This window comes from Planctomycetaceae bacterium (assembly GCA_021371795.1).
Taxonomy (GTDB): domain Bacteria; phylum Planctomycetota; class Phycisphaerae; order Sedimentisphaerales; family UBA12454; genus UBA12454.
On the sequence record JAJFVK010000002.1, the window covers coordinates 57672 to 115342 of the forward strand.

The 57671-nt window shown below is 43.9% G+C and carries 56 protein-coding genes and 1 other RNA gene (2 of these 57 cut by a window edge); 23 read left to right on the plus strand and 34 right to left on the minus strand.

Going from position 1 to position 57671, the window contains the following annotated elements; all coding sequences use genetic code 11:
• The 3 genes from LLF92_00665 to LLF92_00675 all read left to right on the plus strand — a co-directional run.
• Positions 1–202, plus strand: the end of a protein-coding gene (locus LLF92_00665) for a hypothetical protein (protein ID MCE5339624.1). The gene continues 347 nt to the left of window position 1, outside the view; only the last 202 of its 549 coding nucleotides appear in the window; its start codon lies beyond the left edge, outside the window; it ends in the stop codon at positions 200–202.
• Between the two features lie 354 nt (positions 203–556).
• Positions 557–3304 (plus strand): hypothetical protein, encoded by a 2748-nt coding sequence (locus LLF92_00670; protein ID MCE5339625.1) that lies wholly within the window; start codon positions 557–559, stop codon positions 3302–3304.
• A gap of 56 nt (positions 3305–3360) precedes the next feature.
• Positions 3361–4380 (plus strand): hypothetical protein, encoded by a 1020-nt coding sequence (locus LLF92_00675; protein MCE5339626.1) that lies wholly within the window; start codon positions 3361–3363, stop codon positions 4378–4380.
• Positions 4381–4389: 9 nt separating this feature from the next.
• On the opposite strand, the gene LLF92_00680 is transcribed toward LLF92_00675, so the two are convergent.
• Positions 4390–5280: an NAD(P)-dependent oxidoreductase gene (locus LLF92_00680; protein ID MCE5339627.1), complete on the minus strand. Its 891-nt coding sequence runs from the start codon at positions 5278–5280 to the stop codon at positions 4390–4392.
• 99 nt (positions 5281–5379) lie between these two features.
• On the minus strand, positions 5380–6114 hold the full coding sequence (locus LLF92_00685) for a hypothetical protein (GenBank protein MCE5339628.1): 735 nt from the start codon (positions 6112–6114) through the stop codon (positions 5380–5382).
• A gap of 466 nt (positions 6115–6580) precedes the next feature.
• Here LLF92_00685 and LLF92_00690 point away from each other — a divergent pair, with 466 nt between their 5' ends.
• From LLF92_00690 to LLF92_00700, 3 genes are read left to right on the plus strand one after another with little or no spacing between them, the layout of a single operon-like run.
• Positions 6581–8782 carry a hypothetical protein gene (locus LLF92_00690; GenBank protein MCE5339629.1) on the plus strand — a complete coding sequence of 734 codons (2202 nt, stop codon included), beginning with the start codon at positions 6581–6583 and terminating at the stop codon, positions 8780–8782.
• Positions 8782–9171 (plus strand): hypothetical protein, encoded by a 390-nt coding sequence (locus tag LLF92_00695; protein MCE5339630.1) that lies wholly within the window; start codon positions 8782–8784, stop codon positions 9169–9171. Before LLF92_00690 ends, LLF92_00695 begins: the two co-directional genes overlap by 1 nt.
• A gap of 22 nt (positions 9172–9193) precedes the next feature.
• Entirely contained in the window at positions 9194–9448 is a 255-nt protein-coding gene (locus LLF92_00700; protein ID MCE5339631.1) for a hypothetical protein, read from the plus strand.
• Here the strand turns inward: LLF92_00700 and rpoN are convergent.
• From rpoN to dnaX, 3 genes are all read right to left on the minus strand, one after another.
• Positions 9445–10902, minus strand: coding sequence for an RNA polymerase factor sigma-54 (gene rpoN, locus LLF92_00705; GenBank protein ID MCE5339632.1), 1458 nt, complete (start codon positions 10900–10902; stop codon positions 9445–9447). The two genes, LLF92_00700 and rpoN, sit on opposite strands and share 4 nt — an antisense overlap.
• Before the next feature lie 122 nt (positions 10903–11024).
• Positions 11025–11633, minus strand: a complete 609-nt coding sequence (gene recR / locus LLF92_00710; GenBank protein MCE5339633.1) for a recombination mediator RecR — start codon at positions 11631–11633, stop codon at positions 11025–11027.
• A complete protein-coding gene (gene dnaX, locus LLF92_00715) occupies positions 11633–13315 on the minus strand; it encodes a DNA polymerase III subunit gamma/tau (protein MCE5339634.1) in 1683 nt (560 codons plus the stop codon). Before dnaX ends, recR begins: the two co-directional genes overlap by 1 nt.
• Before the next feature lie 118 nt (positions 13316–13433).
• On the opposite strand from dnaX, the gene ffs reads away from it, so the two are divergent.
• Together ffs and LLF92_00725 are read left to right on the plus strand one after the other, a co-directional pair.
• Positions 13434–13531: signal recognition particle sRNA small type (gene ffs / locus LLF92_00720), an RNA gene on the plus strand.
• A 58-nt stretch (positions 13532–13589) separates the two neighbouring features.
• The gene (locus LLF92_00725) at positions 13590–13796 is read left to right on the plus strand and encodes a ferredoxin (GenBank protein MCE5339635.1); all 207 of its coding nucleotides are present in this window, start codon (positions 13590–13592) and stop codon (positions 13794–13796) included.
• Between the two features lie 2 nt (positions 13797–13798).
• Here the strand turns inward: LLF92_00725 and lepB are convergent, their stop codons facing one another.
• From lepB to LLF92_00740, 3 genes are read right to left on the minus strand one after another with little or no spacing between them, the layout of a single operon-like run.
• Positions 13799–14731 (minus strand): signal peptidase I, encoded by a 933-nt coding sequence (gene lepB, locus LLF92_00730; protein MCE5339636.1) that lies wholly within the window; start codon positions 14729–14731, stop codon positions 13799–13801.
• A gap of 11 nt (positions 14732–14742) precedes the next feature.
• A complete protein-coding gene (locus LLF92_00735) occupies positions 14743–14982 on the minus strand; it encodes a hypothetical protein (GenBank protein MCE5339637.1) in 240 nt (79 codons plus the stop codon).
• Positions 14982–15515 carry a sigma-70 family RNA polymerase sigma factor gene (locus tag LLF92_00740; GenBank protein MCE5339638.1) on the minus strand — a complete coding sequence of 178 codons (534 nt, stop codon included), beginning with the start codon at positions 15513–15515 and terminating at the stop codon, positions 14982–14984. Before LLF92_00740 ends, LLF92_00735 begins: the two co-directional genes overlap by 1 nt.
• A 124-nt stretch (positions 15516–15639) precedes the next feature.
• Here LLF92_00740 and LLF92_00745 point away from each other — a divergent pair, with 124 nt between their 5' ends.
• The gene (locus tag LLF92_00745) at positions 15640–16437 is read left to right on the plus strand and encodes a class I SAM-dependent methyltransferase (GenBank protein ID MCE5339639.1); all 798 of its coding nucleotides are present in this window, start codon (positions 15640–15642) and stop codon (positions 16435–16437) included.
• Here the strand turns inward: LLF92_00745 and proC are convergent.
• Positions 16434–17243 (minus strand): pyrroline-5-carboxylate reductase, encoded by an 810-nt coding sequence (gene proC, locus LLF92_00750; GenBank protein ID MCE5339640.1) that lies wholly within the window; start codon positions 17241–17243, stop codon positions 16434–16436. The genes LLF92_00745 and proC overlap by 4 nt on opposite strands.
• Before the next feature lie 176 nt (positions 17244–17419).
• Here proC and LLF92_00755 point away from each other — a divergent pair, with 176 nt between their 5' ends.
• The gene (locus LLF92_00755) at positions 17420–17794 is read left to right on the plus strand and encodes a TerB family tellurite resistance protein (GenBank protein MCE5339641.1); all 375 of its coding nucleotides are present in this window, start codon (positions 17420–17422) and stop codon (positions 17792–17794) included.
• Between the two features lie 9 nt (positions 17795–17803).
• On the opposite strand, the gene LLF92_00760 is transcribed toward LLF92_00755, so the two are convergent.
• Positions 17804–18979, minus strand: a complete 1176-nt coding sequence (locus LLF92_00760; protein MCE5339642.1) for a serine/threonine-protein phosphatase — start codon at positions 18977–18979, stop codon at positions 17804–17806.
• 147 nt (positions 18980–19126) lie between these two features.
• On the opposite strand from LLF92_00760, the gene LLF92_00765 reads away from it, so the two are divergent.
• Positions 19127–19387, plus strand: a complete 261-nt coding sequence (locus LLF92_00765) for a hypothetical protein (GenBank protein MCE5339643.1) — start codon at positions 19127–19129, stop codon at positions 19385–19387.
• Between the two features lie 2 nt (positions 19388–19389).
• Here the strand turns inward: LLF92_00765 and LLF92_00770 are convergent, their stop codons facing one another.
• The 9 genes from LLF92_00770 to argJ form a co-directional block, all read right to left on the minus strand.
• A complete protein-coding gene (locus LLF92_00770; protein ID MCE5339644.1) occupies positions 19390–20112 on the minus strand; it encodes a YggS family pyridoxal phosphate-dependent enzyme in 723 nt (240 codons plus the stop codon).
• Positions 20113–20154: 42 nt separating this feature from the next.
• Positions 20155–21249 (minus strand): DNA topoisomerase IV subunit A, encoded by a 1095-nt coding sequence (locus tag LLF92_00775; GenBank protein MCE5339645.1) that lies wholly within the window; start codon positions 21247–21249, stop codon positions 20155–20157.
• Between the two features lie 355 nt (positions 21250–21604).
• The gene (locus LLF92_00780; protein ID MCE5339646.1) at positions 21605–22015 is read right to left on the minus strand and encodes a secondary thiamine-phosphate synthase enzyme YjbQ; all 411 of its coding nucleotides are present in this window, start codon (positions 22013–22015) and stop codon (positions 21605–21607) included.
• Positions 22012–22506: a nucleotidyltransferase gene (locus tag LLF92_00785; GenBank protein MCE5339647.1), complete on the minus strand. Its 495-nt coding sequence runs from the start codon at positions 22504–22506 to the stop codon at positions 22012–22014. The genes LLF92_00780 and LLF92_00785 overlap by 4 nt, the downstream gene beginning before the upstream one ends.
• Before the next feature lie 289 nt (positions 22507–22795).
• Positions 22796–24538, minus strand: a complete 1743-nt coding sequence (gene argS / locus LLF92_00790) for an arginine--tRNA ligase (GenBank protein MCE5339648.1) — start codon at positions 24536–24538, stop codon at positions 22796–22798.
• Between the two features lie 190 nt (positions 24539–24728).
• Positions 24729–25127, minus strand: coding sequence for a ribosome silencing factor (gene rsfS / locus LLF92_00795; GenBank protein ID MCE5339649.1), 399 nt, complete (start codon positions 25125–25127; stop codon positions 24729–24731).
• A gap of 220 nt (positions 25128–25347) precedes the next feature.
• A complete protein-coding gene (locus tag LLF92_00800) occupies positions 25348–27759 on the minus strand; it encodes a sodium-translocating pyrophosphatase (protein MCE5339650.1) in 2412 nt (803 codons plus the stop codon).
• A gap of 293 nt (positions 27760–28052) precedes the next feature.
• Complete coding sequence (locus tag LLF92_00805; protein MCE5339651.1) at positions 28053–29705, minus strand: tetratricopeptide repeat-containing serine protease family protein; 1653 nt, start codon at positions 29703–29705, stop codon at positions 28053–28055.
• Positions 29706–29792: 87 nt separating this feature from the next.
• Positions 29793–30995: a bifunctional glutamate N-acetyltransferase/amino-acid acetyltransferase ArgJ gene (gene argJ / locus LLF92_00810; GenBank protein ID MCE5339652.1), complete on the minus strand. Its 1203-nt coding sequence runs from the start codon at positions 30993–30995 to the stop codon at positions 29793–29795.
• A 101-nt stretch (positions 30996–31096) separates the two neighbouring features.
• Here argJ and LLF92_00815 point away from each other — a divergent pair, with 101 nt between their 5' ends.
• Together LLF92_00815 and LLF92_00820 are read left to right on the plus strand one after the other, a co-directional pair.
• On the plus strand, positions 31097–31324 hold the full coding sequence (locus LLF92_00815; GenBank protein ID MCE5339653.1) for a DUF433 domain-containing protein: 228 nt from the start codon (positions 31097–31099) through the stop codon (positions 31322–31324).
• A gap of 5 nt (positions 31325–31329) precedes the next feature.
• On the plus strand, positions 31330–31683 hold the full coding sequence (locus LLF92_00820; GenBank protein ID MCE5339654.1) for a DUF5615 family PIN-like protein: 354 nt from the start codon (positions 31330–31332) through the stop codon (positions 31681–31683).
• Between the two features lie 21 nt (positions 31684–31704).
• On the opposite strand, the gene LLF92_00825 is transcribed toward LLF92_00820, so the two are convergent.
• The 5 genes from LLF92_00825 to rplM all read right to left on the minus strand — a co-directional run bounded on the left by LLF92_00825 (position 31705) and on the right by rplM (position 35209).
• Positions 31705–32556 carry a carbon-nitrogen hydrolase family protein gene (locus LLF92_00825; GenBank protein MCE5339655.1) on the minus strand — a complete coding sequence of 284 codons (852 nt, stop codon included), beginning with the start codon at positions 32554–32556 and terminating at the stop codon, positions 31705–31707.
• A gap of 143 nt (positions 32557–32699) precedes the next feature.
• Positions 32700–33704: an N-acetyl-gamma-glutamyl-phosphate reductase gene (gene argC, locus LLF92_00830; GenBank protein ID MCE5339656.1), complete on the minus strand. Its 1005-nt coding sequence runs from the start codon at positions 33702–33704 to the stop codon at positions 32700–32702.
• 2 nt (positions 33705–33706) lie between these two features.
• A complete protein-coding gene (locus LLF92_00835; GenBank protein ID MCE5339657.1) occupies positions 33707–34189 on the minus strand; it encodes a putative ABC transporter permease in 483 nt (160 codons plus the stop codon).
• Between the two features lie 93 nt (positions 34190–34282).
• On the minus strand, positions 34283–34759 hold the full coding sequence (rpsI, locus tag LLF92_00840; GenBank protein MCE5339658.1) for a 30S ribosomal protein S9: 477 nt from the start codon (positions 34757–34759) through the stop codon (positions 34283–34285).
• Between the two features lie 21 nt (positions 34760–34780).
• A complete protein-coding gene (rplM, locus tag LLF92_00845) occupies positions 34781–35209 on the minus strand; it encodes a 50S ribosomal protein L13 (protein ID MCE5339659.1) in 429 nt (142 codons plus the stop codon).
• Positions 35210–35602: 393 nt separating this feature from the next.
• Between rplM and LLF92_00850 the strand changes: the two genes are divergently transcribed.
• Positions 35603–35884 (plus strand): LuxR C-terminal-related transcriptional regulator, encoded by a 282-nt coding sequence (locus LLF92_00850; GenBank protein MCE5339660.1) that lies wholly within the window; start codon positions 35603–35605, stop codon positions 35882–35884.
• Between the two features lie 296 nt (positions 35885–36180).
• On the opposite strand, the gene LLF92_00855 is transcribed toward LLF92_00850, so the two are convergent.
• On the minus strand, positions 36181–39213 hold the full coding sequence (locus LLF92_00855) for a vitamin B12-dependent ribonucleotide reductase (protein MCE5339661.1): 3033 nt from the start codon (positions 39211–39213) through the stop codon (positions 36181–36183).
• 568 nt (positions 39214–39781) lie between these two features.
• Between LLF92_00855 and LLF92_00860 the strand changes: the two genes are divergently transcribed.
• Positions 39782–40693, plus strand: coding sequence for an Abi family protein (locus LLF92_00860; protein MCE5339662.1), 912 nt, complete (start codon positions 39782–39784; stop codon positions 40691–40693).
• A 12-nt stretch (positions 40694–40705) separates the two neighbouring features.
• Positions 40706–42028: an excinuclease ABC subunit UvrC gene (locus LLF92_00865; GenBank protein ID MCE5339663.1), complete on the plus strand. Its 1323-nt coding sequence runs from the start codon at positions 40706–40708 to the stop codon at positions 42026–42028.
• Positions 42029–42105: 77 nt separating this feature from the next.
• Here the strand turns inward: LLF92_00865 and ribD are convergent, their stop codons facing one another.
• From ribD to LLF92_00880, 3 genes are all read right to left on the minus strand, one after another.
• Positions 42106–43113: a bifunctional diaminohydroxyphosphoribosylaminopyrimidine deaminase/5-amino-6-(5-phosphoribosylamino)uracil reductase RibD gene (gene ribD, locus LLF92_00870; GenBank protein ID MCE5339664.1), complete on the minus strand. Its 1008-nt coding sequence runs from the start codon at positions 43111–43113 to the stop codon at positions 42106–42108.
• Positions 43113–45110, minus strand: a complete 1998-nt coding sequence (gene ligA, locus LLF92_00875) for an NAD-dependent DNA ligase LigA (protein ID MCE5339665.1) — start codon at positions 45108–45110, stop codon at positions 43113–43115. The genes ribD and ligA overlap by 1 nt, the downstream gene beginning before the upstream one ends.
• Positions 45111–45200: 90 nt before the next feature.
• Positions 45201–45989, minus strand: coding sequence for an OmpA family protein (locus tag LLF92_00880; protein MCE5339666.1), 789 nt, complete (start codon positions 45987–45989; stop codon positions 45201–45203).
• A 109-nt stretch (positions 45990–46098) separates the two neighbouring features.
• On the opposite strand from LLF92_00880, the gene LLF92_00885 reads away from it, so the two are divergent.
• Positions 46099–46236: a hypothetical protein gene (locus LLF92_00885; GenBank protein ID MCE5339667.1), complete on the plus strand. Its 138-nt coding sequence runs from the start codon at positions 46099–46101 to the stop codon at positions 46234–46236.
• Here LLF92_00885 and LLF92_00890 read toward each other — a convergent pair.
• The 3 genes from LLF92_00890 to LLF92_00900 all read right to left on the minus strand — a co-directional run bounded on the left by LLF92_00890 (position 46226) and on the right by LLF92_00900 (position 48630).
• The gene (locus LLF92_00890; GenBank protein MCE5339668.1) at positions 46226–47461 is read right to left on the minus strand and encodes a helix-turn-helix domain-containing protein; all 1236 of its coding nucleotides are present in this window, start codon (positions 47459–47461) and stop codon (positions 46226–46228) included. The two genes, LLF92_00885 and LLF92_00890, sit on opposite strands and share 11 nt — an antisense overlap.
• Positions 47462–47589: 128 nt before the next feature.
• Positions 47590–48348, minus strand: a complete 759-nt coding sequence (locus tag LLF92_00895; protein ID MCE5339669.1) for a glycosyltransferase family 2 protein — start codon at positions 48346–48348, stop codon at positions 47590–47592.
• A gap of 21 nt (positions 48349–48369) precedes the next feature.
• On the minus strand, positions 48370–48630 hold the full coding sequence (locus tag LLF92_00900; protein MCE5339670.1) for a NifU family protein: 261 nt from the start codon (positions 48628–48630) through the stop codon (positions 48370–48372).
• Between the two features lie 789 nt (positions 48631–49419).
• On the opposite strand from LLF92_00900, the gene LLF92_00905 reads away from it, so the two are divergent.
• Complete coding sequence (locus LLF92_00905) at positions 49420–49806, plus strand: hypothetical protein (GenBank protein MCE5339671.1); 387 nt, start codon at positions 49420–49422, stop codon at positions 49804–49806.
• Between the two features lie 212 nt (positions 49807–50018).
• The gene (locus tag LLF92_00910; GenBank protein ID MCE5339672.1) at positions 50019–50222 is read left to right on the plus strand and encodes a hypothetical protein; all 204 of its coding nucleotides are present in this window, start codon (positions 50019–50021) and stop codon (positions 50220–50222) included.
• Here LLF92_00910 and LLF92_00915 read toward each other — a convergent pair.
• Positions 50219–50563 carry a hypothetical protein gene (locus LLF92_00915; GenBank protein MCE5339673.1) on the minus strand — a complete coding sequence of 115 codons (345 nt, stop codon included), beginning with the start codon at positions 50561–50563 and terminating at the stop codon, positions 50219–50221. The genes LLF92_00910 and LLF92_00915 overlap by 4 nt on opposite strands.
• A gap of 220 nt (positions 50564–50783) precedes the next feature.
• Between LLF92_00915 and tgt the strand changes: the two genes are divergently transcribed.
• From tgt to LLF92_00935, 4 genes are all read left to right on the plus strand, one after another.
• Entirely contained in the window at positions 50784–51926 is a 1143-nt protein-coding gene (gene tgt, locus LLF92_00920) for a tRNA guanosine(34) transglycosylase Tgt (protein ID MCE5339674.1), read from the plus strand.
• 24 nt (positions 51927–51950) lie between these two features.
• Positions 51951–52361 carry a preprotein translocase subunit YajC gene (gene yajC / locus LLF92_00925; GenBank protein MCE5339675.1) on the plus strand — a complete coding sequence of 137 codons (411 nt, stop codon included), beginning with the start codon at positions 51951–51953 and terminating at the stop codon, positions 52359–52361.
• A gap of 39 nt (positions 52362–52400) precedes the next feature.
• Entirely contained in the window at positions 52401–56081 is a 3681-nt protein-coding gene (gene secD / locus LLF92_00930) for a protein translocase subunit SecD (GenBank protein ID MCE5339676.1), read from the plus strand.
• A 76-nt stretch (positions 56082–56157) separates the two neighbouring features.
• Positions 56158–56541, plus strand: a complete 384-nt coding sequence (locus LLF92_00935) for a LysM peptidoglycan-binding domain-containing protein (GenBank protein ID MCE5339677.1) — start codon at positions 56158–56160, stop codon at positions 56539–56541.
• Between the two features lie 68 nt (positions 56542–56609).
• On the opposite strand, the gene pgl is transcribed toward LLF92_00935, so the two are convergent.
• Both pgl and LLF92_00945 read right to left on the minus strand, forming a co-directional pair.
• Positions 56610–57368: a 6-phosphogluconolactonase gene (gene pgl / locus LLF92_00940; protein ID MCE5339678.1), complete on the minus strand. Its 759-nt coding sequence runs from the start codon at positions 57366–57368 to the stop codon at positions 56610–56612.
• Positions 57340–57671 carry the final stretch of an efflux RND transporter permease subunit gene (locus LLF92_00945; protein MCE5339679.1) on the minus strand. 2863 nt of this gene lie beyond the right edge of the window, so 332 of the gene's 3195 nt are visible here — the last part of the coding sequence; its start codon lies off the right edge, out of view; its stop codon occupies positions 57340–57342. The genes pgl and LLF92_00945 overlap by 29 nt, the downstream gene beginning before the upstream one ends.

Below are 57671 nucleotides of genomic sequence, written 5' to 3' on the forward strand. Positions count from 1 at the left end.
GTGGCTCAATCAATGGTCGGCACTGCCGGCGGCAGGCTGGTACGGCACCAGCAAGACGATTCGCGTCTGCGTAGTCGGCGAAAAGACCGATGGCGCATCAGATTACCAGACAGGCAGAACTGAAGAACTGGTTGAAAATCTCGCCAGAAGCTTCAACGTCCCGGCTGCGAATATTCAATATCCTGCCGGCTGGAAACTGTAAGTAGTGCACAGTGAAGACTTAATACGTCCCCGTTCGGGGATCTCCGCTTTGCTCCGATGAATAGTTCAACTTTTCCCCAGTAAATATATCCCCCAAAGTAAATCTGTTTATTCTGCGAAAGTGTTTTTTTAACTTTTCGCTCTTCACTTTTAGTTTTCCACTTAATAAATTGCCTATTTTATCTTAACACTACAAAAAAGATATTTCTGCTTGACTTTCCACTTAATACACATATAATTATTCAACTTTTGGATTTCACACCGCCGGAGAAACCGCAGAGGAAATGTTGCCTCTTGGTTTGTTGGTATGTAGTTTTGGTTTGAATAAATCACAATGATTTTTCAGGAGAAGAGTATGAAGAAGATTATTTCAATTATCGCAGCAGCAATAATATTTTCGTCATCAACTTATGCAGCAAATTATTCCGGCGGCAGCGGGACAGAATCAGACCCATATCTAATCGCAACGGCGGTGGATATGAATACTATCGGTTTGGATGCTAATGACTGGAACAAATGTTTTAAACTCGTCGCTGATATAAATATGGCCGAATATACCGGTACAAAATATATGATTATTGGTACTGATTATTATACTCCATTCACTGGTACTTTTGATGGTAATGGACATGTCATCCGCAATCTAACATATATTACAACCATTGCAGTTGATTATATCGGCTTATTTGGCTTTGCCTCTAATGCCACAATCAAAAATTTAGGTCTCGAAAATGTCAATATAGATGCAAATGATGCGTATGTTGGTGGTTTGATCGGCTATCAATATGGTGGCACAATAACAAATTGTTACAGCACTGGCGTTATTGCTGCCTCCTCTGCTGGGGGATTAGTAGGGTGTCAGGGAGGAGGTACCATAACAAATTGTTATAGCACTGTTAAGGTTACTTCTTCTGCTATTGATTATGCTTATGCAGGTGGTCTGGTAGCATATCAAACCAGTAACACTCAGACCAGTGAAAGTATCATAACAAACAGCTATAGCACAGGCTCGGTTTCCGCTTCTTCCGGTTGTTATGCTGATGCAGGGGGAATAGTAGGGGAACAAGCTGCTGGTAGTATAACCAATTGCTATAGCATCGGACCGGTTGTTTCTTCATCGTCCTCTTCGTCATTTGCCTCGTATGCTGGAGGGGTGGCTGGGTATCAGTGGAGCGGTGTTATAACGAATTCTTATAGTGAGGGAGATGTTACTTCTACTGCACTCAATTCTTTTGCCTATGCAGGTGGATTGTTGGGTATGCAGTACGATCAATCTATTGCAGAAATTAATAAATGTTATTCGACTGGTACTATTTTCACAAATGGAGAAATTACATATAAAGGTGGTTTTCTTGGCTACTATGGTGGCAGTGGAATAATTACTGCCTGCTTTTGGGATGTAAATTCAAGCGGCATAAGTAATGGCCTTGGCTATGGTTCTTCCAGCGGCGCTGTTGGTAAAACAACTGTTGATATGCAAACACAATCGACATTTACCGGCTGGGATTTTAATACGCCGGTGTGGATGATTTGCGGACAGGATTATCCAAAGCTGATTTGGAATACGTCAACGGATATAGATGACGACAAGGATGTCGATTTTTCTGATTTTGCGATTTTGGCTGAACTTTGGCAGGCAGATGATTGCGGTTTCTGCAATGGCGCAGACCTGACCGGCGACCGCAAGGTAAATATGTACGATTTGAATATCTTTGTCGCCAACTGGCTGAAAGAAGAGCCTATCGCCGAGCACGTTAGTAATATTTGTATCAAATATAGTTATGATTATGAATCGCTGGACAGTTCGACAGATACCAATTATGATTTTGAATTTGTCATAGATACGGATGACACAGTTGAAAGAATAGAGTTTTTGACACCGGCGGGTAATACTTATGAAATAACCGCCACGCCGAATGAATGGGCAGATGAAACCGGTTGGTTTGATGTCGGTGGAGAACTCAACGATGATGGCGGATGGGAATGGTGGTATGAAGTAGAATTTTTTGGTGCAGCTTCGCTGGACAACTTTGGCGACGGCGAATATACCATTACGGTTTATTATAAAAATGGCCGAAGTCAGCAGACAACGGCGAACTTCAGTATCCCCGGCACAAACGACCCGCTTCCGCAACCAACTCAAATGCCGGTAATTACCAGTTTCGCCAACGGCGCAACTCTTACCTCGCCAATAACAGTTACATGGCAAGCCTGTACAGACCATAATGCAAATAATATTGTTTTAGATATTGAAGATTTGGCAACGGACGATGAATTGGAATATGAAGTTGATGTCGCCGCAACAGGTCTTGGCGATGCAATCCAATTAAATCCGGGCAATTATGAAGTTGAGTTGGACTATAGAGCCGCATATGGTGGGCCGAATAATGATGGCATTTATGTTTTCAGATGTAAATACGCTGAGAGCGATTATGAAATTACTGTTGAAGAACCTATCGCCGAACATGTCTATGAAATTGAAATCTGTCAGGGTATAGTATATGCGTCACCTGATAGTTCAACAGACACTATGTATGATTTTGAGTTTGAAATATATACAGACAACACTGTCGAACGAATAGAATTTCTTACTCCGGCTGGAAATACTTATGAAATTACCGAGACATCAAATGAATGGTGTTATGAGGCAGAATTTTTTGACGCAGCTTCGCTGGACAATTTTGGCGACGGCGAATATGTGATTACAGTTTATTATAATAATGGCCGCAGTCAGCAGACAACAGCGAACTTTAGTATCCCCGGCACAAATAATCCGCTTCCGCAAACAACTCAAATTCCAATAATCACAAGTTTTGCAAATGGTGCAACTCTTGTTTCACCAGTGACATTTACATGGCAGGCGTGTATAGACCCTAATGCAGAAAATATTTATTTGGGCATTGAGAATCAGGCTACAGATGAAGAATTAGAATATGACCTTGTACTTGCCGCAACAAGTTTACCTAATTCAGTAGGGTTAAGTTCAGGCGGCTATATGATTGATTTAAGCTATGAAACGGATTATGAAATTGTGAACAGTGATGGGATTGCTTTGTATCTGTGTAAATACGCCGAAAGCGATTACGAGATTACGATAGAATAGTTTCATTTGTGCGGATGGTTTAATATTAACAAGGATGTGATATAAAGGAAAAAGTGATGAGAAAAAATAATACATACAATCTTATTTTAACATTACAAATTATGGCCATTACAATTCCGCTGATATTTTTCTCAAGCGGTTGTACGATGGTGGCACATGATATGACAATAGATAAATATCCTTTTCTGCACACAACGATAGCACAGGCTCCGCCTCAAAATCCGGCATATTCACGTGTGGTTGTATATTCGCCTCGTGCGCCGCTTGGCGGTTTCAGTGTGAATCCGATTGAAGCGGTAGGCGGGTGGGACGTACTGCCGGTAATAATCGAAGGACAAGCCGGAATATTTCGGGGAGATATTTTAGACCAGACAGGTTATTATATCGACATCCCGCCGGGCGATTATAAAATTACCGGCAAACCGACAGCTATAGTTGATGACAAAAAAATTATTAATACCTCTTTCGCAGCCTCTAAAATATACGTGATAAAAGCTGAATCCGAAGTAGGCGTTGTAACATCGAAAACACCTGTGATTAGTGATGATATAGACCAGGCGATGAAGGATATGGAAAAGAGAAAGGTTCGTTATTGTCCGCCTACTGGAATGACCAAGAGTCTTAAGCGATTACCGCTGCAGCCGACATTGATTCCAAAGGCCGAGGCAAAATCTATATGGGAGTCTTCTCCATTACCGCAATCCAAACAGGATTCTGCCGCGAGAGTTTATATATTAAACAGAACGTGCGTTGTTGGCGCTGCGTTGCGGCCACTGGTTGGTGTGGATTGTTTGCCGGATATTGAAATCGACAAGACCAAATACATTTGCTTTGAGGTTACTCCCGGCAGGCATATTTTGTCAGCTAAAGTAGGATGTTTTACGAAAGAAGGGTATATGCCGGCGATGGGATTCATTGTTGATGTTAATGCAGGGCAGGACTTTTTTATTGATTTTGACCCGATTAAAGGTTTTGGTTTTGTAACGCAAGATAAAGCGCAGGAACTCGTGAAAAAGCCGGGCAAATTAGCGAAGAATGGATATTACCGCCGCATTTCTTCTTCGTCGTTACAATAAATGTGAATTTTATTTGTTTTTATTTTCTGCTAATTGGCGGATGACATCGTAGAGCGATTGAGTGCCGTCGCGGCCGCGGCCTTGTGCCTGCAAAACTGTAAATAATTCTTTTATCATCGCAACGCCGGGCAGCGGTTGGCCAATCTTCTCGGCATACTCAAGCACGAGTCGCAAATCCTTGACCTGCAAATCGACCATAAACGTCGGCTTGAAATCGCCTGCGATAATCTTCGCGCCCAAAACTTTCAGCGAAAAACTTCCGGCTGCGCCTGAAACTGTAGCATCAAGTGTCGTCTGTAAATCCAATCCCGCCTGCTTCGCGAACGCCAGGCCTTCAGCGGTACTCATTATCGTGTGGACGACCATAACCTGATTTGCGAGCTTTGTTATCTGTCCAAAACCCGACGGCCCGCAATATGTAATCGTTCTGCCCATCGCCTCGAAAACAGGGCGGAGCTTTTCGAAAGCTTCTTTGTTGCCGCCGGCCATAATTGATAATTTTGCTTCGGTTGCGCCGAGCTGTCCGCCGCTGACAGGAGCATCAATCAAAATCACCTTTTTATCAGCGAGTAATTTTGCCATCTCTTGCGTTTCGGTAGGGGAAATGGTTGACATATCAACGCAAATCAATCCCGGTCTTGCGGATTCGATAACGCCTTGTTTGCCGAGCAAAACATTTCTCACATCAGGCGTGTCGGTAACGCAGGTAATAACTACATCAGCATTTTTCGCCGCATCGGCGGGGGAGTCTGCCCATGTCGCGCCTGCGGAAATTACATCCTGTGCTTTTGATTTTGTGCGCGAATTAATAATTAACGGGAAACCGGCTTTAAGCAAGTTCAAGGCCATCGGCCTGCCCATTATGCCCATGCCGATAAAGGCGATGTTTGATTTTTTCATTGCAATGTCGCTTATATTGAAGATTGAATATTGTAGATTGAAGATTTACGGAAACGCCTGTGGCGGATTTGTGCTAATCTTCATTCTTCAATTTTCAATTTATCTAACGATTCCTAATCTTCGGAGTGAATTTCTCGACCATTTCATACTCTTGACCTGTGCCCAGAGCAGCAGAAGAATTGAAAAACATCCGAGCCCGACGTATCTTGCGTAAACGCTGAATGCCTTTTCGAATGTGTTCATATCAGCGTACATCAACCAGCTTGCCAGAAGTTCAGCCGGTTTGAAAATTGTGCCGACGCCGACGGTTCTGAAAATGGTCTGCCACGGCATAAGCACGACAATGAACAGCAGCGAAATGAAAAACGCTTTTGTAACGTGACTGATTCCACCGAGTTTGCCGACAAGTGAAATCATCAGGCCGAACAGCATCGACATCGCGTAAATCACCGAACTGATTATCAGCAGATAATTGCAAATGCGAATTGCCCATGCGATTTTTTCGAAATCAATTTTTGTACTGACTATCTTGTTGGAATATTTGTGCCAGCCGTCGTTTGGGTCTAATAGAGCTTTGTTTGCGTCAACCATATTCGGCGAAGCTACTTTTGCGGCGGCATTATGGGCAGCCTTTTCGATTGTCGGTGCGTTCGGCTCGATTTGGCCGTAGTTCACATGGCCGGTTGCCATAAGCCAAAAACATCCCTGCAAAACAAGCAGGCAGATGAAACAGACAAAGAAAAATAGATTCTTATTGCTTTTAAGCGTACCGATAGCCTCCAGACAATCTGTGGTTTCAAGAAGCTGGTCCTGCTTTTTTCCGTCTTCAGACATTTCTATACTCCAAAAATGTATCTCGTTATTCGCGAAGCGTGAAGCGAAATACGAAATACGCTTCACGAGATGCGATGATTATATCGTATCAAGAGCATTTTGTGCAGAAAAAAGAGTTTTTGCAAATCCTTTTTTTAATATGCCGTCAAAACCATTTCAAAAGCCGGTAATAACTATCTAATACCAATAAATAGGCTTAGGTTGGTTGTAAAGTTTGCGCATATTCCGCATATTCACACTATTCGGAAATCAATGCCGTTATATGCTGTATCAGATTTTTCCGGATGCTCAATCAGGCTTCATTATGGATACAATCTTTAAGTACCCAAAGTGCAAACAGTTGCGTTTAAAAAGGCTTATATTTTGTTATTGCAAAAAGTCTTAAATTGCTTATACTCTCCGGTTTCTAAGTATGTTTTCTATAAGTCTTTAGAATTAAAATCTTTAAAGTTTTTCGGAGAAAGATATGCATTTGGTCAAGTGGATTCGGAAGAATATGGGCAAATTGATGGCCGTATTCGTTATTGTAATTATGATTGCTTTTATTATGCCAAGTTTGCTCAATGAGCTTTCAAAGCCGAGATACGGCGGCCAAAGCAATGCGATGTACACTTACGGCGACGGCAAATCAATTACCGCACAAGACCTTCAGAATGCTTCGGTTCAGCTTCAGGCTCTTCGCGGTTTGATGGTTGATAGACTTCTGCCGGCATTGGGCGATTTGCGTTCAGTGCTGCTCGGTCAGCTTTTGTTCCCGGAATCTGAAAACGCCGCTATGGTAAGCGACGAATTAAAAAATGCAGCTATGCAGAGCGGACTTCGCATTAATTCTTCCACGATTGACGAGTTTTTCAAACAGTCTCGCGGCAGAGCGGAGCTTTTCTTTATCCTTTTACGAGGCCAGGCCGAGAACGCAGGCTGTGCTGTTACGCCTGAAATGGCTGGCAATACGCTGAAAAATGTTATTCCGCAAATGACTAATAATCAGGTCGATGCCGCTACGCTGGTGAAAAATATTTCTACGTCAACCGGCATGTCCGATGACCAGATATTGAGAGCCTTCGCGGATGTTTTAACAATTATCGCTTATTCGAGAATCGTAACAGATTCTGAAAATGTTACTGTATCGCAGCTCGAAAATACCTATGCAAGAATCAACGAAAGAATGGATGCCAATTTCGTTCAGTTCTCCGCGGCTGATTTTGAAGACAAAGCATCGCAGCCGACGGATGCACAAATTACAGGTCAGTTCGAGAAATTCAAGAACGTAATGCCGGGCGTTATCACCGAAGAAAATCCAATCGGTTTCGGTTATAAGCTGCCTGCTCGCATCGCTCTGGATTATATGCTGATTAAAATCGATGACGTGAAAAAGAATGTAACGCTTCCGACAGAAGAGGAAGTTGAAGAATTTTATCGTCAGAATCTTGAGAGGTCTCCGATTACTATCGAAGTTCCGCAAGACCCGAACGACCCGAATTCCAAAACCGTTAAGAAGCAGAGACCTTATGCTGAAGTCGCTGATATGATTAAAAAGGGTCTGTACGCTCGAAAGGTAAATGCGCAGGGCACAAAAATTATGAGCCGTGCGATTGAGCAGACCGACAGCGGTTTTGAAGGTGTGGATGTTGAAAAGACAAGTCTTGAAACATTGAAATCGAAAGCGGGCGATTATAGTGCAGTCGCTCAAGCGATTTCCAAAGAGCATAACGTTAAGGTTTATACCGGCAGAACATCTCTGCTGACAGCCGCTGATCTCCAAGCGGGCAACGACATTAGCGGACTTGTAATAGCCGGTCAAAGCAGAACGCCGACGCGTCTTGTTAAGCTTGTGTTTGCCGTTAGTCAACTTGGCGACGAGGCGGGAAAACTGGGACCATTCGAACCTGCCGCTCCAAAAATGTTCGTAAGTGCCGGGCCTCTTTCAGACATGGCAGGCGATGTTATAGCGATTGTAAGAGTTGTCGATGCAGTTAAGGCACAGGCTCCTGACAGTATTGATTTCAGTTATGTCAAAAATCTTCCGAATATCGGCGAACCAAATGCCGCTGACGATAAATTCGTATTGAAAGATGTTGTTGTAAAAGATTGCAAAGAGCTTGCCGCTGCCCAAATTGCAGACAAGGCCGCCAAAGAGTTCTTCGAAACGGTTAAAAAGGACGGCTGGGATTCAGCTCTTGCAAAGATTAACACTCAATACGGCAAAAAGAACGCTGCCGACCCGAACGCAAAAACTTTCGATATTCGCAAGATGAATAATCTCAAGAGAGTTTCCGCGATGGATATTGAGCTTACGAAGATGCGGGTTGCTGGTATGATGGGTGCTGAAAGCATTGTTGACCAGAGTATGGCTTACGGCAAACTCATCGATTCTTTCTATGCTAAACATCAGGAAATGCAAACCAATAAAGAACAGTTTCCTGTTATGCTCGAGTTCGATTCGAAGCTTTCAGTTTATGTAATCAAGAGCATGAAAGTTGCAAGCCCCGGTACAGACCAGGAATTTAACAGTATACGTCAGCAGATAGCTTTGCAGGAAGATTTTATCGATGCGCAAAGCGCAGCGTTTGGCTTCTTTATGCCGGACAATATTACCGCAAGGTCGAATTTGAAAGCTATGGAATCTGAAAAAGCCGCTGATGCAAATGATGCCAACGGAGCGAAATAGTGGCACAGCCATCAGCTAATATGAAAATGCCCGCCTGGGTACTTACTATATTCGCGGGTGTTCTTGCGTGGTGGATACCAGGCGCGGGTCATTGGCTGATTGGCGAACGAAAGCGTGCTGTTATTATTTTTGTTTCGCTTATGTTTGCTTTTACAGTCGGGCTTTTTATCGGCTCGATGGGCGTTTTGGAAAAACCATGGTTTTATGCGCAGATTTTATTTTCTCCGATAGTCGCATATCTGGAACACTTGAGCAGTTCTGTGCTGCATCTGGATTCGTTCGGCAGGCCGCGTGAAATCGGCGAAATTTATACCGGCATCGCAGGAATGATGAACCTTTTGTGTATTGTCAACGCAATGTATTTAGCACATTGTAAAGTTAATAAATAAATCAGTGTAATCCGTGTAATTAGTGATAAATAATACATTACAATTTGTTTTGGCGAGTTTTACGTCGCCCATTCACATCGGCACAACGCCGTATAGTTTTCTGCTTGCGCTGCCTCTGATTGCGATTATTGCGATTGTTTACAAAGCGACGAAGATGGAAAAAATCGAACTGGTGCCGTTTGTTCGCGAATCGTTTCTGCTGTTCGGCTCGATTTTGATTTTTATGGTGCTGACAGCCGTCGGTATTTTTGTTTTTATGAAATTAACAACCGGCTAAAATTTCTTTCTAAATCTTGCTGTCGGAACTTTCATAATTTTGCGGTATTTGGCTACCGTTCTTCTTGCGATATCTTTTACGCCCGCCTCTTCAAGTTTGCTTTTAATCTCGTCATCATTTAACGGGTTCGATTTATCTTCGCCGTCGATAATCTGCTGCATCTTTGCGCGGATAGCCTCGAAACTCTCGCTGCCTCCACTGCTGCTTTCCATACCACCGCCGAACAAATCACGCAAAGGCATTAATCCCTGCGGCGATTGAATGTATTTACCGGCAACCGCACGCGAAACTGTCGCAACGTGCACGCCAATTTTGTCAGCAACTTCTGACATCGGCAGGGGCTTTAGATACATTTTGCCTTTCTCGAAAAATTCGCTCTGGCTTTCGACGACAGTGCGCGCGACTTTCAGCAGCGTATGTTTCCGCTGCGTAATCGCGTCCATCAGCCATTTGGCCGAACGGATATTGTCGTTAAGAAACTGCCGTGTTTTCGTATCGAGCTTGCGGTCTCGTGCCATACCGGAATAATATTCATTAATCCGCAGCGAAGGAACGCTTTTGTCCGCAAGCATAACTTTAAAGCCTCCGCCGGATGTCGGCTCGACGATAATATCGGCTTTGATTGGCGGATTTTTCATTCTGCTGATTTGCAGGCCCGGCGACGTATCGAATTTTCGCAACCGCAGAATCGCCTGATTGATGCGTTCAGTACTGCAATTCATTTTTTTTGCTATTTCAGGCAGTTTATTTTCTAAAAGTTTGTCTAAATATTTTGAAATAAGCTCTATCTCAAAGCTCATATCTTCGGAAGATTGTTTTATCTGAATCAGCAAACACTCTTTCACATCCCGTGCGCCGATGCCTGCCGGCTCAAGTTCGTGAATGAGTTTCAGTGCGTTTTCGAGGTCTTCAAGATTGAAGTCGTTTCTGTCTTTATTGTAAAGCTGTTCAAGCCGAACTTTCAGATAGCCTTTCTCGTCGATGTAATCGATAATCTGTTCGCCGGCGTTTTTCACTTTCTCGTCAGCATCGATAAGCCGCCACTGGTCGAGCAAATAATCGTGCAGCGACATTCCCAAATCCGGCGTGTTGTTCATCGCTTCGAGTTTTTTATCCGGCTCGTCATCGCCATATCGCTGAATTTCAGTGCGATAAAAATAACCGTCGGTATCGTCGGCGAATTCTTCAACCTTGCTGAAATCCTCGCCTTTTTTGCCGCCGGTACCTATCGCTTCGGCGTTCGCGGTGTTAATTTCCTGCTGCTGGACAGTTTCGGCGTTGCCGGTTTCTTCCGGCTCTTCGGCTTCGAGCACGGGATTGCTGTTTAGTTCGGTCTCGATTTTTTCAAGAAGTGCCAGTGTTGAAAGCTGCAAAATTTCCATAGACTGAATCATCCGCGGCGCAAGCTTCATACGCTGCTCCATACGCATTTGATTCGTCATATCTAATTTCATACCACTTCCAGAAAAATAAAGTCGTCCAACAGCAAATTTTATTCCAGAAGCCCTAATATATCAAATTTCCATGAGAAAAGCAATTTTTTGGGCGAAAAATGAAGAAAAATTTTGAAAAAACCCTATTCTAAAGGGTTTCTGCCGAGAATAGCGTCTGTAAGGATTGCCCCGCTTGCGTATTCTATTTGGCTTCCGCCCGGTAGGCCTCGTGCAAGGCGTGTAACTTTAACGCCGAGTGGTTTGATTAATGAGCTGATATATAGTGCCGTGCCGTCGCCTTCGACGGTGGGGTTGGTCGCCATAACGACTTCGCTGATTTTTTCATTTCGGATTCGGCTGATTAAATGGTCGATTGTCAAATCGCTCGGCTCAAATCCATCGAGCGGTGCGATTCTTCCGCCTAGAACGTGATAGAGCCATTTGCAAAGTCCGGTTTTCTCAAGTGCGATAAGGTCTTTGAATTGTTCGACAACGCAGATGATGCTTTTGTCTCTGCGCGTGTCTGTGCAAACTGAACACAATTCACTTTCCGAAAGATTATGACATTGTTTGCACTGACGAACACTGCTTTTGAGTTTTGTGATTGCCTCAGCTAACAGAATCGCTTCAGTTTTTTCAGTCTTGAGAATATGAAACGCCAAACGCTCCGCAGTCTTGGGCCCAATGCCCGGCAGTTTTGCAAGTTCATCAATTAATTTATTCAAACTTTGTGTATATGCAGCGTTGGACATTATTGCAATTCCTCGACATCAATAATATTGCCTTCAAGCTCCGAAAGAATATTTTTTATAAAAGGATTGGCTGCGGCATCGTCCATTACTTTTTTGCCCGCCTTTGCGCCTTTTGGTTTCGGCATTGCCACATTCTGCGAAGGCGAATTAATCAACTCAAAACTTACCTTCAACTCTTTGCCAATTACTTCAGTCAATACCTGTGCAATCGTATCGGCTCTGCCGTTGCTCTGGCAAAGGTTCATCGTAAATTGCTCCGCGGCACCAAAGCCCAGTGCAAGCGTGTCGCCGTTAAGATGCATCGGCGTTGCCTTTTTCATAAACTCACCGATTCTTGCATTGGTAATCGATTCGGTGATTTCGTTCCACTTTGCTTTTATCTGCTCGAAACTGCAATTGCTGTCGAGAACCTGTTTTTGCTGCGGCGCTGAAGCGGCAGTTTGCGGGGACGTGGACTGTGTTGATTGTGTGGGCTGTGTAGGTTGTTTATAAACGGGTTTTTCAATTACCGTATTGTTTTTTTTTAAGCTGTCAGCAGAACTGACGTTTGAATTTGCTCCGTTAAGCAGTTCCGGAATGCTCATAAAGTGTTCGGCAAGAGCGACCCGCAGCAGCGACGCTTCAAGCAACGCACGCGGATTATCGCTGTTCTTCACAGGCCAGCGGAGTTTTTCAAACAGCGAAATATTATAAACGATTGCCGGTATGTCGAAATGTTCAGCGATTTTCGACAAGACTTTCTTTTCCGCCTCGGTCAAAATCACAAGCGTGGAAGCGTCTTTCGCCGCTTTAAGCACCATCATATCGCGAAAACTTTGAACCATTGCATCGAGCAAACCTGTGCAGCTTAATCCGCCGACGATTAAATCATCAACCGACAGCAATGTTGCGCCGGCATCGTTTTGGCCGATTTTTTCAAGCAGCAAATAAACTTTTTCATTGCTCGGCAATCCCAGCAGTTCTTCAAGTGATTTAACACTCAATGGCGGCTCGGCTGCGCTGATGAGCTGGTCGAGCAGGCTCAACGCATCACGCATCGAACCGTTTGCGAGTCTTGCCAGCGCGATAATGCAGTCGTCTTCGAATTTAATATTTTCATCGCTAAGTATTTTTTTAAGCTGCGAAATAATATCCGCAGGACTGATATTCGTAAAATCAAACCGCTGACAGCGAGATTGAATTGTTGCCGGTACTTTGTTGGCTTCGGTGGTCGCGAAGATGAATTTTATATGAGCCGGCGGTTCTTCGAGAATTTTCAGAAGCGCGTTGAACGCTTCGGTCGTGAGCATATGCACTTCGTCGATGATGTAAATTTTAAATCTTGCTCGTGCCGGCCGGTAAATCGCATTATTGCGAAGCTCGCGGATATTTTCAATGCCGCGGTTAGATGCACCGTCGATTTCGATAACATCGATATCGTCGCCGCTGTTAATATGCACGCAGCTATCGCACTCCAGACACGGCTCGATTGTCGGCTTGTCGGAATTAAGACAATTCAGCGACTTGGCGAGGATTCTGGCGGATGTGGTTTTGCCGACGCCTCTTGTGCCGGTAAAAAGATATGCGTGTGCTACTTTGTCGGTTTTTATAGCATTTTTCAATGTCTGCGAAATCGCAACCTGTCCGACAACATTGTCGAACCGTTGTGAGCGATACCTTCTTGCAAGCACTGTGTAAGCCATTTTTGCTCCGAAATAAAGTGAAAAAATTATAATAAATCTAAATGGCAAATTAGTCAAATTGAATTAATTATAAGGCATTTTAGCTTGTTATTTTATTGAAATTTGATACTATCAATGCGGCCGGGGCCTAGGCTATCCGGGTCCGCGAACCTGGTCAGGCGGGGAACCGAGCAGCCATAAGCGATCATCTGGTTGTGTCTGGCAATCCCGGCCTTTTTTAAAAAAAAGATATCAGAGCCCTGAACGTTAGTGAGGGGTAATTTAAAAGTGATTATTGTCATTAGTTCGAGGGATGAAAATGAAAGCTAAAATTGACGATAGCTGTACCGCCTGTGGTTTGTGTGTTGATACTTGTCCACAAGTTTTCCAAATGGGCTCCGATAAGGCAGAGGTGATTGTCAATGAAGTCCCGCCGCAGTTCGAAGATACTGCTCAACAAGCCGCCGACGAGTGCCCCGTCGAAGCAATCATCATCGAGTAGAATTATTCAACTTTATTGAATCGCGATAACGGCCAATAGAGCCAGTTCGCCTTGCCTTTTATCGTTGCAATTGGAATTGTCCCATAATTTCTGCTGTCGTATGAGTTGTTTCTGTTATCGCCGAGAACAAAACAGTTATATTTCGGCACGGTTATTTCTGCAAAATCATATTTCTTTTCATCTGCCGACTTCTTCAGGAAAATTTTATATCTTGCGCTGCCGTTTATTTCATAAAACATATCGCCCTGAAAATTCGGGTCGTTGCCATTGATATTCAGCGCATCAAGTTCTGTTTTTGATAAAGGCTGCCATTCGAGCATTTGGCCATTAACATAGAGCCGGTTATTTTTCATTTCAACCCTGTCGCCTGCCATCGCAACAACTCTTTTTATATAATGCTGCAGTCTGTTTTCAGGATTGAGGAAAATTACCACATCGCCTTTCCGCGGCTCAAGTTTGTTGTACACGGTTTTATTTGCTAAAACTCTGTCGCCGTTAAGAATTGTTGGATACATAGAGGATGCAGGCACTCTGAAAGCTTCGCAAATATTTGTTTTTACATAATAAGCAATTCCGACACTGCCGCTCCAGCCGCTCATAAAAATCAACAGTAAATAAACATACCACTTATTATATTCCTTTATCTGATAATTTGGGCTGGTATGTTTTGCCAGATATATTGAATCAATGACGGCGATGAGTTCAATAATCCCGCCGAAAATAATCATTCCGGCAGCGGCCAATATTAAAGTTAAGGTATTCTTGAAGAGAAGAACCATTACGAACAGAGAAATCGGCAAAGTATTTAGTAAACTAAGAAGTAATCCTCTGAACAATTTTCCACAGTACACCTGGCCAAGTCCGGGGACAATCATTGACAGCATTATAGCCATCCAAACATGTCTTTTGTGTTTATTTACAGTTATTTCTGTCATTTGTATATTCCTTAAGCCAATGCCATAAAAATGAAATATATTACTCTTAAAAATCCTGCAACTGCACCTGTTACAATCAAACCATTTCTTATAATTGCGTGTGTGGAGATAATTTCGATAATCCGCGGGATATCGAACCATCTTGGCCGCCGTTCATATTCAAAAATTCCGCCCATCACCTTGTCTGCAAATGAATCCGGTATTTCAATTTTTTTCTCTAACCAGCTTTCGTAAATTTTTTTCTTGTCCATTATATTACCCAATCCAGGCCAAGTGCCTTTGCGAGTTTTCGTTTTGCTCTGTGCAATCTTGTTCTGACAGTGCCTTCGCGAACGCCTTCGATTTGAGCGATTTCTTCGTAAGGCAGCTTTTCAAATTCAGCAAGGACAAAAACTGTCTTCTGGTCTTTCGGCAGTGAATGTAATTGCCTGTCAAGCTCATTCATAAATTCCTGCTTTTCAAGCTCATCGCCTTTTTTGTTTTCAGCGATTTCCGGAAATTCATCGACTGTCTGTGCGTTCTTTTTCTTTATCGCGTTTAAACTTTTGTTGCGTGCGATGGTGAAGAGCCAGGTTGAAAATTTGCCGCGTGCGCTGTCGAACGTTGAGAGTTTTTTATAAGCGGAAAAAAATACATCTTGCGCGATATCTTCGCAAATATGTCTGTCATTAACTATATTGGCTATTATCCGCATAACAGAATTTTGATATCGTTCGACCAGCATTCTGAACGCTTCACTGTCGCCGTTAATTATATTTTTGATTATTGCCTGTTCGTCAATCATCCGGATATCTTAATAATAGTTACAATATGTTATACAGCCGTTTGTTTGAAACGTTACAATAATTCTGGCGATTTTGTTAAGTGCTTGCTTTTGCAGGACTTCCGGCTATAATCATTCCTTAGATATGGAATATGTACACGGCTACAACCCACGAGAAAACATAAGATTGCAGGATCAGGCGTCCACGCTGGTCGAGCTTCTGCATTCTGATACTATTTACCCCAAAGGCAGTCGAGTTCTCGAAGCAGGCTGCGGGGTTGGCGCTCAAACCATCACGCTTGCTAAAAACAGTCCCGATGCGCAATTTACTTCGATTGATATTTCCGAAAGCTCAATAGCGCAGGCGAAAAAGAAAATCGCAGATGCCGGATTTACAAACGTAACCTTTCAGCAGGCCGATATTTTTAATCTGCCATTTTCGCCGGAATCTTTCGACCATATATTTTTATGTTTCGTTCTCGAACATCTGCCAAATCCGCTCGATGCTCTGCGTGCGTTGAAAAAATTACTCAAACCCGCAGGTACAATTACCGCCATCGAAGGCGACCACGGCTCAACATATTTTCATCCTGATAATAGAGCATCACACAAGGCGATTCAATCGCTTGTAGATTTGCAAAAGGCCGCCGGCGGAAATGCCAATATCGGCAGAGAACTTTTTCCGCTTTTGAATTCCGCAGGTTTTGAAAAGGTTTCGGTTTCGCCGCGAATGGTTTATGTTGATGCGAGCAAGCCGAATTTTGTCGAAGGTTTTACAAAAAACACTTTTACCGCGATGATTGAAGGTGTGCGTGAATCTGCTGTTAAAGAGAAATTAATAGACGCCGAAACTTTTGAGCAGGGGATTAAAGGATTATATCGAACAACCGAATCGGACGGCGTTTTCTGTTATACTTTCTTCAAAGCAACCGCAGTGAATTAACTACCCGATAATTCTTTACTTCTCTTTGCCGCTGCTGCGAGCGCTTCGTTTACAATCTTTTCAAAATTATGTTTTGCAAAGACTTTTAACGCCGCTTCGGTTGTTCCGTTTGGCGAAGTAACTTTCTGCCGGAGCACATCTACTTTTTCGCCTGCCTTTGCGCGTTCGATTGCCAGCAGTGCTGCGCCGCGAGCTGTAACTAAAACTGTTCGTTCGGCAAGTTCCTTATCGAGTCCGAGTTTGGTTGCGGTTTTAATCATCTCTTCCATCAGCAAAAAGAAATACGCAGGACCTGACCCGCTGACCGCTGTAACGGCATCTAAAAGTTTTTCGTCCTGAACAGAAGTAACATATCCGACAGCGAGGAAAATATGTTCCGCTTCGCCGAGCCGGTCTTTTGCCGCAGGTGTTGCGTACAAAACGGAAGTACCCTGGCCAATCAGCGCAGGAGTGTTCGGCATTGCGCGAATCACAGAATCAAAGCCGAGATTTTTGCGAATTGTTTCGGTAGTTATTCCTGCCGCGATGGAAACGATAAGCGTGTCGCCGGTAATTGAGCCTTTGATTTCGCTAAGCACCGCAATCATATTCTGCGGCTTGATGCTCAATACGAGAATATCGACTGCCCTGGCGAGTTTGACATTCGTTGTAAATGAGATGTTGTATTTTTCAGTAAGTTCATCGAGCCTGTCTTTGCGGACGTCGGCGATGAGAATATCTTCCGGCCGATAAGTACGCGCATCGATAACGCCTTTGATAATCGCTTCGGCCATATTGCCGGCACCAATGAATCCAATTTTCGACATCTAAAATTTCCTTTGTTCAAAACACAGCGTGGGCTAAAGCCCACCCTACGAGACGGTCAGAAAACATAGTTTTCTACAATTCTATCGTATAAATAAAAAATTGCAATCAGCTAAAATGTTAGTAGATTTTTGGCATAGAATCTTCTAAAATAGTGGAGATTTGAAAGGTTGAACTAATGACGCAGCAGGAGCAGATTCAATATCTTGCCAACTTGTACTTTCTGGCGGGTGCCGGTCGCAGTTTTGAAGTTGAAGAGGATTACGTCTTGCAAGATATTGCCAAGGGAATAGGAGCCGGCTATCTTGAGACGCGCAAAGCACTCGATTTTTCCGGCCAAAAGGATTTTCAGATAAAACTGCCGACAAGATATTCCGAAAAATTCCGCTGTCTTGAGGATATGCTTTTTCTGGCGATGAGCGATAATAAATTAGACCAGATGGAAAAGGAAATCATATTAACGTATTCGAAAAAACTTGGCATAAATCAGCAACAGTTCGACCAAATCCACCAGGAGACAATACAGAGACTCAAAGAGGCGAAGAAACAGTAAAGTTAAGGCTTACAGTATTTCCAGCGCAATCAGTGTAATGTCGTCGGGCTGCAGATAGTTTTTGCCCTGTCGGACAACTGTTTCGAATTCAGCCACCAGATTATCAGCGGGCAAACCTGCTATTCCCAGGAACCAATTATTAAATTCAAACGATGTATTGTCGTTTGTTGTGTTAATAAACGGTTCTGCGCCGTCAGAATACACAAGCAGTTTATCGCCGACGGACAACTGAATGGTTTCCTGCTGGAACTGTGCGCTGTCGAAAATGCCGAGCAGCGAGCCTTTTGACTGGAGCAGTTGAGGCTGTTTATTTTTTTGGATCAGAATCGGGTATGGATGCCCAGCTCTGCAGAATGACAATTCAAGAGTTTCCGTGTTGAGCAGGAAATAACAGCTTGTCGTAAACTGGCAGCCGCTTAAATTCTGTTCAAGCATTCGTTTGTTAAGTGTTGTTATAACTTCCAGCGGCGAGAATATTTTGTATTCGTTGCCGGTTGTTTGGCGCATTTGAATAGCATGTTTGAGGAACATCGTCAACAGCGCCGCGGGTATCGAATGACCGACAGCGTCGGCAAGATAAAATCCGATATGATGTTCGTCAAGTCTTGCGACGTCATAAATATCGCCTGAAACCCAGTCAGCGGGCATAAACGATATCGCCCAATTGAGCCTGTTGCTATTCGGCAGTTTGCGCGGAAGGAAATCTCTCTGCACAAGGCCTGCCATTTTCAACTGATGTTCGAGTTGTTCAGCGTGATATTCTTTTTGCGTTATGTCAATATTCAACGGCTGAATTTTCGGTTTGCGATAGACGTTGCTTATTTTGACTACTGGCACAACCTGCGCGAAAGACTGCTTGTTGATAACGTTAAGGATTGAGAATTTGCTCAAGTCGATATTTTCAGATTCGCCGTACAGCACGGTCGGTATTTTCGCCTTGTCTAATGTTTGAATTACTTCAAGAAGCTGCTGATGCTGTTCGTGCGGAATGGATTCTGTATCGATAATTGCCGTGCCGATTGTTTCGGGATAAAACTCTGTTTCCAGAAAGGAATTGAAGTTAGCTTTTTTCCAGTTGAAACGCTCTATATCCAAAACTTTCTGCAGATCCAGTCTGATGGTATCCGCATTTGTAATGAAAAGTGCGTCAAAAAAAGTTACCGTAGTTTTATTTGATTTTGCCAATGGCCTATCCTTATCACAGTATTCGATGTATTGATACATATATTTTCGGCTATTTTCGGCTGGGACTTGCGAATAATAGTTATGCCTGATACAATCTTAATATCTTGTTTGTGTTTTATCGGACTTTATTTTGAGAGGGTAAAAAAGATGTGTCAATCGAATCCGGAAATGATGATAGCACCATTTATGATATTTGCAGCGATTTTCATGCTGATTTCATTTGTTGTGCTTTTGTTTAAAATTTTCCTCTGGTGGCGTGTATTTTCAAAGGCCGGCTTTAGCGGGGCTTTCGCATTATTAATACTTATCCCCGGTCTGGGCGAATTGATAATTATTTGCGTGCTGGCTTTCTCGAATTGGCCGATTACAAAAACGCCGCCGTTGCCGCAACAGCAGCCGCAGGCCTAATATTAGCCGGCAAAAATCGCTGAACCGATTCGCAGGATAGTCGCGCCGTATTCGATTGCTGTTTCGTAGTCCTGACTCATACCCATACTTAGATGGTTGAATTCCGGGCCTGCCATTTTTTCGCCTTTGATTTCCTCGAACAGTTCCCGTGCGCGTGCGAAACTTTCCCTGACCAAATCTTTATTCATAGTCAGCGGCGCCATTGTCATCAGGCCGGCGAGTCTTATATTCGGCATTGTAACAATCTGCTCGACAAGATGAATCGCCGCTCCGACCGGCACGCCGTATTTTTGCGGTTCCTGCGAGCAGTTTACCTGCATCAGGATTCTTGGCGTAACAAGAGCTTTTTCCGCGTCTCTGCTGACTTCCTCGGCGACGCGAAGTGTATCGACAGAATGGATAAACTCGCAGTTGCGCAAAAGCTGGCGGACTTTATTTCGCTGCAGATGGCCAATCATGTGCCAGTTGATTTTTTTGGGGAACGCAGGGTCGGCTGAATTTTCATTCAGAAAAATATCGAGGTCTTCGGCTGTGATTTTCAAATGCTGTACTCTGTTTTCGCCAAGTTCCGTGCAGCCCAGACGCACGACCTGTTTTATCATATCCATATTGGCGGACTTTGTAACAACGACGGTAGTAATTTCAGAAGTTTGTCTGCCGCATCGCTGACAGGCGGCGGCGATATTGTCCTGAACTCGTTTCAGATTATCTGCGATTTTATTCATCGGTCCATCTATATAGATAAGTAATTTATTTGCGGGATAACATTATGGAAGAAATTTTGCCGGGTTCTTCAGTTTTTTCGGCAAATATTCATTCACAACGAAATCAAGGCCGTGCTTCGCGAAAGCCTGCTGCTCGACACGGACGCCCATATTAAGCATTTGATTTATCGCCGCCTGCCATGGTTTATGGTGTTTTACGAAGGGGTCGTTTTTCAGAGCGTCCTTTGCTCGCTTTATATCCACGTCTTTCAGCGGATGCGTCGGCAGTTTAAAGTCTATAATATCCTGCGGCGTAACGCCGAGGAATGATGATTTTGGAACGCAGAAATATTCGTTAAGATGCGCCGCGTTTCCGGAGCCTACTTTCAATGTTCTGTAAATATTGAAATATCCGTAAGGGTCGCCATCGACAAAGGCGTAAACAGGAGCTTTCAATTTGTCTGAAAGTCTGCGGATGAAACGTCTGCACGCGCGGGTTGGAACGCCGCCCATACTGATAAGGATGCAGTTGTTCTTGTCCCAGTAATCGTATTTGACAAGCCGCTGGAACGCACCGGCGGTTTCTATGGCGAGGATGAATTTCGCGTCGCTTTGGAATTCGAGATTCTCAACGTCGGTGGGAATTGAATATGAACCTGAACCGAATTTTGTGCAGTCGATTTTCAGCTTGTTGCCCTTGGCATCGTGGTCGATGACAAAAAGTTTGCCTGCGACTTCGCCGCCTTTTTCTTCAGGGATGAATTTCAACTGTTCACGATTGACGCCGAACATCGCCTCGATGTCGTCCATAATCGTGTCGGATTCCGGCTGCTCATCGAAGCCGGCCTTGCCCCAGTTTTTGGAGATATAGTAGGCCTCTCTTTTGGTTGCCATATCTTTTGTGTCGATTAGCTCTTTCGAGAGAGACATCATTTTTAATGTTTGCGCGAAAGTCTTTACTGTGCTGACAGTCAGAGTTCGTACTTTGTTTTTGCCGAGGATTTCGAAATGTCCGGCGTTGGACACATATTTTACGTTCCCCAGTGAACGAACAGGTGTCGACATCGTCGGCTTTTGCCGTTTCATAATCTTGTCCTGAACGTCCTTAGCGGCGTTTATGATTTTTTCAGTTACAGGTAATGCTGTTTTTTTAGTCATTTAATTAGGGCTTCCCGTAGAAATATAAAAATAACAATACGACATCATAATCTAAAGCCAAAAAATATGCAATTCAAGCCTAAAGTTTATGCGATTTTAGAGGGAAAAGAGGCTTGACAAGGTGTAAGGTTTCTGATTTTATAGAGTAACTCAAGCGGGAATTCAATTGACTTGCACCCTTGAAATCGTTATAATAATCACAAAGTAAATATCTGCGTGTAGGTAATGCAGTTTTAAAATCCTCGGCGAGGCTGTGTCAAGCCAGTGGTTACCCCCCAGCCACTTTGACCGTCTCGCCATTATTTTGCGCAGTAAATCACATAGTTGAAGCGTTTCTACGCTTTATGTTGTGGTGTTACCGGCCTGTAATCTGGATTTTAACGGTTCTTCTGCGGGGGCCGTCGAATTCGCAAAAGTAAATTCCCTGCCAGGTGCCCAGCAGCATTTTGCCATCCTTTATTATTACCGTCTCACTGCATCCGACAAGTGAACTTTTTACGTGAGAATCAGAATTTCCTTCGCTGTGCCGGTAACCCTTGCGATTTGCGGGGATAATTTCCGAAAGCGTCAGCAGGACATCGTGCACGACATCGGGGTCGGCATTTTCATTAATTGTTATTGCGCCGGTTGTGTGCGGGCAGAAAATTATTACTGTGCCCTGCGCGATTCCTGATTTGTTAATGATATTTTGAACCTCATCGGTAATATCGAGCATTTGATTGCGTTTGTCTGTTTCGACAAAGAATGAATCATTAATAATTTTCATTTTTTTCTTTCATCTTTTTTAGCCTGTTTTATTGCCTCAAGATGCAAAACATCCTGTTTGTCCTGCGGTCGATTGAGTGTTTTTTTTGACTTAATCAACGCATCCAGGCTTAATACGTTGTATGTTTTTTTATCGATATTGATTGTAATCGCATTTTTTAAAACTTCATCGAATTGGCCAATTCCCTGTACTTCACCGAGGCAATCCAATTGTCCAATATCTGTGTCTATGTAAAGATTTTTAAATTTTTTTATATTCTCATCGTTTAAAACCAAAACCGGACGCTTAGGATTCATTCTGTGAACTGGATGTTTATCCTTAATGGCTCCAAATAATTTGCGAAGATTCTCTGAAGAGAATTTGCAACAGATATCTATGTCCTGTGTGGTTCTGGTTGAACCGTGAATAATGCTCGCCAGACCACCAATGATAACGAATTCGACATTGTGGTCGCGCAGTTTATCAATCAAATTTATAAATTTATCTTTCATTATTTGGCGGTATTATGAAATTTACGGAATGTTTGTAATGCGATTGCGTGTCGTTCAAGGCGCTGTTTTGGGGTTCTTTTCAAATTGTCCAAAAGCATATATACATCAATTCCGTGGCGTCGTGCTCTTCTTAATGCCGGACAGGCTTGAATCAGTTTTTCATATTCAGCAATCATACAGTCACACTGATCGCGATTGAATTTTCCGGATAATCCGCGGGTAAGTGCTTTGAAAATGATAACTTACCATTTCAATCGCGGGAATTTACTACCCTGAAGGGTATATTATATCACATTTTTTCGAGAACGTCTATGCCAAGTAAATTTGTCAAACCGTGCTTAATTATTTGTGCCGTTAGCTCGCAAAGCAAAAGCCGCGATGCTCTTGTTTCCGGCTCGGAATCCAGAACAGGGCACGCATTATAAAACGCGCTGAACTTACCCGCCAAATCGTAAAGATAAGCAGTAAGGAAATTCGGCTTCAAATCGGCAATCGCGACATTAAACGCTTCGCCGTACCGGATGAGCTGTTTAGCCAGTTCTAATTCCGCAGGCTCGTTTAAAGTAATTTGTTTTAAATCGGCCAATTCTTTTACGGTATCGATGCCTTTTTCCAGTCCTTTTCGGCCGATGGATTTTACACGCGCGTAAGCGTACTGCATATACGGAGCGGTGTTGCCGTCCATCGCCAGCATCTTATCGAAACTGAAAATATAATCGCTCGTTCTATTGTTTGCATAGTCGGCGTATTTGACCGCGCCGATACCGACAGCCTGTGCGATTTGTTCTTTTTCATTTTCAGCAAGCTGCGGATTTTTTTCTTCGACGACCTGCTTTGCTCTTTTTACCGCCTCATCAAGCAGCTCTTTGAGTTTCACATTTTCGCCGGAGCGTGTTTTTAAAGGCTTTCCGTCTTCGCCGAGAACAGAGCCGAAAGTGATATGAACAAGATTTGTATTTTTCTTCCAGCCGGCCATTTCAGCTACTTTAAACAGCATTTCAAAGTGCAGCTTCTGCCGAGCGTCAGTTACATAGATAATTTCATCTGCTTTTAATTCGTCAACACGGAAACGCAGTGCCGCCAAATCCGTTGTCGCGTAAAGAAACGCGCCGTCAGTCTTTTGGATGATGAAAGGCATAGGATTGCCTTCTTTTGTTTTGAATCCTTCCGGGAAAACGCAAATCGCACCGTCAGATTCAACCGCCAATCCCGCTTTTTTTAAGTCGTCAACGACATTTGCAAGCATATCTCTATAATAACTTTCACCTCTAACGTCTTTCCGCGTTAAAACGGCATTTAGCGTTTTGTAAATTTCTTCACAGGGTTGAAGAGATTCCTCTACAATATTTTTCCATTCTTGAATGATTTCTTTATCGCCAGAATGTAACTTGACTACACAATCACCAGACATACTTGCAAAATCGGTATCTGTGTCAAATTGTTGTTTAGCCTCACGATATGATTTTTCAAGATCAGAGATGTCATAAGATGTTTTATTGTTCTTTTTACGATCAGCTATCAACATTCCAAATTGTGTTCCCCAGTCGCCGATATGGTTTTGCGGGATAACATTACAGCCGGCCTGTTTCAACATTCGGCAAATACTATCGCCGATGATTGTGCTTCGCAAATGGCCGACGTGCATCTGTTTTGCGATGTTCGGGCCGGAAAAATCGACCACGACAGTTTTTGCTTTTTGGGATTTATCGATGCCGAGATTTTCGGTATCGTTTTTTATATCAGAAAGAGATTTTGTAATAAATTCCGGTTTCAGTCTTAAATTTATGAAGCCTGCGCCGGCAATTTCCGGCGTTTGGCAAATATCGTCTATTTCAAGATTGGCTATAATCTTTTCAGCAAGCTGGCGGGGGTTTGCCTTTAATTGTTTGGCAAGGGCAAGCGCGTTATTGCTTTGATAATCGCCGAATTTCGCGTCGGTGGCAGCCGTTACAATCGCGGGGATATTTTGGCCGGTTGCCTTTTGAATCGCGTTACTTATTCGTTCAGAAATTATTTGAATTGCAGGTTTCATTTGCCACAGAGTTTTTCTTTATTTAATTTTAGCCACGAATTATTTTTGTTACTTTTTATTAACCACGAATTAACACGAATTGACACTAATGATTTTTTTGTTTATATTTATTCGTGTTTATTTGTGTTCATTTGTGGTTACCTTATGGTTTTTATTTTCATTAGTGGTTAATTTTTTAAATCTTCAATCTTCATTCTTCAATCTTCAATTTTTCAGCGTCTCCCCATAGCAGTTCCAAATCGTAAAACTGCCTGAACTCTTCGTTGAATACGTGAACAACCACGGTCACAAAATCCAGCAGAACCCATTTGCCCTGGTCGTAACCTGCGCGGCCGAAGATTTTGAAATCGTGCTTCTTGCCATACTCGGTAATATCGTCGGCGACGGTACGAGTCTGACGGTCGCTTGTGCCGGTTGCGATAATGAAATAATCGGTCGCGGGGCTTTTGCCGGTAAGGTCGAGAACAACTACATCCGTACAATTGTTATGCAGAGCGATTTTCGCCGCTTCAATCGCGAATTCCCTTGCGGTTGTTTCAGCTTTCTTTTTCGAAGTCTTCTTTTTTACAGCAACTTTTTTCTTTGCCAAATTTCTTCACCTTCAGATTCGGCCACAGAGTTCTCTTTGTTTTAGCCACAGAGCTTATCCCCACGGGGACTTCCGCTCCGCTCCAGCAGAGACCACAGAGCCTTATTTATAAAAAAAAACGGGGTCGAGAAACATTCCCGACCCCGATAGGATACAGTTTATTGACCTATAAGTCAACCCTACACCTTTTTTACTATTCACTTAAAGGTATGCGAGTAAACTATTTGCCTAAATGCAGAAACTCCGAAATCATAGGTGCGAATTTAACGATAACGCCGGAGAACACAACGCTGACCATACACATCAGTTTGATAAGAATGTTCATACTTGGGCCGGCAGTATCTTTAAACGGGTCGCCGACAGTATCGCCTACAACCGCAGCCTTGTGAGCCGGGGAGCCTTTTCCGCCGTGAGCGCCTTTTTCGATATATTTCTTTGCATTGTCCCATGCGCCGCCTGCGTTGTTGAGCGTAATCGCAAGAACGAATCCGCAGGTAAGGCCGCCTGTCAGCAGACCCATAACGCCAGCTACGCCAAGCAGGAGACCCGTGGCTACCGGTACGATGATAGCCAACAACGATGGAAGAACCATTTCCCTTTGTGCGCCTGCGGTAGAGATGGATACGCATCTGGCGTAATCTGGTTTTCCAGTGCCGTCCATGATACCGACGATTTCCTTAAATTGTCTGCGAACTTCATTAACCATTGCGCCCGCGGCTCTGCCGACAGCTTTAATGGTCATAGCACAGAATACGAACGACATCATAGATCCGATGAACAATCCGCAAATGAGTTTCGGGTTCATAATTGTAAGTTCATAAGCACGAACGAAATCGGTGATTGCCGCTGTTTTTGCTGAAACGGTGCCTTCGACCTGACCGTTTGAGCTGAACAGGTATTGTCCGACCTGATAAACTTTTTCAGGAGCTGCATCGGCAAGACGACCAATCCAGATTCTGATTTCTTCGATGAATGAAGCAAGAAGAGCCATAGCTGTCAGAGCGGCTGAACCGATAGCGAAACCTTTGCCTGTCGCCGCTGTTGTATTGCCCAATGAATCGAGAGCATCTGTTCTTTTTCTTACTTCTTTGTCAAGTCCGCTCATTTCAGCGTTTCCGCCTGCGTTGTCAGCGATTGGGCCATAAGCGTCGGTTGCCAGTGTAATGCCCAGAGTTGAGAGCATACCAACTGCTGCAAAGCCGATACCGTAAAGACCCATTGTCGGGGTTGTGAAGCCGCCTGCGAAGGCGAACGCACAAATGATGCCGATAACGATTGTGATAACAGGAAGACCTGAAGAATACATACCTGTCGCGAAACCATCGATGATGGTTGTGGCCGGGCCCATAACAGCCTGGTCTGCGATGCCTTTTGTAGGCTTATATTCATCTGATGTGTAGTATTCGGTAAACTGGCCGATAATTACGCCGGCGATAAGACCTGATATTACAGAACCGAAAACGCCCCAGGTAATCCATTCGAATTTCACAAGGAAAAGGAGTCCGAAGATGATAAGTACCGAACTTCCCAAAGTTCCAATCAGAAGCGAACGCAGCAGATTTTTCTGTGTCGCGTCTTCTTTGCATCTGACCATAAAGATACCGATAATTGAGAGAATAATGCCAATGCCTGCGACAACCATTGGAGCCAAAACTGATTTAAGAACATCAGCATCGGTTTTCATTGCCATAGCGGCACCCAGAGCCATAGTAGCCAGAATCGAACCGCAATAGCTTTCGTAGAGGTCTGCACCCATACCTGCGACGTCGCCTACGTTATCGCCTACGTTGTCAGCGATTGTAGCCGGGTTTCTTGGATCGTCTTCCGGAATACCGGCTTCAACTTTACCAACGAGGTCAGCGCCAACGTCAGCAGCTTTTGTGAAGATACCGCCGCCGACACGAGCGAACAGAGCCTGTGTCGAAGCACCCATACCGAAAGTAATCATTGTAGTTGTTATTTCAACGAGTTTATGTTCCGCGTGCATTCCAACCGGCACAAGCTGAAGGCCGAGAAAATTCAAACCGGTCGCCATATTCTTTGCGGTATAAACGAATTGGTCAAGAATAATGAACCAAAGAGAAATATCGAAAAGACCGAAACCTACTACGACCAAACCCATAACAGCGCCGCTTCTGAACGCGACCTGAAGACCTCTATTAAGGCTTTCGCTTGCGCCTTGTGCTGTTCTGTTAGATGCGTTCGTCGCGGTCTTCATACCCAGAAAGCCGCAAATACCGCTAAACAAACCGCCGGTTAAAAACGCGACCGGCACAAACGGGTTCTGGATTCCCATTTTCGCCAGTACAGCGAAGATGACCAGAAGAACGACAAAAACCATCGCTACAACTCTGTACTGTCTGAAAAGGTAAGCATAAGCGCCTTCCTTTACATACTGTGCGATTTCAATCATCTTAGCGTTGCCGGGATTTGCGCCCATCATCATCTTGTAGAAGACGTACGCGAAAATCAGAGCCGCTATCGATGACAGCGGGGCGATCCACCATAACGTGGGAATCGACCCAAACGTTGAGGCCAATGAACATCCTGTGGCGCATTCCTGTGCCATCGCCGCTGCTGCCATAAACAATACAGCGACTAATGATCCAGTCCTTGTGAACGAATTTTTCACTTTCAAACTCCTTATAAATATAAAAAACAATAAAGTTTTAATACGCAAAAAAACAATTTTTGAATACGCGAAACCAAATTATAATTCAATTTTGGATACGCGTAACTTAAGAAACATAAATTTTGGATACGCGCGAAATTAGCGAACAGTGTAGTGATAATCAGTTTTTTTGCAAGGAAATAAGCACTAAAAATTTTAAAATCGGTCTATAAAATAGACCATTTAAAAACGTTTACTTGTTAAAGCGTTAAGCCTATGCGTATTATCGACTTACAACTGTACAATTCTGTAGTTTATTTACGTGCGGTAATTAAAACTACAGATTTTTTGGCGTTGTCGATAGCGGAGGCTCTGTTTTTTTCTGAACTATTTGATGTGAGCTTTTGGGCCAGCTGGGGCGTGGAGTTTAAAAAGTTCAGAATAAACGTGCTTTTCAGTGCGTAATTGACGTTTTGAGGTACCGACCCTGTGGCCAAAAGGGCGGATATATCGTTGAGTCTTGCGACAACCATACCTATTACTTCGCCTTGTTGACTGATGAGCGGCCCGCCGGAATTACCCGGCTGGACAGGTACGCTGATTTGGAAATAGTTTGGATTGTCAGCCGAGCCGGAAAGCGAACTGATTGAGCCTTCGGTAAATTTCGGTTCTGTGCCCTGAAGCGAAACCTGCGGATAACCTATCGTAAATACTGCATCGCCGGTGTGCGCTGTAGAATCTGATAATGGTAAAGTTGAAAAATCGTTACCGTCGATTTTCAGCAGGGCGATATCGAGTGATTCATCCGTGCCGACTATTTTGGCTTTATATTGCTGCTTATTGTGAAGTACCTGAATATTTTCAGATTTTCCCACTGCGTGATAAGCTGTCAGGATGTATCCGTCCGATGTGATAAAAAATCCCGTTGCCGTGTATTCTGCTTTTTCCGAAGCGGCGCCAGCGTTTTTCAGGCTTGTTTCTTTTTCGACAAGGTAACCTTTTACTTTTTTTATTTTGTTGATTCTTCTTTGTGCCTCTTCTATTTCAGCGTCGGTCATTTTATCGCGGATTTCATTTTTGAGCAGTCTGGCGTCTTTATCGCCGTTCATAGTGGCAAGCGACATCCATTTTAAACTTTCCACATAATCGATGGCAACGCCCTGGCCGTTCCAGTAGCAGGCTCCGAGAACTAATTGCGCTCTTGCCGAACCCTGCGAAGCGGCCTTTGTGAACCATTTGGCGGCTGTTTTATAATCCTGCGGCACGCCTTCGCCTCTGCAATACATCACACCAAGAAGGTATTGCGAGTCAATATGATTTTGAGCGCCTGCCTTCGAGAACCACCTCACCGCTTCTTTATAATTATGTTTAATTTCGTCGTCTCTGTCTTTGCAGTACAAAAGGCCGAGGCAATATTGTGCCTTGGCGTTATTCTGCTGGGCAGCCTTGATGAGCCATTTTTCCGCCTCTGCGTCATCCTGCTCAACGCCGTGTCCCTTGAAGTACATAACACCAAGCTCAAATTGTGCCTCGTTCATTCCCTGACCGGCAGCCATAGTGAACCATGAAAGAGCCTGATTGTAATCACGGCCTGTTCCGACGCCGTCCTTGTAGAATCTGCCGAGACTGTATTGAGCTTTTGCGCAGCTTTGAATTGCGGATTTAGCGTACCATTCGAACGCGAGATTATAATTTTGTACGACGGATTGGCCGTTTTCGTACATTTGGGCCAGTTCGTATTGGGCTTTTGCGTTTCCCTGCTGGGCTGATTGTGAAAACCATTTTATCGCTTCGTTGTAATCCTGATCGACATTTCGGCCTACGTGATACATTATGCCGAGCGAATATTGGCTGTTCGCGTCGCCTGCCTGCGCCTGGACAAGCAATTCATCAATTGACGGAGAGGAAGCCTTACATACGCTGTATGATGTAAAAATGACAATTAGCAGGAATAAACGTATTCGCATAATCAAAATCTGTAATCAGGTTGGCGTTATTATACAGACTCCAATTGTGCAAAACAAGCAATAACGCTTATAAAACCAGAGTTTTTCTTACGTATGATAATCGGCGTTAATTGTTACATAGCCTTTGCTCAAATCGCAGCCGTAGCAGAAATCGCTGGATTTTCCCGCACCGAGATTTACAACGATAGTATGCTCTTTTTGCGATATGATTTTGGAAACTTTTTTCGGGTCGAATTTGACCGGCTGGCCATTTTTGAATACTGTAACGCCGCCGATTGAGCAGCTTAATTTGTTTGTATTTAATTTAACGCCGCAGCTTCCGACCGCGCAGATGATTCTGCCCCAGTTCGGGTCGCTGCCGTGGATTGCGCATTTGACAAGGTCATAATCCGCAACCGCGCGGGCGGCTTTGATAGCTTCAACTTTTGATGCTGCGCCGTTGATTACGATTGTGAACATTCTCGTTGCGCCCTCGGCGTCGAGTGCCATCTGCTTCGCCAAATCTGTCATAAGCTCATCGAGTGCCGCCGCGAATTTTTTATAATTGCTGTCTGCCTTTGTGATTGCCTTGTTGCCAGCCAATCCTGATGCGAGGATTATCGCTGTGTCGTTTGTGCTCTGATGGCCGTCAACGGTCAGCTTGTTGAGCGAATTGCCGATAGCGTCTTTCAATGCAGTCTGCAAAAGATTTTTCGAGATGTTCGCGTCGGTTGTGATAAAGCACAGCGTAGTCGCCATATTCGGCCCAATCATTCCTGCGCCTTTGGTTGTGCCTGTGATTGCGACTGTCGCGCCGCCGAGTTTCAATTCTTTATACGCCTGTTTGCATTTTGTATCGGTTGTCATTATCGCGTGCGCGAAATCGCTGCCCGCATTTGTACTGCTCGATAGTTTCGCTGCTGCTATGATGATGCCGCTGCTGATTTTTTCCATCGGAAGTTGATGGCCGATAATGCCCGTCGATGCGATGAGAACCTGATTCGCTTTTGCGTCGATTAATTCCGCTGCTGTTTTGCACATCGTCTCTGCGTTGAGCAGACCTTGTTTGCCTGTGCAGGTGTTCGCGTTTCCGGAGTTGACGATGACAGCTTCTGTTACAGCGGATTTAATATGTTGTTTGCAGACGGTAACAGCCGCTGATACGACTTTATTGGTTGTAAAAACTGCCGCCGCTTTTGCGCCGCTCGGGCAGCAAATCATTCCGATATCTTTTTTGCCAGAAACTTTAATTCCGCCGCTTATTCCCGCCGCAAGAAATCCTTTTGGTGCCGTTAATGTTGTGTTTTTCATAATTTATCTTTACCCAATTAACATAGAAATACGATTGACTTATAGAACCCAAGTATTTATCATACATTATAATATTGTAAAATTAAAAAGCGAGGTGTTTTATGAATTGGCGTGATTATGTAATTTCCAATCCGGAGATTTGTCATGGTAATGCCTGCATTAAAGGTACAAGGATACCGGTATCTGTTGTACTGGATAATCTGGCAGCCGGTCTTTCCGCAGAGGAAATTATTCGCAGCTATCCGTCTTTGGGGCGTGAATCGATTTTGGCATCGATTGCTTACGCAGCAGAACTTGCACACGAACGTATTTTACCTATACCGGCCTGAAATTTATGCAATTCAAAATTGATGAAAATCTACCGGCCGAATTGTCAGAACTGATAAAACAGTCCGGATACGATTCCAAAACTGTATTTGAACAGCAGCTTGCGGGCGCTAATGATTCGCGACTTGGGGATGTTTGTCAAAAGGAAAATAGAATATTGGTAACGCTTGATACGGGCTTTGCTGATATAAGGTCATATCCTCCGAAAAACTATCCCGGCATAATTGTCTTGAGATTAAGCCGGAGCGATAAACAGTACATTTTGAAAATATTTGCAGATGTAATGCGTTTATTTACTGCCCAACAAATTGAAAAACGTTTATGGATTATCGAGGAAGGTAAATTAAGAATCAGAGATTAAACTCCGGCGTATAGGTTGTCTTTACAGTGATTTTATGTCCTTGCTTCTTGGGTCGTTTATATCGTCAGGCCCGTTTGTCAAAATGCCGTTCATCGCAATCGCTCTGAATTTTGCTGAAGGGTCGTAGAATGATATTGATGTATCGATTGTATTAACCATCATATCCGGCTGATGAGATTTTAATTCTTTTACAATTTCGCCATCCGGCTGAATAAAACATGAAGAATATGGGGCGATTTCACCGCACGAATTCGCCATACTCGCCCAGAAATAATTCGACGCGACGTTGGCCTGCATTGTTTGCCTGATTATGTGTCGATGAACGCTTTGTTCTTTTTGCCGTGCATTATAAAACGATTGCAATACGCACTGAACTTTCAGTTTATTAAGTTCCCGATAAATTTCCGGAAACCGCAAATCAAAGCAAATCAGCAATGCGCATTTAACGCTGTTAATCGTAAACGTTACAAATCGATTGCCCGGCGTGTAATGCATCAAATCGCTTTCAGTGCCGAACCTTTTATCGTATCGGTTTTCAATTTGTCCCTGCGGATTGATTAGATAAATGCAATTATGCGGCTTGTTCGGCGGCGTAAGTTTATGTGTACTGCCCAGTACGACCCAAAGGTGTAATTTGCCGGCAAGCGACATAATTTTCTTTGTCTCTTCGATAAGCAGCGACCAGTCGTAACCTTCGAAGCTGTCGAAATCCGCGCCTGCGTATCCGCTCAACGCGCATTCTGAAAAATGAACAATGTCAGCTTCGGCCGCTTTTGCGTCCTTGAGAAAATCCTGTATATACTCCGAGTTCCGCCTGATATGCTCGCTTACAGGAAACTGACACGTCGCGATTTTTAATTTTCCGTTTGCCACAGAGTTTTTTACCTTTTTTTATTAGCCACAGAGCTCACAGAGATACTAAATTATAGCCACAGAGAACACAGAGTTCACAGAGATTTATTTGTGTTCATTGTGGTTAATTCAATCTTCATTCTTCAATCTTAAATTCTTTCTGGCTATTTTAACCCGTCTGTTTCATCGAAACCATACATAATATTCATATTTTGCACAGCCTGGCCGGATGCACCTTTAATCAGGTTATCGACATCGCTGAAGATTACAATCTTATCTTTGCAGATTGTCGGATAAATATGACAATAGTTTGTGTTCGCGATATCTTTGAGCATCGGCGGAGCGTTAAGCACCTGCACGAAAGGTTCATTCTTGTAAAATTCTTTATAGAGCTCCGTCAACTTTTCAGCGGTGATTTTTTCTTTCGGCTGGCAATAGATTGTTGACATAATACCGTAATCGAACGGACCGACGTGCGGCTGGAAAAGCACTTCAACGTGTTTGCCCGCAAGTTCGCCTGCGATTTGTTCCATCTCCGGCTGATGACGATGTTTGCCGATTCCGTAAGCGAATAAGTTTTCATTCATATTCGGGAAATGGAAATTTTTCGACGGATTTTTGCCCGCGCCGCTTGCACCGGTAACTGAATTTACTATTACAGTCCCTTCGACAAGTTTGTTTTTCAAAAGCGGAGCAGTGCCGAGAATAAAAGTCGTCGGGAAGCAGCCGGGGTTGGCGATGAGTTTCGCGGTTTTGATTTTCTCGCGATTCAGTTCGCACAATCCGTAAACCGCCTGCTTGAGATTTTCTTTATCTGTATGCGGCTGGTAATATTTTTCGTAAACGCTGACGTCTTTGATTCGATAATCTGCGCTGAAGTCGATAACTTTCAGACCTGCCGTCAAAAGATTCGGAACAAACCCCATCGAAACTTTATGCGGCAGACAGCAAAGCGCGACTTTTGCGCTGCTGATAAGTTTGTTCATATTCAGCGGTTCGATTTCCAGCGAGCAGCGTCCTCTGAATCGCGGGAAGATGTCCGGCACTTTGCCGCATTCTTCCGGCAGAGCGGTCAGATATGTAAGTTTCGCCTGTGAATGGCGCATAAATATTTCGATTGCCTGTGCGCCGGTATATCCGCTGGCGCCGATGATTGCTACGGGTAACATAACTAAGACTCCTTTGTCGTATTATGAGTATTTTTCTGAATTTGATTTTCTATGTCTGACGATTTTAGTTTTCCCGCCAGTGCCAGACTGCACATATCTGCTTTAGGATAAATCAATTCGGCGCCCATTCCGAGAAAATACCAGAAAGGGGCGTAATATAACGCGATTTGTCCGTGTAGATTGTAAGGCAGCTTACTGTAATCCCATATCTTCAGTCCTGCGCCGGTGAAAAGGCATCCCGATATATATTCCACCGTGTAAATGTAGAGCATATAAACAACAGCTCTTGCAGGCAGCGGGAGTTTATGTTTTTTCAGGAAATCGGCTATCGGCATAAGCAGTATGGCCAGCAGGCCGTAATCGATAATCATCCATGGCGAACTGGCTCCGTACATATTTATGTTTCCATTTACAAGGTTTCTGATGGCTATCAAAAAAACTTCAAGAAGCATACCGAGAAGCCCGAAGATAAAAAATCGAAATATAATGCGTTTAGCGTTTATTTTTAAATTTCCCTATAAAAAAAAGGCCGCGTATCTTTTCGCGGCCATTGTAATATTCCATAATATATTTTGCAATTAGCGTTTTGAGAACTGGAATCTCTTTCTTGCGCCAGCCTGGCCGGGTTTCTTTCTTTCGACCATTCTGCCGTCTCTTGTCAGGTAGCCGCCGTCGCGAAGTGCCTGTAAAAGAGAAGGATCGTAGTTCTTCAGAGCCCTTGCGATACCCTGCATAACAGCGCCGCTTTGGCCTGTGATGCCGCCGCCATTGACGTTAACGAAAACGTCAAGGCTCTTTTCAGTCTTTGTTGCTTTTAACGGAGCGACAACGTTGCTGACATCCTGCGGGCGTGTGAAGTAGTTATCGAGTGCTCTGTTATTGATTTTGAACTCACCTTTGCCCGGTCTGATTCTGACTCTGGCAACGGAGGTTTTTCTTCTGCCTGTGCCCCAGGTATAACCGCCTTTTGATGCAGCTTTCTTGGTTGTTTGGCTTTCTGTCGAAAGCTTCAGTCCTGCCAGCGGGGTATTTGTGTTTGTAACGTTATCTGCCATATTATATTTCCATCAATTGGGTTAAAGTTCGATTTTTTCAGGTGCTTGAGCGGTATATTTATGCTCTGTGCCGCGACAAACTTTCAGTTTCTTGACCATTCTGTCGCCCATAGCACTCTTCGGAAGCATTCTCTTGACGGCCAGTTCGATAATCTTCTCTGGATTTTTCGCCATCATTTCCGGGAATGTGAGATATTTATGACCGCCCGGATAAAAAGTATAATAGTCATACAGTTTTGCTTCTTCTTTTTTGCCCGTCAGCTTGATTTTCTCAGCATTGAGCACGATAACATAATCGCCAGTATCAACGTGCGGAGTGTAGGTGGGTTTATGTTTACCCATCAGGATTGTCGCGAGTTTCACGGCCAATCTGCCTAAAATAGCCCCATCGGCGTCAACTAAAAGCCATTTATGCTGTACATTTTCATTTCTTGCTAAAAAACTTTTCATACGGATCCTACATAAAATTCACAAGTTACTACGCAGGTAAAGCGAAGCGGGTACCTAACTAAACCTTGCCGCGCGAAGTAATAATGCCAACTGGCATCATAGACTCTTTCTACAATTTTTGGAAAACGGCAAATTATACCTGCCTATACGGCTATGTCAACCATTATTTTGCAATAAAAAAGAAGTTTTAACACATAACCTGTTAAATAAAAGGAAGTTATAAGCATATAATACGAGTTTCAAAAATTATTCCGCTTGCATCCCTTTGGGGTCGGCAGGGAATTTAGCGAAACCTTGCGATGCGCGGGCAATGGTACCAATTGGCATTATGCTTGTCAATTTCTTATCTGATTGTTACACTGGTACAAGACTAATCTTAAGGAGAATAAGATTATGGCAGATAGTACGGATATATTTTCGGAAGTTGAATGGGGAGAGATAGCAAAAGCCCTCTCTTTGTCAAAACGTGAATCGCAGATTATCAAAGAACTTTTTGCCGACAACTCGGACAAAAGAATTGCATTGGATTTGGAGATAACCATTTCTACCGTCAGAACTCACATAAGCAGATTATTCAGAAAGCTCAATGCCGATTGCAGGATGGATGTAATACTCCACGTCTTTAGATGTTTCCGTGATAACTGCTGCAAACTCAACTGTCCCCGTCAGCGATGATAGCAGAAATACCGACTGTACGTGGTTTTGTTGACAGGTATAATACTCACCCCAAAGATGGGGATATGCGATAAGCGGTTAGAGTAAAAAGAAAATTGGAACAGGAGGCGATATTGTTTCATCGGGCAGTGTTATGGCCAATATCCCCGAACGGGTGAAGCTGATTTTGCTGGTAACAGATTTGCTTGCGATCAGAAGAAAATAATAGGAGAAAGGATAGAAGAAGATGTAAAAACAGGCTGTCTTTTAAGACAGCCTGTTTGCTTTTATGAATTAGACTCAAAACTAAAAACTGATTAACTGCATCCCATCGAGTTGCCGCAGTTGAAGCATTTATAACAGGAGCCGTTGCGGACGGTTATCGAGCCGCAAATATCGCACGCCGGTGCATCGTCCTGAAAATGCTCGAACTGTGCGTTGAACTGCTGCATTGTTGAGCCTTCGGTTTGTGTGCCGTCGCCTTTAACGACGGAACTTACTGTTGCGACCGCTCTGTCGGCCATGTCGGCAATTCTGTTCTTTTCAGTTTTTTCTTTTATTTCAACCACCTTAACCGCCGGCTTTGCCTGAACAGCCTTTACTTCCGCGATTTTTTTGGCAAGGTCTTTTGTTTTTTCTACCAGAACTTTTGCTGTTGTCGTTGTTTTGTTTGTAACCTGAACATTATCCCGATTCGGCGTGTTTTTTTCCGCGTAGCCCGGTATGAACTGACAGCCCATCCAGCAGAAGATATAATCAATCAGGCTCTTTGCGAACGGTATGTTCTTATTTGATGTCATACCTGCCGGCTCGAACCTTGCGTGCCTGAATTTATCGACAAGCGTAACAAGCGGAACGCCGTACTGCAGCGACATCGAAACGCACGTGCCGACGACATCCATCAAACCGCCGACGGTACTGCCTTCCTTGGCCATCGTGATAAACAGTTCACCCGGCTGCCCATCGTCATAAAGACCGACAGTCAAATAGCCTTCGTGTCCTGCGACCGAGAATTTATGCGTAATGCTCTTTCTGGTTTCCGCAAGTCTGCGTCTGTATGGTTTCGGCGGAGCGGTAATGACTTTCGTTTCTTCTTTGGCCTCGCCGTCTTTATGTTCATCGGTTTGCACCGGCTGAAGCATCTTTGAGCCGTCGCGATAAACAGCCACTGCTTTCAGCCCCATTTTCCAGCCTTCCATATATGCCGAGCTGACTTCCTCTGCGGTTGATTCTTTAGGCATATTGATAGTCTTGCTTATCGCGCCGCTGATAAACGGCTGAACAGCGGCCATCATTTTCAGATGTGCCATATAATGGATGCTGCGAACGCCTTTTTGTGCCTTGAAAGCACAATCAAAGACCGGCAAATGTTCCTTATCAAGTTTTTTGCTCGTCTCGATGGTATCGTCTTTATCGATATCGTCGCATATTTGCTTGATATCGTCGGCGCTGTAGCCGAGTCTTTCCAGTGCCATCGGGACGGTTTTATTTACGATTTTTAAAATTCCACCGCCTGCGAGAAGTTTATATTTCACCAGTGCTATGTCCGGCTCGACTCCCGTCGTATCGCAATCCATCATAAATCCGATAGTGCCTGTCGGAGCAAGAACCGTAACTTGTGCGTTTCTGTAACCGAATTTTGTGCCCGCATCAAGTGCCTGGTCCCAGGCGTCTCTCGCTGCGCTTAGCAGATAATCCGGGCAATTAACTTCAGATATATTTTTGCACTGCTGACGATGCATATCGATAACGTTCAGCATATATTGTGCGTTTTCGTGATATTTGTCGAATGTTCCCTTAACGCCGGCAATTTCCGCGCTGGCGATGTATGCGGTACCGGTCAAGATTGCCGTAATAGCAGATGCGATTGTCCTTGCCTGTTCGCTGTCATAAGGAAGGGCAAGACTCATAATCAAACTGCCTAAATTGGCATAACCAAGTCCCAATGCCCTGAAATTATGACTGTTTTCAGTGATTGGAGCGTTTGGGTAACTGCCGTTATCAACAAGAATTTCCTGTGCGATAACGTATAATCTTGCAGCGGTCTTGAACCTTTCGACGTCGAACGAGCCGTCTTCGTTTCTGAACTTAATCAGGTTAAGCGAAGCCAGGTTGCAGGCCGAATCGTCGATGAACATATATTCACTGCACGGATTCGATGCGTGAATTGGACCTGCTGCCGGGCAGGTATGCCATTTGTTGATTGTGGTATGATATTGCAGACCGGGGTCGCCGCAAAGCCTTGTCGCTTCAGAAAGTAAGTCGAATAATTCGCTTGCCTTATATTTTACCGATGGTTTGCCGGTCGTAACTTCGGTGGTCGTCCATTCTTCGTCTTTTTCAACAGCTTCCATAAATTCGTCAGTTACTCGTACCGACAAATTGGAATTCTGGAACATAACGCTGTTGTATGCTTCGTTATTGAATTGGCCGCCATAACCAGCATTGATAAGAGCGCGAGCTTTTTTCTCTTCCTCCATCTTGGCACTGATGAATTCTTTAATGTCAGGATGCGATACCATTAACGACTGCATCTTGGCGGCACGTCTTGTTTTTCCGCCGGACTTTACAACAGCTGCGATTTGGTCATAAACACGCATAAAGCTAAGCGGGCCTGATGGCTTTCCGCCGCCGGCGAGTTTTTCCTTACTGCTGCGGAGAGTTGAAAGGTCTGTGCCGGTGCCCGAGCCGTGCTTGAAGAGCATTGCTTCGCTGGCCGCCAGACTCATAATATCTTCCATTGTGTCTTTTACAGACTGGATGAAACAGGCCGATGCCTGCGGATATTCATAACTGCTCTTGCATGGAACAGCTTTATTTAACTTGTTATCCCAATGATAGTTATGTTCGCTGCCCTCGATACCGTAAATATCTTTAAGCCCGACATTGAACCATACCGGCGAGTTGAACGAGCCGTATTGATTAACGCACAGCCATGTAAGTTCGTTGTAGAAGTTTTCGGTATCGGTTTGGGTTGCGAAGTAGCCGTCTTTTTGGCCGCGGTCAGCGATTGTTCGGCAGACTCTGTGAACGAGCTGTTTTACTGAATTTTCACGATGTCCGGTCTCGATATCGCCGTAGAAGTACTTGCTGACAACGACTTTTGTCGCAAGTTGGCTCCAGGTAGCGGGAACTTCGACGTTATTTTGTTCAAAAATGACCTCGCCGCCGTCGCCGGTGATTTTTGCCTGTCTGGTTTCCCATTCAAGCTGGTCAAAAGGATGGATTCCAGGTGTAGAGAACTGCTGATTTACTTTCAGTCCTCTTAATCTCGCATTAGGTGTATTCTTCCAATTATTCATACCGCTTTTATCATTTCCGTTCAAAAAACCATTCGAATTGCCGGCCATAGTCAGTTGCCTCCCTGCAAAACACGCTTCCGTGCGGTTTATATATGTTTATCAAACAATACACTACATATTGTGATATTTAGGGTTTTAAAACAATATATAGGTGTTAGTCACGTCCCTCCTATACTACGCCTATGAATATTTTTTTCAATCTAAAAAACGGAAAAAAATATTAACGTTTTGTTAGTCCTTGTGGATTATGAACCTGCGCCAAAAAAAATTTCTAAAGAATTTTTAAAGAGTATAAATTTCCTAAAACAGTTATTCGTTAGATTACGATTTTTTCATACGTAAATTATTATCGGACGTTGGGTTAGTGCGATAGAGTAGCGGTGATGAAGTTTTTAAGGGATAATTGATTTAAAAAAGATATAATGATATAGTTTGTTAGTTGATTATTACGGAGAATGAAAAAGTTATCTGTGTCATGATTTATGAAAACTTATGAAAAAGTAAGATTTTTCTTGAACTTTCCTATGTATATATGCGATACTATGTATAGGAAGCCCGCCAAGCCTCTGTCTTCGGACAAGCTAAATCTGGTGGGCGTTTCTTTTTAGGGGGATAGATGAGGTACACAAAACCACCTCTTTCATTCGAGCAACAGGCGGAACTTCTTATATCCCGCGGTCTTGAAGCTGATAAAAATGACCTTGTGTCAAAACTCCGTGTTGTAAATTATTATCGTCTTAGCGGATATTGGTACCCATTTCGTGAGCAGGGGAGTGAAAATTTCAAACCGCACACAACACTTGAAAAAATCTGGCGAAGGTATGCTTTTGATCGACAGCTTCGATTGCTGACTATGGATGCTGTCGAACGTGTGGAAATTGCAGTCAAGACAAGCATAATCTACTATCACAGTCATAACTGGGGAGCATTCGGGTACACTGCCAATATGTATTTACCAAATCTCGATGAAAAACGATATGCGGTTTTTATGGAGAAGATTAATGAGACAACTTCGCACAGCAAAGAGGGATTTGTCGAGCATTTCAAAACAATTTACGGCGATACACATTCCCTTTTGCCATTGTGGATGGCTGCGGAGATTATGACATTTGGAATGATGCTGACAATGTTCAGAGGTATTGAAATGAAATTACAGCAGGCGATTGCTCGTGATTTTAATATTTCTGACAAAGTTTTTCTTTCGTGGCTTGTGGCGATAAACACAATACGAAATGTTTGCGCTCATCACGGAAGATTAAGAGACAGGGTATTGGATTATACGCCGATGATACCGCGAACAAATAAATATCCGGAATGGCACAATCCTGTTAACATTCCACAAGACCGAATATTCGGTATCCTGACTATATTAAAATATATGATGAATATCATTGCTCCCCAAAGCGGTTGGAGTGAGCGATTCAAAAGTTTGCTGGATCAATATCAGGAAATACCAATAACATCTATGGGGATGCCGACAAACTGGCTGGATTGTCCTATATGGGCATTAAATGCGTCATTGCATTGAAGTAATATTTTGATGGCGGATAAATTCACAAAAATTCGAGAAATGATTAAGACGTTTCCAACTGGGCCGGGCTTGTATTTTATGAAAGATGCGAACGGTACGGTTCTTTACGTCGGCAAAGCGGCCAATCTCCGCTCCCGCGCCGGCAGTTATTTTCAGCCGGCAGCGGACATTGAGTCCACCCGCGGGCCGAAAATCGCCGAAATGCTCAAAAAAGTCGCCGAAGTGGATTTTCTCGAAACACAAAGCGAAGTCGATGCTCTTCTGCAGGAAGCTCGGCTCGTCAAGGACATCCGCCCGCCATACAATTCCGATTTGACCGACGATAAATCATTTCCGTATCTTGAAATTACAATCCGCGATGACTACCCCGGCGTTTACATCACGCGCCAGCCGCGCGAAAAGAGTAAATTGTTCGGCCCATTCGCCGGCGTGGGCGACTTACGAGCCGCAATGGTTGTGCTGCAAAAGATTTTCAAATTCCGAACCTGCGGCCTTGAGATTGACGAATCAGACGACAAGCGAAAATTTTTCAGACCCTGCATATTATATAGTATCAAACAATGCATCGCTCCGTGCGCCGATTATATCAGCAAAAAAGATTACCGAAAAAACATCGCCGATTTGATTAATTTTTTAAATTCAAAACGAACGACAGTCCTGCGCGAACTGAATCAGCAGATGGAAGCTGCCGCAAAGACTATGGATTATGAAGCCGCTGCGATGTATCGCGACAGGATTCGATTGATAGAAAATCTCGACAAGCGAGGCTCACTCGATGAAAATGTTCAGCCGGAGGTTTTCTTTACCGACCCGACCGAATCACTTGAGAAATTGCAAAAACTGCTCGGCAGTGCAAATCATATCCGCATAATCGAGGGTTTCGATATCGCGCACATCGGTGGCTCTGAAACTGTCGGCTCACTTGTACGTTTTATTGATGGCAAACCTTTTAAAGCTGGCTACCGAAGATACAAAATCAAAACCGTCAAAGGTGTTGATGATTATGCGTGTCTGAAGGAAGTTTTATTGCGAAGATTTTTCCACGCCGCCGCAGGCGAAGAGCTTTGGCCTGATTTGGTTTTGATAGATGGCGGAATTGGTCAGCTTCACGCAGCCGAAGATGCGTTTAAGGAATTGAAAGTTATACCGCCGGTTTTGGCTTCGCTTGCGAAAAAGGAAGAGATAATTTTCGTGTCAGGAAAAAACGAACCGTTGAAGCTGCCCGCCAATAATCCGGCAAAAAAACTTTTGCAGTATGTCCGCGACGAATCGCACCGTTTCGCGCAGCATTACCACCATATCCTCCGCCGCAAAAAAATGCTTAACGAATAAACCCAAACACCACATTGTCATTCCCGCGAAAGGCGGTTGGAGCGTTATCGCAAACCCCTTTGGGGGAATCTATACCGTTATATTACTATATCTGTGCATTTCTTTAAACGTACATTATTCCCAAAACGTTTTTTATCTTTACAGTTTTTTAACTGTTTGTAGATTTTTTGCATAATCGCTGATGCTTTTACTTCGCCGTTTTTGCCAAGCGTTTCGTTTGAAGTGTAAATCACAATTTCATCGGCCAGTTTTTCTTTTAAGAAAGATGTTATAACTTTTGCTCCGCCTTCGACAAGCAGTTGCTGAACATTCATTTTGCCGAGTCTGGTCAGAACATCGTTTAAATTTCTGCCGTTGAAAACATAAACAGGCCATTTTTTTGCGGTCTTTATTAAATTACAGTTTTGCGGCAGTTTGGATTCTTTGCCGAGAACTATTCTTAAAGGCTGCCTGCCATTGTCCGGCCTGACTGTAAGCATTGGGTTATCTTCGAGAACGGTATTTATGCCGACAAGCACTGCCTGTACTCGCCTGCGGATTTTTTGAACGTCTTTTCTGCTCACGGCGTTGCTTATCCATCGTTTGCTGTCGTTTCGTGCGAGAAAACCATCTTTGCTCTGTGCCCATTTGACGATTACATAAGGTTTTTTTGTCCTGGCGAATTTGAAAAATGGTGCGTTTAATTCTTTGGCTTGTTTTTCACAAACTCCGCAGACAACTTCAATGCCCGCTTTCTTGAGAATCTTAAAACCTTTGCCTGCGACTTTTTTTGTCGGGTCGCCGACAGCCGCAACGACTTTTTTGATACCTGCTTTGATAACCGCATCTGTGCAGGGCGGCGTTTTCCCAAAATGACAACAGGGTTCAAGCGTTACATACAGTGTCGCACCTTTTGGCGAAACTTTGCAGTTTTTCAATGCGTTGATTTCCGCGTGCGGCCCGCCGAATTTTTCGTGGAATCCAGCGCCGATGATTTTGCCATTTTTGACAATGACAGCACCAACCATCGGATTCGGCTCAACATTGCCCTCACCTTTTTGAGCGAGCAGCAAAGCGATTTTCATGAATTTGATATTTGTCGTCATTATTCTTTACCTATCATCTGAATGAATTCTTTTTCATTGATGATATTTACGCCCAACTCATTTGCTTTATCGAGTTTGCTTCCTGCCTCGGTGCCTGCGAGCACATAACTGGTTTTTTTGCTGACGCTTGAACTAACTTTGCCGCCGTTTTCTTTTATCAATCGCTCGATTTCTGAACGGCCATATTTTTCCAGCGTGCCGGTAACAACAAAAGTTTTGCTTTCGAGTTTATTGCTCTGCTGTGTTTTCTTTTGAATTGTGTTTACGCCTGCCGCGATTAATTTATCAATTATTTTTAAATTTCGGTCGTCGTGGAAATATTCATAAATACTCTTCGCAAGTACCGGCCCAATTTGGTCGATGTTCGTCAATTCTTCTTCGGTTGCATTTTTCAAATTATCAATAGCGCCGAAATGCTGCGCGAGAATTTCAGCGTTCTGCTGACCGACGTGCAGTATCCCCAAAGCGGCTAAAAGTCTTGCCAGTGTTTGCGATTTGCTTTTCTCGATACCGTCCAGAACATTCTCTGCGCTTTTCTGTGCCATCCTGTCTAACGAAAGCATTGTGAAGATATCCAGCTTGTACAAATCTGAAAAATCTTTTACCTGTCCTTTATCGACAAGCTGTTCGATAAGAGCGGGGCCTAAATTTTCAATATCCATTTGGTCTCGGCCTGCGAAGTAGCGAAGTTTTTCTTTCAGTTGAGCAGGGCAGCTTGAACTTACGCATCGAATATAAACGCCGTTATCGTCTTTCTTGACGTTCGCGCCGCAGACCGGACATTCAGTCGGCGGATGAAACGGTTTTGTTTTCGCAGACCTGTGTTCTTTTTTTACCTCGACAACCTGCGGAATAATTTCGCCCGCCTTTTCGACAATGACCGTATCGCCTTGACGAATATCAAGTCTTTCAATTTCATCGAAGTTATGCAGACTTGCGCGTTTGACTGTTGTTCCCGCAAGTTGCACAGGCTCGAAATTCGCCACCGGCGTTAATATGCCCGTCTTGCCGACCTGCACTTCAATCGACAGCACAGTTGTTTTCGCCTGTTCCGGTGCATATTTATACGACATACACCATCGCGGCGCTCTGCCGGTTGTGCCGAGCGTTTCGTGATGGCCGAGCTGGTCAACTTTTATTACTAATCCATCAATTTGATAATCGAGTGTGAATCTTTGCTTTTCAAATTTTTCACAGAACTTTATGACTTCCTCGATGTCTTTTGCTTTTGTAGTATTTTCATTTACCGGAAAACCGAATTCTTTTAATTTCTGTAAACTGTCATAATGTGTTTGGGCGATTGGCTCGTTTGTTTCGCCCAGCGAGTATGCGAAGAACGATAAATTTCTTTTCGCTGTAATTTTTGGGTCAAGTTGTTTGAGCGAACCTGCCGCGGCATTTCGTGGATTGGCAAATAAAGGCTCACCGTTCTTTTCTTTTTCTTCGTTGAGTTTGGCGAATGCTTTTTTCGGCATATAAACTTCGCCGCGAACTTCCAGCACTGCCGGCGGAGTATCGTGAAGTTTGAGCGGGATTGATTTTATGGTTTTGATGTTGTGCGTAACGTCGTCGCCTTTGCTGCCGTCGCCGCGCGTTGCGCCCAGAACTAAAATTCCGTTTTCATATCGAAGACTCATAGCAAGGCCGTCGATTTTCAATTCTACGACGTAACTGTATTTATCTGTTTCGAGTAATTTCGCGACACGCTTGTCGAACGCCCGCAGTTCTTCTTCGCTGTATGTGTTATCGATGCTTAGCATTGGTTTTGCGTGTGTTACCTGTTTAAAGCCGTCGATGGGCTGACCGCCGACGCGCTGCGTTGGCGAATCGGATGTGATTAATTCGAGATGCTGTTGTTCGAGTTTTTTCAGTTCGGCAAAAAGTTTATCATATTCATTGTCGGAGATTTGCGGATTGTTCTCGGAATAATAGAGATAATCGTGCTTTCTGATTTGCTCCCGCAGCGATTCAATTTTTTGTACAATTTCAGATTTCATATTATTAATATCTATTCATAAAAAAACCCGCACCTGATATTCAGATACGGGTTGTTATTGTAAACGTTTATTTTGTGAAAATAAATTAAATTATTTGGTGCTGCCTGCCGGAACCAAGTACAGTTCAACACGTCTGTTCTTTGGATTGCCTTTATTGCCGGCTTCATTAGCTTCAAGCGGTCTGTATTCGCCGTAGCCTTTTACGCCCATACGTTTCGGATTAACGCTGCTTGATTCCATAACTTTCTCAACGGAAATCGCTCTGTGAACTGAAAGATGCCAGTTTGTCGGGTGTGCGCTCATTGTTTCCGACTTCTTAATCGGCATATCATCAGTGTGGCCGATGATTGTAACATCGAAGCCTTCAGCGGCGTGCGAATTGATAATCACGCAGAGTTTTTTCAGCATTTCAACGCCGTTCGGCGCTACAACATCGCTGCCTTTTTCAAACAGCAAATCGCTTTTGAACTTAACCATTCCGGTCGCTTCGTCGAAGGTAACCATATCCGGATTTTCAGCCGCGAATTTTTGCAGCTCGCTTGCCAGTTCAGGCGGAAGTATCGAGCCGCCGAGTTGACCCTGCATCTGTTTAATCAATGCTTCTTTCTGTGCGATGTCAGCTTCGAGCGCCGCGATTTTCTTGTTCAGTGCATCGAGGTCTGTATCCAAACCTGCCTGACAGTCGGCAAGTTGTTTTTCTAATTGTGCCATTTTTAATTTAGCGACGTTGAGCTGACTTTCAAGTTCGTCGATACGAAGCTGCTGATTGCGGTTACGTACTTTTAAATCGTCAACTTCACGCTGATTAACACAGCCGCTGCCTAACAGCGCGAGAGTTAATGAGACTGCTACGAGACATGTGATATTTTTGAGCTGCATTTTTATTGTCCTTTCCTGACAAAACCGTTCACTGATTTAGTGAACTTAATCCGTTATTAGTACTGATAATACTGTTACAGTGCAAAATCCTATCACAAGCAAAAATGAAATGCCAATAAAATTTGCTGAAAAAATTGCTGACAACCCGGCATACAGCCGATTCGAGGTGTCTATATATCCGCAGACAAAGGCCTTAAAATCAAACGTTACATTTCTAACAAAGAACGTCAGCTATGTTATTTTTTAGCTTTCTTTTCTTTTGGCGGTTTTGGAGCCTTTGGTGCTTTCGGAGCTTTCGGTGCCTTTGGAGCTTTTGGCTTCTTAGGTGCGCCGGAAACAGATGCCACCAGAACGCCGATAATCGTAGCGCCTGCCAGACCTGCCGCAACATACCATATTATAGGACCAACTGCCGATACTACAGGCAGATTTACAGGTTTAAAACCTGCGATAACTACAATTGCGCTATACACTAACACGATGAACGGAATGAAGAGTAACGCTCCGAACACATTGCTTGTCGTGTCAGCCGGTGCTTCATAAGCTATTGCTGCTCCGACAGGTACAGCCGATGGCTGCTGTGGAATATCATCTGGAACATCAACGATATCCTGCTCTTGCGGAGAAGCCTGGAACATTTTGTCATCTTCGGCTGCCGGTGCTTCTTCCATCATTGACGGCAATGGAGGAGTCTGATCGATGCCTCCCGCCTGTGCTCCTGCGTTTTCAGGATAAATATCGTCGAGCACTGCGCCAAGCGAAGTATCGTCTGCCTGCAGAGAAAGGTCTAACAATCCCGAACCGCTGCCTGCGCCTTCGAGGTTGATATCTTCGTCGAGTCTTGCGATACTGCCGTCGTCGAACGAGCCTTTCTGGTCGAGCGGTTTCGGCTGCTTGTCAAAAACTTTTGTATCGCCGCTGGCATCGTCTGAAATTTTGTAGCCTGTATCAGAATCGCTCAATACATTGATTGTTTCGCCGCCGGCTGCGATTTTCGTATCGCCGCTGGATGTATCCGGCCCCTGTGAACCGTCTAAAGAGATGCCGCTGCCTGTTGCGCTTGAAGGGCCTGCCGTTTCTGCCGGTGAAAGCAGTACTTCACTGCCGCTGCTCTTTGTGCCCGCAAGCGGCGTTTCGTCGAGTTTTTCATCGCCGAGCAGTTCGCCGGTTTCGTCGAGTTGGAAATTTGTTTCAAGTTTTTTATCGCCTGTTCCCATCAGAACGTCGAGTTCTTCGGGAGCCAGCGAGACTTCGCCGGATTCATCAATGGAAATTTCTAAAGAATCGTGCAAGTTTACCGGGCCGCCTTTGCTGGAAGATGCAATCGCGTCAACGTCCTCGATTTTGTAGAAAGGTTTGTTGCCGTCGCGAAATTCACGAAGCTTGCCTTCTTTGACAAGGTTTGTAATCTCTTCTTTGCTCTTAGCGAGCTTTTCAACAGCCTGGTCTAATGTGTAGAATTTTCCAGCCATGAGAATTTCCTATTATTTTATAAGTTAAATTATTGCTTTGCCGTTAGTTATAATTAGCTACCCATTTTAACACATTATAACTTTGAATGCAAGCAGTTCAAGTTTTTTAATAAACTATTGCTAATACACTATTTCGACTTGAATATATCGAACTTTACGAGCCCGAACTTTTGCAAAATATATTGCAGCATTGTATAAAGTGTTAGCATGCCATATCTTATGCTCCGCGGCAGATTTATGCTGGACGCCTCCTGAAAATATCGGCAGGGCACGGGAGCGTCGGAAATTTTAAAGTTAAAATATGCAGACTGGGCAAGAAATTGTGAATCGAAAACGAAATCGTCTGAATTTCGTTCGTAAGGAATCTTCTCGAGAACCGCTCGTTTGTAAATCCTGAACCCGCTGTGAAAATCGCCGAGATTCTGGCCGAGAATCAGGTTTTCCGTAATAGTTAACATTCTATTGCACAGGTACTTATATAACGGCATACCCGATTCGAGCGTTTCTTTTCGTGTTCGGATTCTGCTGCCGAGCATTACATCCGCAACGCCGGTGGTCAGATAGCCAACGAAAAACGGAATCAATCGGCCATCATACTGATAGTCAGGATGCAGCATTACAATAATGTCCGCGCCGCGCTCCAGAGCGGCTTTGTAGCAGGTCTTCTGGTTTCCGCCGTAACCTGTGTTCTTTTCGTGTTTTATGACCGTAAGGCCGAGCTTTTGGGCCAGCTCGACGGTGTTGTCTTTACTGCAATCGTCAACGAGGATTATATCCTTGCGGAACTCCGGCGGAATGTCGTTGAGCGTCGCTTCGAGAGTCGCGGCCGCGTTGTAGGCGGGCATTACGATTACAGTCTTTAAATTTTCGTAACTTATTTTTAACAAGTGAGTTGCAACCTTTATTTGTTATTTAACAGCTACGACTTCCTTGACTTCGGGAACTCTCTGCTTGAGCAGCCGTTCAACGCCCATTTTCAGAGTCATAGCCGCACCCGGACAGCCTTTGCAGGCGCCCTGAAGGCGGACTTTTACGGTATTGTCTTCGGTAAGTTCGACGAATTCGATATCGCCGCCGTCGTTTTGAAGCATCGGCCTGATACCGTCGATTACTTCTATCACCTGGTCTTTTATGGACTTACCGCCGTGGCATCCGCAATTTTCACACATATTTTAAGCTCCGTTAATAAATTACATAAGGCAGGGATTATAACAATTGTTGGGGAAAAATAAAAATCAAATATCCGCTTTTGCGGACAATTCTTATAGCAGGGGATAGAACGTAGAACACAGAACTTAGAACATAGAATAGTGAAAAATCCGAAATCCTAAACTCTAAATCCTCTGTAAAAATGCGCACGGGAATTCCTGCACAAATCTTGCATACTGGCGCGTTATTTCAGCAAAAAATCGTTCAAAACACGTCAAAAACACATTGACTTGCGCACATTTAAACGAAAAAACACCTGACTTGCACATATTTACACGCAAAAACAGTCAAAAACAGCAAATTCCTCTGCTTTTTGACAATTTTCGTCCCCCTAAAGGGGATTTTCGCTTCGCTTCAACAACTTAAATGCAACTGAATGAAAGTAAAATGAAGTGGAATGCACTGGAAACAACTGGAAATCAACTGGAATGCACAGAAAAAACAAAAAATGACAACAGATTTTTTTAACTGCGAATTACGCAGATTTCATTGAGTGTATTTCACCACCGAAGGCACAAAGAAAGTTTTAAATTTTTAATGCTTAATTTTTAATTGTGGAATGCTACGCGGAAATTTGATTTGATAGGAAATGCACCGGACACCTTTAATTCTTGGACACCTTTAATTCTTGCCTTTAGTTCTTGTTATTTTTCAAATAGAAATGAAAAGTGCTTACTTTTGGAAAACAGTGTGATATAATCCAGACTCGGGATACAGAATAAAAGGAGTTAGAAGGAAATATTAATTTTATGGATATTTTGGATGACATTGGACATATGGCACAGTCAGCAGCCTGTAAATTGCATGTAAAAAGTGCGCTTAATCCTATGTTATGGCTTAGTGCAATAACAGTACCTTTACTTCTTACTTTTGCATATTGTTTTCGTGACATTAAGCAAATAATGTTCTTACTCGTTATTATGGCATTGGTACCTGTTGGATTTACTTGCTTAGGCTTTGTTTACTTCGCACTTTTCAAACCCGAGAAACTTCAATCCGAAGATTATCAAATCCGACACGAATCTTTACAAATTATTCAGCAAAAGAGTGGGCAAAAAATATTTCCATCTGCAACGATTGAGGCTATAGCCAATCCTGATAGACCTAGGCTGATAAGTGGGGTAGATAATGCTTAAACCATATCTTCTCATTTTTGACGCCAACTATGGCAGTAGACAAGATATACTCGATTATCTAGATACATGTCCAGATGTAAAACATTGGTTTGCATTTATGCCCATGGGAATAATCATAATTTCAGACAAAACTGCAAACGAGTTATGTAAACTTTTCCAAAATAAATATCCTAATCGACTTCATCTGATTACAGAAATCACAAAGGGCAATAATGATGGGTGGTTACATAAAAAGGTCTGGGACTTTATTAATGCCCCCCAATCATCTGGACGTTGGTCGTAGTTCTTTAATTGCGGGAAAAATAGAACTTCCAACATCGAACTTTGAACATCCAACTTCCAATGTGGAATTTGATTTTCTTATGTCGTTGATTTCGGCAGCAAAAAAGTTACCGGCAAAAATCGGCAGTTCCTAATTATTCCTTACTCTTAGACTGTAATAAACATCATATACATTGCCTAATAAAGCTTTATTTTTTAGAATTGGCTGTCGTGAGAGTATTTCATAGTTATTCGGATCATATCCGTTATCAGACAACAATTGTTCAAGCATTTCCATTCGATAAGCTTCCCCATTTTCGTCTAAAGTATGTATAGAATCTGCGAACGCTCTATATTTAAAACAATCATATCCTTCCACACATTTCTCAACAGGTTCTAGATTGGTGCACATTTTATCCATATTTGCACATCCCGTACAAATCCATAAAATTAAAAACACAAAGAACGTTATTGAATAATTTTCTTTTAATCTCATAAAATTATTATATTTCCCTTTTCGTTATTCTCAATGAGAAAAATCCTTTATATTTAGTATTTGGCATATGGTATTTTGTATTTAGGTTAAAATTCAAAAAACAAATTCCACAATCTAAGTTCTATGTTCTCGATTCTATGTTCTGGTATTTCATCTTGTCAAAACATGCTTTTTATACTATACTTTGCAAACTTTTTAACTCATTAATTAGACTAAAGATATGAATGTTTTTGAAATACTGAAAAAAGACCCGAACTGCAATGCGCGGACGGGTATCCTAAATACCGGGCACGGCAAAATCAAAACGCCGGTGTTTATGCCGGTCGGCACTCGCGCGACTGTCAAAGGCCTTCTGCCCGCACAACTCTCTGACGCAGGTTCGCAAATCATCCTCGGAAATACATTTCACCTGATGCTCCGGCCGGGCACCGAAATCATCGAAAAAATCGGCGGCCTGCACAAGTTTATGGCGTGGGACAAACCAATCCTCACCGACAGCGGCGGCTTTCAGGTTTTTTCGCTTAGCGAAATAAATAAAATCGACGACAACGGTACGGAGTTCGCCAGTCCTTACGACGGTGCGAAAATCAAACTCGACGCAATCAGCGCAACCACGATTCAAAACAAACTCGGCGCCGATATTATAATGTGTTTCGACCAGTGTCCGGCTCACGATGCACCTGAAAAGGAGCAGTTAAAAGCCGTCGAACGCACAATTCGCTGGGCGGGCTTATGCAAAAAACATCATCAAAATGATAAACAGCTTCTTTTCGGGATCGTGCAGGGGCAAACAGACCTAAATCTCCGCAAATCCTGCGCAGATGAATTAATAAAGCTGGATTTCCCCGGCTATGCGCTCGGCGGGTTGAGCGTTGGCGAAGGCACGGAGCAAATGTTGAAAACCGTGCGTTTTGCAGCACCGCTTCTGCCGGAACATAAGCCTCGATACCTGATGGGCGTCGGTACGCCTGCGGATTTGATTCAATGTGTCGAGGCGGGCATTGATATGTTCGACTGCGTAATGCCGACACGAAATGGCCGAAATGCGTTGGCTTTCACATCCGAAGGTCCGATAAGGCTGCGAAATTCGATGTTTATTGACGACCCTGCACCCATAGATTCGCAATGCGGCTGTTATTGCTGTCGAAATTTCACTCGTTCTGCCATCCGGCACTACTTTAATGTTGGTGAAATGCTCGGGCCGATACTACTTTCGCTGCATAATATCGTTTTTTATCATAATTTGATGGACAAAATACGCGAAAACGTGGAAAATGACACGTTTCCAAAATGGGCGGCATCGGCTTTGCAAAGTCCTGCCTATGCCCGCAGTAGTCAGGCGACTGACGATAAGAATAATTAAAATGAAACAAGAGAAAGGAATAGTATGAACATGTACTGGATTTTAGCAGAAAGTAATACCCCCGCGAAGGATGTCGTTAAAGCAGACGATATCAACGCACAGCAGCAGACCGCAACCACAACAAAAACGACCGCCGATGCAAACGGCGTTGCGGCACCTGTGAAGAAACCGCAGCCTGCGTATCAAACATTTATTTTCCTTGGTCTGATGGTTGTGCTTCTTTATTTTATGATGTTCAGAGGCCCGAAAAAACGCCAGCAGCAGCAGGACCAGATGGTCAAGGCTCTGAAGAAGAACGACAGAGTTCAGACTATCGGCGGAATTCTCGGCACGATTTTAGATGTCAGCGATACAGAAGTTACGCTGAAAATCGATGAATCAAATAATACCAAAATCAAAGTAGTACCGTCAGCGATTAGCAAGGTACTTGGCTAATATATTGATTTGATAATTTTTTTTCAGGGAACCATTCGTATGGATAAAAATGTTGTTCGTTTCGGATTTTTGGCGGTACTAATTCTTACGATTTTTGCGGCAGTGAATCTTTGGCCGCCAGATGAAAAACTCAAACCCGGTCTTGATTTGGCCGGCGGTACGAGTCTTATTTATGAAATCGATACGACCGGTCTGGCCGGCTCGGAAACCGATAATCTGGCACAGAAACTGGCTCCGATTCTGATGAAAAGAATTGACCCGGGCAACGTGCAGAACATCATTATGCGTCCGCAGGGCGATACGAGAATTGAAATCCAGGTTCCCCTTGCAAGCGCCGATACGCACAGAAGACGCGAAGCTTATGATACGGCTCTTGCGGATATTATGCAGGGCAATATAAACCTTGCGGTTATCAAACGCGCTTTGACAAAAGACGCTGCTGAAAGAGAAACACTCTTCGCACAGTATGCCGGCGACAGCAACGACAGAAAGACGATTCTTGAAAGTCTTGCGACGAGCCATGATGCGAAAAGGGCAGCACAGGAAAAACGCGACGCATTCGTCAAACAGCTTAATGACATTTCTGAAAATCTCACCAAGTCGGGCGTAGCAGTAGATACGCTGGCTTCACTTGCTTCGCAGGATGCCAATGCACAGCAGACGAGCATTGACGGTCTGGTCGCCAATATTTCCTCTGACAAGGCCAAGAAGGCACGCGGACAAATCGAACAATATATAAATATTCAAAAGCAGTGGGCACAGGTTGTTAATCTTTTGACGGCGCCTGAAACCGGATTGAACGCGGTTTACAGAGCGGCTGAAACCAACTTGAGCAATTTCAATCTGAATACCGAAACGCTTACGGCTGTGCTTGATATGCCGGAGAGATCTTCAAAGCGTGCGGAGATGATTTCGCAGTTCAAGAGCAGATTTCCGGCAAGAGTAGAAAAAATCGATGCGCTGGTATCTGCGTTTACCAATTATCGTTCGGTACGCGGAAGAATCGACGGCCCGGATGACGTTAAGAGAATGCTCAAAGGTGCCGGCGTTTTGGAATTCCGCATTCTGCCGAAAGACGGCGACGGCAGAACAAACAAAGATGAATTGAACTCTTATGTTGAGGCGCTCAAGACGAAAGGCTCGAAACTCGCGTCGGACAGCAAATATGTATGGATTGAAATAGAAAATCCAAAAGACGGCACATGGCAGGGCGGCGGGCTGGTTATCGGCACATTCGGCGAAAAAGCTTATGTGTTGACAAGCAATCAGAAAAACGAATGTATGCTCAAGCATACCGGCACAAAGCCGTGGAAGCTGACGCGTTCGCGACCGACAATCGACCAGATGGGCAAACGCGCGATAGACTTCTCATTTGACGAAGTCGGCGGTTCAATTTTCTACAACATTACGCACAACAATCTGCAAAGACCTCTTTGCATTATTCTTGATAATATGGCACTTTCCGCACCGAACATCCGCAGTGAGATTCGCAACAACGGTATTATCGAAGGCAATTATTCTCAAACCGAGCAGATGGATATGGTTGATAAGCTCAACGCAGGTTCGCTGCCGGCAAGACTTATCGAGCCCCCGATATCTGAAAAGACAATCGGTCCGAGCATCGGTGCTGATAACCGCGACGCCGGCATCAAATCCGGCTTAATCGGTCTCGGCGTGGTTATGGTATTTATGATTGTTTATTATACGGTCGCCGGCTGTGTGGCGGGCGTGGCACTGGCACTGAATATTCTGTTCCTGCTGGCGATAATGGCATTGAGCAAAGCGACATTCACATTGTCTGGCATCGCGGGCGTTGTTTTGACTATCGGTATGGCAGTTGACGCTAACGTGCTTATTTATGAGCGCATACGTGAAGAAAAGAATAAGGGCGCTTCGCTGCGGTTGTCCATTACCAACGGTTACAAAAGAGCATTCTCGGTAATTTTCGACTCGAACGTTACATCTATTCTTACAGCGATGATTCTGTATTTGGTGGCTTCGGAGGAAATTAAAGGATTCGCCATCACATTGATACTCGGTCTTGTGTCGAGTATGTTTACTTCGCTGTTTGTTACAAGAATCATATTCCAGTGGCTGCTCAATGTCGGCATTATTCGCGACCACATGGTAATGCTTCAGATTATTAAAAGTCCGAAGATTAACTGGATGAAACTGCGGCCGGCGATGTTGACAGTTTCGGCGATACTTGTTATCGGCGGTCTTTTCATGTTCTTCACCCGCGACGATTCGAAGAACAACAAATACGATATCGAATTCACCGGCGGTACAAGTGTGCAGATTGATTTGAAGCCGGAGTTCGCGATGGACAGAGCCGGCGTCGAACAGGCCATCCGTCTGGAAGGTGAAAAGATTGGCAACTCCGCGATTGCCGCTGCGAAGGTTTACAGCATTGTCGGTCAGCAGACAACATTGCAGTATGAAATTACAACAACGGAAACAAACAAGGCATCTGTAACGATTACATTCAAAGACAGTTCAAACACGATTACATCGATTACGGAGGCTGTAAAAGCGACACAGAAAAAGATGCGAGGTCTTATGACCAACCTGGTTGTCAAAGCAACAGACGACCCGGCCAAATTTGTTCTGACGACATCGCAAACAAATAAACAAATAATCAATAACATTCTTAGCAAAGCCTTCGGCGATAAGGTTGAAATTTCGACGCCTGAATTAGCCGAGACAGTTACATCAGCGGTTATCGACGCCTTCCATGGCAAACTTCAACTGCTCGAAAATCTTAACCCGACTATCGTTTCGACCGAAAGCATTACAAACGACGTTGTAGATAAGATTCCTGAACTGGGCGATTATCTTGACGGCATTAAAATCGAATTCAAGGTTGACAGACCTGTAACGCTGGATGAAATGAACAACAGATTCACAAGCCTGCGCGACAAACCCGATATGAAAGATATTGCGTGGTTTAAATACCAGATAACAGGGCCGGACTTCGCCGCTGATTCGAATAAACCTATGACCGATTTCGTCTATGTCAGTGTTCCGCAGGATGCGGGTTACAGGCAGTTGGCTGAAGGCGAATGGGCGAGCTTTGCCGCAAATGAAAAGACAAAAGTAACAGCGGCCGCAGAACTGAAAACTTCTTTGTCGAGAGTTACGCAGTTCGCTCCGTCTATCGGAAGTGAGTCGAGAACAAGAGCGGTTATGGCGATTGTGCTTTCGCTGATTGCGATGATGGCTTACCTGTGGATACGGTTCGGCGATTTGCGTTACGGCCTTGGCGCGATTGTTTCTCTTGCACACGACGTTTGCATCGCTCTTGGCTTTATTATGTTCTCGGCATTTTTGTCAACAACGTTTATTGGTCAGAAACTTTTGGTAGCTGACTTTAAAATCGACCTTGCCATCGTTGCGGCGTTGCTGACCCTCGTCGGTTACAGCGTAAATGATACTATCGTTGTGTTCGACCGTATTCGTGAGAACAAGGGCAAACTTTCCATACTGACGGATGAGCTGATTAACGACAGTATTAACCAGACACTCTCAAGAACGATTTTGACATCGTTCACTACATTCCTCGTTGTCATCATTATGTACATCTTTGGCGGTTCCGGATTCAGGGGCTTCAACTATGTTATGACAATTGGTATTGTAGTCGGTACATATTCGTCTATTGCGATTGCTGCTCCGCTGCTGGTATTAGGACACAAAGTGGCAAAGGCCAAACGGCATAATTAATAACGCGTTAAACTTTGCCAATTTGCGATGTTCGAACGCAGTTTATGGCTGTTGGTATTAAGCCTTAAAGCAATAAATGCGAAAAGATGTTAAGACAGGTTTGTTAATCGGCACAGGATTGTGTCTGGTCGCCGCGGTGTGGTTTTCTGTCCGTCAACCGGTCGTAAACCAGCCGCGGATAGAGGATTTGCTGGCTCAAAAAAGGGATTTGCTGGCTGTTAAGGAAGAGCCGAAGTTGCAAATAAACCTTACTGATACTCCAGATGCGCAAACTCCTGTCGAATCCGCGCCATCGGTAAGAATGCACATCGTTGCGACCGGTGAGACATTGAGCGATATATCCAAAAAATATTATGGCACCGTCGGGAGCTGGAACAAAATCTATCAGGCGAACAAAGACCAGATGCCAAGAGGACCAAACGCACTGAAAACGGGAATGAAATTAGTCATACCGCAGTAGAATTGAAGATTGAATAATGAAGATAGAAGATTACTCGAACCAAATCTTCAATTTACAATCTACATTCTTCAATTTGAGAGTTCTTTCGCTGCGTCGCTGTCGATAAGCCAAACTACCTTTTTGAGAAACGGCCATAAAGTATGAACCGGATACTTGATTTCGTTCGGTTTTGTTGTGAAAGCCGTTTTGAGCATTTCAGCTTTTTCGCTGCCGGAGACAAGGACAAGTATTTTTTGAGAATTGCATATAACCGGATGCGTCAGTGTGATTCGGTTGTATCCGCCGGTCTTGTGATAGACTTCAGAGACAAGAGTGTTCCTGTCGAAATCGTAAGAATCTGGCAATAATGAGCCGATGTGTCCGTCCGGCCCCATACCGAGAATCGTTAAATCGAACGCGGGAACTTCCCATTCCTCTATTTTAAAAACTCTTTGCAGTGTTTCGGTGTATTCCTGAACCGTCTGCAAATAATCAGGATACTCGCCTGCGATTCTGTGGATGTTTTGTTTCGGTATAGCGACGGCATTCAAAAAAGTATCAGCTGCGAGTTTGAAATTGCTGTCCGGCGAATCCGGCCCGACGCACCGCTCATCAACCCAGAAAAGTTCAATTCTGCTCCACGGCAAATCAAGACTCCGTCTGTCTGTGCCGAGCAGTTTGTAAAAATCAGCGGGCGTTCTGCCGCCTGAAATCGCCAAATAAAAAACGTTTTGTTTTTTCAATGTTTGGCTCACTGAATCGACAAAAAGTTCGAGAGTTTTTTGCGAAAGCTGCTGTAAATTTTCCGCCTGAACGATTTTAATTTGTTTGCTGTTCAATTTTTCCATTTTTAAACAATCCTTTCGCATCTTCAATAATCATATATAACGCAGGCACGATATAAAGTGTGATTGTCGTGGCGAACATTACTCCGAAAGCAAGGCTGATGGACATTGGAATCAAAAATTTAGCTTGAAGGCTTTTTCCGAAAATCAGCGGCGCTAATCCGAGAAAAGTAGTTAATGAAGTAAGCAATATCGGACGAAACCGGGTGGTTGTACTGTCACAAAGCACTTCTGTCAGGTTGGAATTTTCTTTTCTTAACTCGTTAATCAGGTCAATGATAATAATCGCGTCATTAACGACAACGC

Coding starts and splice junctions, on each gene's coding strand:
- LLF92_00670 (MCE5339625.1), top strand. CDS start 557: ATGAAGAAGATTATTTCAATTATCGCAGCAGCAATAATATTTTCGTCA.
- LLF92_00675 (MCE5339626.1), top strand. CDS start 3,361: ATGAGAAAAAATAATACATACAATCTTATTTTAACATTACAAATTATG.
- LLF92_00680 (MCE5339627.1), bottom strand. CDS start 5,280: ATGAAAAAATCAAACATCGCCTTTATCGGCATGGGCATAATGGGCAGG.
- LLF92_00685 (MCE5339628.1), bottom strand. CDS start 6,114: ATGTCTGAAGACGGAAAAAAGCAGGACCAGCTTCTTGAAACCACAGAT.
- LLF92_00690 (MCE5339629.1), top strand. CDS start 6,581: ATGCATTTGGTCAAGTGGATTCGGAAGAATATGGGCAAATTGATGGCC.
- rpoN (MCE5339632.1), bottom strand. CDS start 10,902: ATGAAATTAGATATGACGAATCAAATGCGTATGGAGCAGCGTATGAAG.
- recR (MCE5339633.1), bottom strand. CDS start 11,633: ATGTCCAACGCTGCATATACACAAAGTTTGAATAAATTAATTGATGAA.
- dnaX (MCE5339634.1), bottom strand. CDS start 13,315: ATGGCTTACACAGTGCTTGCAAGAAGGTATCGCTCACAACGGTTCGAC.
- lepB (MCE5339636.1), bottom strand. CDS start 14,731: ATGACAGAAATAACTGTAAATAAACACAAAAGACATGTTTGGATGGCT.
- LLF92_00735 (MCE5339637.1), bottom strand. CDS start 14,982: ATGGACAAGAAAAAAATTTACGAAAGCTGGTTAGAGAAAAAAATTGAA.
- LLF92_00740 (MCE5339638.1), bottom strand. CDS start 15,515: ATGATTGACGAACAGGCAATAATCAAAAATATAATTAACGGCGACAGT.
- LLF92_00745 (MCE5339639.1), top strand. CDS start 15,640: ATGGAATATGTACACGGCTACAACCCACGAGAAAACATAAGATTGCAG.
- proC (MCE5339640.1), bottom strand. CDS start 17,243: ATGTCGAAAATTGGATTCATTGGTGCCGGCAATATGGCCGAAGCGATT.
- LLF92_00755 (MCE5339641.1), top strand. CDS start 17,420: ATGACGCAGCAGGAGCAGATTCAATATCTTGCCAACTTGTACTTTCTG.
- LLF92_00765 (MCE5339643.1), top strand. CDS start 19,127: ATGTGTCAATCGAATCCGGAAATGATGATAGCACCATTTATGATATTT.
- LLF92_00770 (MCE5339644.1), bottom strand. CDS start 20,112: ATGAATAAAATCGCAGATAATCTGAAACGAGTTCAGGACAATATCGCC.
- LLF92_00775 (MCE5339645.1), bottom strand. CDS start 21,249: ATGACTAAAAAAACAGCATTACCTGTAACTGAAAAAATCATAAACGCC.
- LLF92_00780 (MCE5339646.1), bottom strand. CDS start 22,015: ATGAAAATTATTAATGATTCATTCTTTGTCGAAACAGACAAACGCAAT.
- LLF92_00785 (MCE5339647.1), bottom strand. CDS start 22,506: ATGAAAGATAAATTTATAAATTTGATTGATAAACTGCGCGACCACAAT.
- argS (MCE5339648.1), bottom strand. CDS start 24,538: ATGAAACCTGCAATTCAAATAATTTCTGAACGAATAAGTAACGCGATT.
- LLF92_00805 (MCE5339651.1), bottom strand. CDS start 29,705: ATGCGAATACGTTTATTCCTGCTAATTGTCATTTTTACATCATACAGC.
- argJ (MCE5339652.1), bottom strand. CDS start 30,995: ATGAAAAACACAACATTAACGGCACCAAAAGGATTTCTTGCGGCGGGA.
- LLF92_00815 (MCE5339653.1), top strand. CDS start 31,097: ATGAATTGGCGTGATTATGTAATTTCCAATCCGGAGATTTGTCATGGT.
- LLF92_00820 (MCE5339654.1), top strand. CDS start 31,330: ATGCAATTCAAAATTGATGAAAATCTACCGGCCGAATTGTCAGAACTG.
- argC (MCE5339656.1), bottom strand. CDS start 33,704: ATGTTACCCGTAGCAATCATCGGCGCCAGCGGATATACCGGCGCACAG.
- rpsI (MCE5339658.1), bottom strand. CDS start 34,759: ATGGCAGATAACGTTACAAACACAAATACCCCGCTGGCAGGACTGAAG.
- rplM (MCE5339659.1), bottom strand. CDS start 35,209: ATGAAAAGTTTTTTAGCAAGAAATGAAAATGTACAGCATAAATGGCTT.
- LLF92_00850 (MCE5339660.1), top strand. CDS start 35,603: ATGGCAGATAGTACGGATATATTTTCGGAAGTTGAATGGGGAGAGATA.
- LLF92_00855 (MCE5339661.1), bottom strand. CDS start 39,213: ATGGCCGGCAATTCGAATGGTTTTTTGAACGGAAATGATAAAAGCGGT.
- LLF92_00860 (MCE5339662.1), top strand. CDS start 39,782: ATGAGGTACACAAAACCACCTCTTTCATTCGAGCAACAGGCGGAACTT.
- LLF92_00865 (MCE5339663.1), top strand. CDS start 40,706: ATGGCGGATAAATTCACAAAAATTCGAGAAATGATTAAGACGTTTCCA.
- ribD (MCE5339664.1), bottom strand. CDS start 43,113: ATGACGACAAATATCAAATTCATGAAAATCGCTTTGCTGCTCGCTCAA.
- ligA (MCE5339665.1), bottom strand. CDS start 45,110: ATGAAATCTGAAATTGTACAAAAAATTGAATCGCTGCGGGAGCAAATC.
- LLF92_00880 (MCE5339666.1), bottom strand. CDS start 45,989: ATGCAGCTCAAAAATATCACATGTCTCGTAGCAGTCTCATTAACTCTC.
- LLF92_00885 (MCE5339667.1), top strand. CDS start 46,099: ATGCCAATAAAATTTGCTGAAAAAATTGCTGACAACCCGGCATACAGC.
- LLF92_00890 (MCE5339668.1), bottom strand. CDS start 47,461: ATGGCTGGAAAATTCTACACATTAGACCAGGCTGTTGAAAAGCTCGCT.
- LLF92_00900 (MCE5339670.1), bottom strand. CDS start 48,630: ATGTGTGAAAATTGCGGATGCCACGGCGGTAAGTCCATAAAAGACCAG.
- LLF92_00905 (MCE5339671.1), top strand. CDS start 49,420: ATGGATATTTTGGATGACATTGGACATATGGCACAGTCAGCAGCCTGT.
- LLF92_00910 (MCE5339672.1), top strand. CDS start 50,019: ATGATGGGTGGTTACATAAAAAGGTCTGGGACTTTATTAATGCCCCCC.
- LLF92_00915 (MCE5339673.1), bottom strand. CDS start 50,563: ATGAGATTAAAAGAAAATTATTCAATAACGTTCTTTGTGTTTTTAATT.
- tgt (MCE5339674.1), top strand. CDS start 50,784: ATGAATGTTTTTGAAATACTGAAAAAAGACCCGAACTGCAATGCGCGG.
- yajC (MCE5339675.1), top strand. CDS start 51,951: ATGAACATGTACTGGATTTTAGCAGAAAGTAATACCCCCGCGAAGGAT.
- secD (MCE5339676.1), top strand. CDS start 52,401: ATGGATAAAAATGTTGTTCGTTTCGGATTTTTGGCGGTACTAATTCTT.
- LLF92_00935 (MCE5339677.1), top strand. CDS start 56,158: ATGCGAAAAGATGTTAAGACAGGTTTGTTAATCGGCACAGGATTGTGT.
- pgl (MCE5339678.1), bottom strand. CDS start 57,368: ATGGAAAAATTGAACAGCAAACAAATTAAAATCGTTCAGGCGGAAAAT.